Source organism: Pseudomonas sp. YQ_6, assembly GCF_043103245.1.
Classification (GTDB): Bacteria; Pseudomonadota; Gammaproteobacteria; order Pseudomonadales; family Pseudomonadaceae; genus Aquipseudomonas; species Aquipseudomonas alloputida.
Genome location: NZ_JBICJR010000038.1, coordinates 1 through 57,671 on the forward strand (window position 1 = coordinate 1; position 57,671 = coordinate 57,671).

Annotated in this window: 50 protein-coding genes and 1 tRNA gene; 28 read left to right on the forward strand and 23 right to left on the reverse strand. The window is 61.7% G+C overall.

The window, feature by feature from the left end; genetic code table 11:
- Positions 1-398: 398 nt before the first annotated feature.
- On the reverse strand, positions 399-1,598 hold the full coding sequence (tyrS, locus tag ACF8FG_RS11840) for a tyrosine--tRNA ligase (protein WP_010951769.1): 1,200 nt from the start codon (positions 1,596-1,598) through the stop codon (positions 399-401).
- A 213-nt stretch (positions 1,599-1,811) separates the two neighbouring features.
- On the opposite strand from tyrS, the gene ACF8FG_RS11845 reads away from it, so the two are divergent.
- Both ACF8FG_RS11845 and ACF8FG_RS11850 read left to right on the forward strand, forming a co-directional pair.
- A complete protein-coding gene (locus ACF8FG_RS11845) occupies positions 1,812-3,233 on the forward strand; it encodes a peptidoglycan DD-metalloendopeptidase family protein (protein WP_019436722.1) in 1,422 nt (473 codons plus the stop codon).
- Between the two features lie 3 nt (positions 3,234-3,236).
- The gene (locus ACF8FG_RS11850) at positions 3,237-4,328 is read left to right on the forward strand and encodes an anhydro-N-acetylmuramic acid kinase (protein ID WP_134698170.1); all 1,092 of its coding nucleotides are present in this window, start codon (positions 3,237-3,239) and stop codon (positions 4,326-4,328) included.
- Between the two features lie 59 nt (positions 4,329-4,387).
- Here the strand turns inward: ACF8FG_RS11850 and erpA are convergent, their stop codons facing one another.
- Both erpA and argC read right to left on the reverse strand, forming a co-directional pair.
- Positions 4,388-4,738: an iron-sulfur cluster insertion protein ErpA gene (gene erpA / locus ACF8FG_RS11855; RefSeq protein WP_003255511.1), complete on the reverse strand. Its 351-nt coding sequence runs from the start codon at positions 4,736-4,738 to the stop codon at positions 4,388-4,390.
- A 147-nt stretch (positions 4,739-4,885) separates the two neighbouring features.
- The gene (gene argC / locus ACF8FG_RS11860; protein ID WP_014589466.1) at positions 4,886-5,920 is read right to left on the reverse strand and encodes an N-acetyl-gamma-glutamyl-phosphate reductase; all 1,035 of its coding nucleotides are present in this window, start codon (positions 5,918-5,920) and stop codon (positions 4,886-4,888) included.
- Between the two features lie 142 nt (positions 5,921-6,062).
- On the opposite strand from argC, the gene hemJ reads away from it, so the two are divergent.
- From hemJ to ACF8FG_RS11890, 6 genes are all read left to right on the forward strand, one after another.
- Entirely contained in the window at positions 6,063-6,488 is a 426-nt protein-coding gene (hemJ, locus tag ACF8FG_RS11865; protein WP_014589465.1) for a protoporphyrinogen oxidase HemJ, read from the forward strand.
- Between the two features lie 28 nt (positions 6,489-6,516).
- Entirely contained in the window at positions 6,517-7,473 is a 957-nt protein-coding gene (locus ACF8FG_RS11870) for a nitronate monooxygenase family protein (RefSeq protein ID WP_014589464.1), read from the forward strand.
- Between the two features lie 67 nt (positions 7,474-7,540).
- Complete coding sequence (locus ACF8FG_RS11875; RefSeq protein ID WP_070383383.1) at positions 7,541-8,323, forward strand: SDR family oxidoreductase; 783 nt, start codon at positions 7,541-7,543, stop codon at positions 8,321-8,323.
- Positions 8,324-8,386: 63 nt separating this feature from the next.
- Positions 8,387-8,725, forward strand: coding sequence for a histidine triad nucleotide-binding protein (locus ACF8FG_RS11880; RefSeq protein WP_003255518.1), 339 nt, complete (start codon positions 8,387-8,389; stop codon positions 8,723-8,725).
- A gap of 65 nt (positions 8,726-8,790) precedes the next feature.
- The gene (coq7, locus tag ACF8FG_RS11885) at positions 8,791-9,438 is read left to right on the forward strand and encodes a 2-polyprenyl-3-methyl-6-methoxy-1,4-benzoquinone monooxygenase (protein WP_011953317.1); all 648 of its coding nucleotides are present in this window, start codon (positions 8,791-8,793) and stop codon (positions 9,436-9,438) included.
- 10 nt (positions 9,439-9,448) lie between these two features.
- Positions 9,449-10,489, forward strand: a complete 1,041-nt coding sequence (locus ACF8FG_RS11890) for a DUF2157 domain-containing protein (protein WP_014589462.1) — start codon at positions 9,449-9,451, stop codon at positions 10,487-10,489.
- 76 nt (positions 10,490-10,565) lie between these two features.
- Here ACF8FG_RS11890 and ACF8FG_RS11895 read toward each other — a convergent pair whose 3' ends face one another.
- Positions 10,566-10,988, reverse strand: a complete 423-nt coding sequence (locus ACF8FG_RS11895; protein WP_004376171.1) for an OsmC family protein — start codon at positions 10,986-10,988, stop codon at positions 10,566-10,568.
- A 191-nt stretch (positions 10,989-11,179) separates the two neighbouring features.
- Between ACF8FG_RS11895 and crp the strand changes: the two genes are divergently transcribed.
- Positions 11,180-11,824 carry a cAMP-activated global transcriptional regulator CRP gene (crp, locus tag ACF8FG_RS11900; RefSeq protein WP_019436724.1) on the forward strand — a complete coding sequence of 215 codons (645 nt, stop codon included), beginning with the start codon at positions 11,180-11,182 and terminating at the stop codon, positions 11,822-11,824.
- On the opposite strand, the gene ACF8FG_RS11905 is transcribed toward crp, so the two are convergent.
- The 4 genes from ACF8FG_RS11905 to ACF8FG_RS11920 form a co-directional block, all read right to left on the reverse strand.
- On the reverse strand, positions 11,821-12,525 hold the full coding sequence (locus tag ACF8FG_RS11905) for a lipoate--protein ligase family protein (RefSeq protein WP_014589460.1): 705 nt from the start codon (positions 12,523-12,525) through the stop codon (positions 11,821-11,823). The genes crp and ACF8FG_RS11905 overlap by 4 nt on opposite strands.
- 147 nt (positions 12,526-12,672) lie before the next feature.
- On the reverse strand, positions 12,673-13,506 hold the full coding sequence (gene trpC, locus ACF8FG_RS11910) for an indole-3-glycerol phosphate synthase TrpC (RefSeq protein WP_014589459.1): 834 nt from the start codon (positions 13,504-13,506) through the stop codon (positions 12,673-12,675).
- Positions 13,503-14,552 carry an anthranilate phosphoribosyltransferase gene (trpD, locus tag ACF8FG_RS11915; protein WP_014589458.1) on the reverse strand — a complete coding sequence of 350 codons (1,050 nt, stop codon included), beginning with the start codon at positions 14,550-14,552 and terminating at the stop codon, positions 13,503-13,505. Before trpD ends, trpC begins: the two co-directional genes overlap by 4 nt.
- A 9-nt stretch (positions 14,553-14,561) precedes the next feature.
- Positions 14,562-15,155: an aminodeoxychorismate/anthranilate synthase component II gene (locus tag ACF8FG_RS11920; protein WP_003255531.1), complete on the reverse strand. Its 594-nt coding sequence runs from the start codon at positions 15,153-15,155 to the stop codon at positions 14,562-14,564.
- A gap of 367 nt (positions 15,156-15,522) precedes the next feature.
- Between ACF8FG_RS11920 and estP the strand changes: the two genes are divergently transcribed.
- Complete coding sequence (gene estP, locus ACF8FG_RS11925; RefSeq protein ID WP_076402473.1) at positions 15,523-17,412, forward strand: esterase EstP; 1,890 nt, start codon at positions 15,523-15,525, stop codon at positions 17,410-17,412.
- A 133-nt stretch (positions 17,413-17,545) separates the two neighbouring features.
- Here the strand turns inward: estP and trpE are convergent, their stop codons facing one another.
- From trpE to ACF8FG_RS11970, 9 genes are all read right to left on the reverse strand, one after another.
- On the reverse strand, positions 17,546-19,027 hold the full coding sequence (gene trpE / locus ACF8FG_RS11930) for an anthranilate synthase component I (protein ID WP_019439218.1): 1,482 nt from the start codon (positions 19,025-19,027) through the stop codon (positions 17,546-17,548).
- Between the two features lie 69 nt (positions 19,028-19,096).
- Complete coding sequence (locus ACF8FG_RS11935; protein ID WP_014589455.1) at positions 19,097-19,915, reverse strand: phosphoglycolate phosphatase; 819 nt, start codon at positions 19,913-19,915, stop codon at positions 19,097-19,099.
- The gene (gene rpe / locus ACF8FG_RS11940) at positions 19,912-20,586 is read right to left on the reverse strand and encodes a ribulose-phosphate 3-epimerase (protein WP_003255539.1); all 675 of its coding nucleotides are present in this window, start codon (positions 20,584-20,586) and stop codon (positions 19,912-19,914) included. Before rpe ends, ACF8FG_RS11935 begins: the two co-directional genes overlap by 4 nt.
- Positions 20,587-20,737: 151 nt before the next feature.
- Positions 20,738-21,565, reverse strand: a complete 828-nt coding sequence (locus ACF8FG_RS11945; RefSeq protein WP_014589454.1) for an ABC transporter permease — start codon at positions 21,563-21,565, stop codon at positions 20,738-20,740.
- Between the two features lie 10 nt (positions 21,566-21,575).
- A complete protein-coding gene (locus tag ACF8FG_RS11950) occupies positions 21,576-22,823 on the reverse strand; it encodes an ABC transporter permease (protein ID WP_010951751.1) in 1,248 nt (415 codons plus the stop codon).
- Between the two features lie 60 nt (positions 22,824-22,883).
- Complete coding sequence (locus tag ACF8FG_RS11955) at positions 22,884-23,918, reverse strand: ABC transporter substrate-binding protein (protein WP_019439217.1); 1,035 nt, start codon at positions 23,916-23,918, stop codon at positions 22,884-22,886.
- A gap of 40 nt (positions 23,919-23,958) precedes the next feature.
- On the reverse strand, positions 23,959-25,083 hold the full coding sequence (locus ACF8FG_RS11960; RefSeq protein WP_003255547.1) for an ABC transporter ATP-binding protein: 1,125 nt from the start codon (positions 25,081-25,083) through the stop codon (positions 23,959-23,961).
- Positions 25,084-25,378: 295 nt separating this feature from the next.
- Positions 25,379-26,011 (reverse strand): response regulator transcription factor, encoded by a 633-nt coding sequence (locus ACF8FG_RS11965; protein ID WP_172830947.1) that lies wholly within the window; start codon positions 26,009-26,011, stop codon positions 25,379-25,381.
- Positions 26,012-26,018: 7 nt separating this feature from the next.
- Positions 26,019-28,406 carry a PAS domain S-box protein gene (locus ACF8FG_RS11970; protein WP_318078954.1) on the reverse strand — a complete coding sequence of 796 codons (2,388 nt, stop codon included), beginning with the start codon at positions 28,404-28,406 and terminating at the stop codon, positions 26,019-26,021.
- A gap of 95 nt (positions 28,407-28,501) precedes the next feature.
- Here ACF8FG_RS11970 and ACF8FG_RS11975 point away from each other — a divergent pair, with 95 nt between their 5' ends.
- Positions 28,502-29,500, forward strand: a complete 999-nt coding sequence (locus ACF8FG_RS11975) for an alpha/beta hydrolase family protein (protein WP_003255551.1) — start codon at positions 28,502-28,504, stop codon at positions 29,498-29,500.
- 26 nt (positions 29,501-29,526) lie between these two features.
- Here the strand turns inward: ACF8FG_RS11975 and ACF8FG_RS11980 are convergent, their stop codons facing one another.
- From ACF8FG_RS11980 to ACF8FG_RS11990, 3 genes are read right to left on the reverse strand one after another with little or no spacing between them, the layout of a single operon-like run.
- A complete protein-coding gene (locus tag ACF8FG_RS11980) occupies positions 29,527-30,294 on the reverse strand; it encodes a TerB family tellurite resistance protein (RefSeq protein ID WP_010951746.1) in 768 nt (255 codons plus the stop codon).
- A 1-nt stretch (position 30,295) separates the two neighbouring features.
- Entirely contained in the window at positions 30,296-30,967 is a 672-nt protein-coding gene (gene murU, locus ACF8FG_RS11985; RefSeq protein WP_134698174.1) for an N-acetylmuramate alpha-1-phosphate uridylyltransferase MurU, read from the reverse strand.
- The gene (locus ACF8FG_RS11990) at positions 30,964-31,983 is read right to left on the reverse strand and encodes an aminoglycoside phosphotransferase family protein (RefSeq protein ID WP_014589448.1); all 1,020 of its coding nucleotides are present in this window, start codon (positions 31,981-31,983) and stop codon (positions 30,964-30,966) included. Before ACF8FG_RS11990 ends, murU begins: the two co-directional genes overlap by 4 nt.
- Before the next feature lie 130 nt (positions 31,984-32,113).
- On the opposite strand from ACF8FG_RS11990, the gene ACF8FG_RS11995 reads away from it, so the two are divergent.
- From ACF8FG_RS11995 to ACF8FG_RS12045, 11 genes are all read left to right on the forward strand, one after another.
- Positions 32,114-34,921 carry an LPS-assembly protein LptD gene (locus ACF8FG_RS11995; protein WP_014589447.1) on the forward strand — a complete coding sequence of 936 codons (2,808 nt, stop codon included), beginning with the start codon at positions 32,114-32,116 and terminating at the stop codon, positions 34,919-34,921.
- Complete coding sequence (surA, locus tag ACF8FG_RS12000; RefSeq protein ID WP_392518810.1) at positions 34,896-36,221, forward strand: peptidylprolyl isomerase SurA; 1,326 nt, start codon at positions 34,896-34,898, stop codon at positions 36,219-36,221. Before ACF8FG_RS11995 ends, surA begins: the two co-directional genes overlap by 26 nt.
- The gene (pdxA, locus tag ACF8FG_RS12005) at positions 36,218-37,207 is read left to right on the forward strand and encodes a 4-hydroxythreonine-4-phosphate dehydrogenase PdxA (protein ID WP_003255557.1); all 990 of its coding nucleotides are present in this window, start codon (positions 36,218-36,220) and stop codon (positions 37,205-37,207) included. The genes surA and pdxA overlap by 4 nt, the downstream gene beginning before the upstream one ends.
- Complete coding sequence (gene rsmA / locus ACF8FG_RS12010; protein WP_070383376.1) at positions 37,204-38,007, forward strand: 16S rRNA (adenine(1518)-N(6)/adenine(1519)-N(6))-dimethyltransferase RsmA; 804 nt, start codon at positions 37,204-37,206, stop codon at positions 38,005-38,007. Before pdxA ends, rsmA begins: the two co-directional genes overlap by 4 nt.
- Positions 38,008-38,204: 197 nt before the next feature.
- A complete protein-coding gene (gene apaG / locus ACF8FG_RS12015) occupies positions 38,205-38,585 on the forward strand; it encodes a Co2+/Mg2+ efflux protein ApaG (protein ID WP_003255559.1) in 381 nt (126 codons plus the stop codon).
- Positions 38,585-39,451: a symmetrical bis(5'-nucleosyl)-tetraphosphatase gene (locus tag ACF8FG_RS12020; protein ID WP_014589444.1), complete on the forward strand. Its 867-nt coding sequence runs from the start codon at positions 38,585-38,587 to the stop codon at positions 39,449-39,451. Before apaG ends, ACF8FG_RS12020 begins: the two co-directional genes overlap by 1 nt.
- Positions 39,452-39,465: 14 nt before the next feature.
- The gene (gene glpE, locus ACF8FG_RS12025) at positions 39,466-39,798 is read left to right on the forward strand and encodes a thiosulfate sulfurtransferase GlpE (RefSeq protein ID WP_010951742.1); all 333 of its coding nucleotides are present in this window, start codon (positions 39,466-39,468) and stop codon (positions 39,796-39,798) included.
- A 282-nt stretch (positions 39,799-40,080) separates the two neighbouring features.
- Positions 40,081-42,003, forward strand: a complete 1,923-nt coding sequence (locus tag ACF8FG_RS12030) for a PrkA family serine protein kinase (RefSeq protein WP_003255563.1) — start codon at positions 40,081-40,083, stop codon at positions 42,001-42,003.
- Between the two features lie 155 nt (positions 42,004-42,158).
- On the forward strand, positions 42,159-43,430 hold the full coding sequence (locus ACF8FG_RS12035) for a YeaH/YhbH family protein (protein ID WP_003255564.1): 1,272 nt from the start codon (positions 42,159-42,161) through the stop codon (positions 43,428-43,430).
- Positions 43,427-44,995, forward strand: coding sequence for a SpoVR family protein (locus ACF8FG_RS12040; RefSeq protein ID WP_010951740.1), 1,569 nt, complete (start codon positions 43,427-43,429; stop codon positions 44,993-44,995). The genes ACF8FG_RS12035 and ACF8FG_RS12040 overlap by 4 nt, the downstream gene beginning before the upstream one ends.
- Positions 44,996-45,050: 55 nt before the next feature.
- On the forward strand, positions 45,051-46,157 hold the full coding sequence (locus tag ACF8FG_RS12045; RefSeq protein ID WP_134698178.1) for a multifunctional CCA addition/repair protein: 1,107 nt from the start codon (positions 45,051-45,053) through the stop codon (positions 46,155-46,157).
- 248 nt (positions 46,158-46,405) lie between these two features.
- Here ACF8FG_RS12045 and folK read toward each other — a convergent pair whose 3' ends face one another.
- Both folK and folB read right to left on the reverse strand, forming a co-directional pair.
- A complete protein-coding gene (gene folK / locus ACF8FG_RS12050) occupies positions 46,406-46,915 on the reverse strand; it encodes a 2-amino-4-hydroxy-6-hydroxymethyldihydropteridine diphosphokinase (RefSeq protein ID WP_003255569.1) in 510 nt (169 codons plus the stop codon).
- A complete protein-coding gene (folB, locus tag ACF8FG_RS12055; protein ID WP_004576188.1) occupies positions 46,906-47,262 on the reverse strand; it encodes a dihydroneopterin aldolase in 357 nt (118 codons plus the stop codon). Before folB ends, folK begins: the two co-directional genes overlap by 10 nt.
- A gap of 74 nt (positions 47,263-47,336) precedes the next feature.
- On the opposite strand from folB, the gene plsY reads away from it, so the two are divergent.
- Positions 47,337-47,906, forward strand: a complete 570-nt coding sequence (gene plsY, locus ACF8FG_RS12060) for a glycerol-3-phosphate 1-O-acyltransferase PlsY (protein ID WP_010951737.1) — start codon at positions 47,337-47,339, stop codon at positions 47,904-47,906.
- A 17-nt stretch (positions 47,907-47,923) separates the two neighbouring features.
- Here the strand turns inward: plsY and tsaD are convergent, their stop codons facing one another.
- A complete protein-coding gene (gene tsaD, locus ACF8FG_RS12065; RefSeq protein ID WP_014589440.1) occupies positions 47,924-48,949 on the reverse strand; it encodes a tRNA (adenosine(37)-N6)-threonylcarbamoyltransferase complex transferase subunit TsaD in 1,026 nt (341 codons plus the stop codon).
- A 204-nt stretch (positions 48,950-49,153) separates the two neighbouring features.
- Here tsaD and rpsU point away from each other — a divergent pair, with 204 nt between their 5' ends.
- From rpsU to ACF8FG_RS12090, 5 genes are all read left to right on the forward strand, one after another.
- Positions 49,154-49,369 (forward strand): 30S ribosomal protein S21, encoded by a 216-nt coding sequence (gene rpsU / locus ACF8FG_RS12070; protein ID WP_003255575.1) that lies wholly within the window; start codon positions 49,154-49,156, stop codon positions 49,367-49,369.
- Between the two features lie 305 nt (positions 49,370-49,674).
- A complete protein-coding gene (dnaG, locus tag ACF8FG_RS12075) occupies positions 49,675-51,657 on the forward strand; it encodes a DNA primase (RefSeq protein WP_010951735.1) in 1,983 nt (660 codons plus the stop codon).
- A gap of 67 nt (positions 51,658-51,724) precedes the next feature.
- The gene (gene rpoD, locus ACF8FG_RS12080) at positions 51,725-53,575 is read left to right on the forward strand and encodes an RNA polymerase sigma factor RpoD (RefSeq protein ID WP_003255578.1); all 1,851 of its coding nucleotides are present in this window, start codon (positions 51,725-51,727) and stop codon (positions 53,573-53,575) included.
- A 127-nt stretch (positions 53,576-53,702) separates the two neighbouring features.
- Positions 53,703-57,446, forward strand: a complete 3,744-nt coding sequence (locus tag ACF8FG_RS12085; protein ID WP_014589437.1) for a bifunctional diguanylate cyclase/phosphodiesterase — start codon at positions 53,703-53,705, stop codon at positions 57,444-57,446.
- 16 nt (positions 57,447-57,462) lie between these two features.
- Positions 57,463-57,539, forward strand: a tRNA-Ile gene (locus tag ACF8FG_RS12090).
- Positions 57,540-57,671: the final 132 nt, after the last annotated feature.

The following is a 57,671-nucleotide window of genomic DNA, read 5'->3' on the forward strand; positions in this document are numbered from 1 at the left end:
CCTTTCGTCTCAACCGAGGCGCGCATTCTACGCTTTCCTCAGAGCCTGTCAAGCGTTTATTTTGAAGTTTTTTGCGAGAAACTCGTTTAGCTTCAAACACTTGGCTCGCTGCGATCTCTCGTAGCGGGAGGCGAATCATACAGCACTTGAAAGCGCTGTCAACCTTCATCTCAACCGCTTTCGATCATTTGATCGTAGCCCTTACAGCACCTTCCGAATCGTCTAACTCATTGAATCTCAAGGAGTTTGTCGTTCCGTTGTTGCTGGAAGTGGGGCGCATTATAAGGGGATTCGAAAGCCCGTCAACCTTTAATTTCAAGAAACCTTAATATTGCTGAATACAAAGCGGGGAGGCCTACCGGCCTCCCCGCTTCTATATAGCTACACCATCCAGGCAATCACTCAGCCTTGAGGGTAACCCGGCCAAACGACTTCTTGCCCGCTTGGCACACATGGGTAGCACCAAGGACAAACATGAAGTCCTTGTCGACCACTGCACCATCAACTTTCACCGCACCGCTATTCAGCAAGTCTCGCGCCTGCGCCGAGTTCTTGACCAGACCAGCCCGGTTCAGCACCGCAGCAATTGGCAGGTCTTCCGCCGCAGCCACTTCGATCTCCGGCAAGTCTTCCGGCAGCTCGCCTTCCTTCATACGGTTACCGGCAGCACGGTGAGCATTGGCCGCAGCCTCCTCACCATGGAAGCGCGCCACAATTTCTTCCGCCAGCTTGATCTTGATGTCACGTGGGTTGGCGCCATTTGCAACATCGGCCCGGAACTGCTCGATTTCTTCCATCGAACGGAAGCTCAGCAGCTCAAAGTAACGCCACATCAGGGTATCCGGGATCGACACCAGCTTGCTGTACATCACCCCTGGCGCCTCTTGGATGCCGACATAGTTGCCCAGCGACTTCGACATCTTCTTCACGCCGTCGAGCCCTTCGAGCAGTGGCATGGTTACGATGTTCTGCGCTTCCTGGCCATAAGACCGTTGCAGTTCACGCCCCATCAGCAGGTTGAACTTCTGGTCGGTACCGCCCAGCTCGACGTCCGCTTTCAGCGCTACCGAGTCGTACCCCTGCACCAGCGGATAGAGGAACTCGTGAATGGCAATCGGCTGATTGGTGGTGTAACGCTTGTCGAAGTCATCACGCTCCAGCATGCGCGCGACGGTGTACTGCGAAGCCAGGCGAATGAAGTCGGCAGGGGTCAGCTTGTCCATCCATGTGGAGTTGAACGCAACTTCAGTCTTGGCCGGGTCAAGAATCTTGAACACCTGCTGCTTGTACGTCTCGGCGTTCTCCAGCACCTGTTCGCGGGTAAGCGGCGGGCGCGTGGCGCTCTTGCCACTCGGGTCGCCGATCATGCCGGTGAAGTCACCGATCAGGAAGATGACCTGATGGCCCAGATCCTGGAACTGGCGCAGCTTGTTGATCAGCACCGTGTGACCCAGGTGCAGGTCCGGAGCGGTCGGGTCGAAGCCGGCCTTGATGCGCAGAGGTTGGCCGCGCTTGAGCTTCTCCACCAGTTCCGACTCGACCAGTACTTCTTCCGCACCGCGCTTGATAAGCGCCAGCTGCTCTTCAACCGACTTCATAGACAAACCCGCAAGGCTCAGATTCAGGGGGAGCCAACCATACAAGATCGGCCGTCAAATACAAGTTTCGCAAAGGGATGTGACCCGAACACAGGCTTGCGGCGTCTACGCGCCCTTGCGTGAAAATGGATTTGGTTATATTTTATACAGTTATTTCATCTTCATCATGTCATTCATCTTTTCCATTTCACTTTTTTCAAAGTCACCTTGCCCATGACCAACGAACCGCCTAAAGCGCCCCCGCTTTATCCGAAGAGCCATCTGTTGGCCGCCAGCGGCATCGCCGCCCTGCTCAGCCTGGCTTTGCTGGTATTTCCTTCCAGCGAAGTGGAAGCCAAGAAAACTACCCTCAACCTCGAGCTCGAAAGCCCTGCCGAGCAGCTGAAAGACGAATCCCGCGCCGCGCCACTGGTGCAAAGCGAAAGTGAGCAAGGCTCGCCTTTCGCCCAGATCGAAGAGGCTACCCCCGAAACCCAGAAGGCCGATCAGCAGGCTCCGGCCGCCGAACCGGTTGCCGAGGCCGCCAAGGAGCCTGGCCACCGCGAAGTCACCGTGGCCCGCGGCGATACCCTGTCCACCCTGTTCGCCAAGGTTGGTCTGCCTGCCAATGCAGTGCATGACCTGCTGGCAAGTAACAAGCAGGCCAAGCAGTTCAGCCAGCTAAAGCACGGCCAGGTGCTGCAGTTCGAACTCGACAAGGATGGCCAATTGGCCAGCCTGCACAGCAAGGTCAGCAACCTCGAAACCATTCAACTGACCAAGACCGCCAAGGGCTACACCTTCAATCGTGAAATCAGCAAGCCGGTGGTGCGTACCGCCTATGCCCACGGCGTGATCAAGAGCTCGCTGTCGGCATCGGCCCAGCGCGCCGGCCTGTCCCACAGCATGACCATGAGCCTGGCCCGCGTGCTGGGTTACGACATCGACTTCGCTCAGGACATTCGTCCGGGTGACGAATTCGACGTGGTCTATGAGCAGAAAGTGATGGACGGCAAGGTCGTCGGCACCGGCAATATCCTGTCCGCCCGCTTCACCAATCGCGGCAAGACCTACACCGCCGTGCGCTATACCAACAAGCAGGGCAACACTGCCTACTACACCGCCGACGGCAACAGCCTGCGCAAGGCCTTCATCCGTACCCCCGTCGACTTCGCCCGCATCAGCTCGCGCTTTTCCGCCGGCCGCAAGCACCCGATCCTGAACAAGATCCGCGCCCACAAAGGCGTCGACTACGCGGCCCCCCGCGGTACGCCGATCAAGGCAGCCGGTGACGGCCGTATCGAACTGGCCGGTCGCCGAGGCGGCTACGGCAATACCGTGATTATCCAGCACGGTAACCGTTACAAGACGCTGTACGGCCACATGCAGGGCTTCGCCAAGGGCATCAAGACCGGCAGCACGGTCAAGCAGGGCCAGATCATTGGCTATATCGGTACCACTGGCCTGTCCACCGGACCGCACCTGCACTACGAGTTTCAGGTCAACGGCGTGCACGTCGATCCGCTGAGCCAAAAAGTGCCGATGGCCGACCCGATCGCCAAAAACGAGCGCCAACGCTTCCTGCAGCAGAGCCAACCACTGATTGCCCGTATGGACCAGGAAAAGGCAACCATGCTCGCAGCGAACAAGCGCTAAGCCATGGCGCTCTATCTGGGGGTGATGTCCGGCACCAGCCTCGATGGCCTGGACATTGCCCTGATCGAACAAGGCGAGCAGCTTGAGCTGCTCGCCACTCATTACCTGCCCATGCCCGACGACTTGCGGCAGGAGCTGCTTGCCCTGTGCAGCAGCGGCCCTGACGAGATCGCACGTGCGGCACTGGCGGAAAACCGCTGGGCCAGCCTGGCAGGGGAAGGTATCAACCAGTTGCTGGCCCGCCAGGGCCTGAAGGCGGAAGCCATCCACGCCATTGGTAGCCACGGCCAGACCATCCGCCATGAACCGGCACGTGGTTTTACTGTGCAGATCGGCAACCCGGCGCTGCTCGCCGAACTGACCGGCATCAGCGTGGTCGCCGACTTCCGCCGCCGCGATGTAGCGGCCGGCGGCCAAGGCGCGCCGCTGGTGCCCGCCTTTCACGAAACCCTGTTCAACCACCTTGGCCAGCGACTGGCAATCCTTAACGTAGGCGGTTTCAGCAACCTCAGCCTGATCGAGCAGGACAAGCCGGTTCATGGGTTCGATTGCGGCCCGGGGAACGTGCTGCTGGATGCCTGGATCGAGCGCGAGCACGGCCACGCCTACGATGCAGATGGCGCATGGGCTGCCTCGGGTGTGGTGCAGCCCAGGTTGCTCAGCGTACTGATGGCTGACCCGTTCTTTGCCGGCAGCGGCCCGAAGAGTACCGGCCGCGAGGTATTCAACCTGCCTTGGCTGGATCGCCACCTGGCCACCCTGCCGGCATACCGGGCCCAGGACGTGCAGGCGACACTGCTGGAACTGACCGCACGCAGCATCATCGATTCGCTTGGCAAAGCCCAGCAAGGCACCGAGGCGCTGTTGGTCTGTGGTGGAGGCGCCCGCAACGGCGCGCTGATGGCCCGTCTTGGCCAGCTGCTACCTGCGGCCCGTGTCGCAAGCACTGGCGCCTATGGCGTAGACCCGGACTGGGTCGAAGCCATGGCCTTCGCCTGGCTGGCTCACTGCTGCCTGGAGGGTATCGCCGCCAACCGCCCCAGCGTCACTGCCGCCAAGGGCCTGCGCGTACTGGGCGCAATCTACCCGGCATAGCCGCTACGCCAGAAAGCAAAACGCCGCGCAATTGCGCGGCGTTTTCGTATGCCCAGCCCTTAGATCGAGAACGACGACCCGCAACCGCAGGTGGTCGCGGCATTCGGGTTCTTGATCACGAAACGCGAACCTTCCAGGCCTTCCTGGTAGTCCACTTCGGCACCTGCCAGGTACTGGAAGCTCATCGGGTCGACCACCAGGGAAACGCCCTCGCGCTCGACAATGGTGTCATCTTCGGCCACGTCTTCATCGAAGGTGAAGCCATACTGGAAGCCCGAGCAACCACCACCGGTCACGAACACCCGCAGTTTCAGACGTTCATTGCCTTCCTCATTGACCAGGTTTTTCACCTTCTGGGCTGCCCCATGGGTGAACTCCAGACCTGTAGGGGTGAAGGTTTCGACGCTCATGTTGATTCTCCCGGCGCGGTAGCCGCCATAAAACTCGATGACGCGCATTATCCGCTTTCCCGAGAAAATCGGTCAAGAATTGTGCGGCTTTAGTCGCGACCTGCAAAAAGGCCCGCACGACGCGGGCCTTTTCCAATGCTGGCGGACTTACGGCAGCAAGCCGGCATGGGCCAGGCCCATGCGCTCATCCAGGCCGAACAGAATGTTGAGGTTCTGCACCGCCTGGCCGGAGGCGCCCTTGACCAGGTTGTCGATCACCGACAGCACCACCACCAGGTCACCACCCTGCGGACGATGAACGGCAATGCGGCAGACGTTGGCACCACGCACGCTACGGGTTTCCGGATGGCTGCCTGCTGGCATCACGTCGACGAACGGTTCATCGGCGTAGCGTTTCTCGAACAGCGCCTGCAGGTCGACCGACGTATCGACCACGTTCGCGTAAAGGGTGGCGTGGATACCACGGATCATCGGCGTCAGGTGCGGCACGAACGTCAGGCCGATATCCTTGCCAGCGGCCAGGCGCAAGCCTTGGCTGATTTCTGGCAGGTGACGATGCCCCTTGACTGCATAGGCCTTCATGCTCTCGCCGGCTTCGCAGAACAGCGAGCCCACTGCGGCGCCACGGCCAGCGCCGCTGACACCCGACTTGCAGTCGGCGATCAGGCGCGACGGGTCAGCCAGCCCTGCTTCCAGCAGCGGCAGGAAGCCCAGCTGGGTTGCGGTCGGATAGCAACCCGGCACAGCGATCAGGCGGGCCTGGCGGATCTTCTCGCGGTTGACTTCCGGCAGGCCATACACTGCGTCCTTGAGCAGCTCTGGTGCGCCATGGGGCTGACCGTACCATTTGCCCCACTCAGCGGCATCCTGCAGACGGAAGTCGGCCGACAGGTCGATCACCTTGGTGCCAGCTGCCAGCAGCTCACCAGCCAGGGCGTGGGCAACACCATGCGGAGTGGCGAAGAACACCACATCGCAGGCGGCCAGAGCCTTGCTGTCCGGCACGCTGAACGCCAGCCCGTCATAGTGGCCGCGCAAGTTCGGGTACATGTCCGCCACCGCCACGCCCGCCTCGGAGCGCGAAGTGATGACCGCCACTTCGGCCTGTGGATGCTGTGCCAGCAGACGCAACAGTTCGACGCCGGTGTAACCCGTGCCGCCGACGATACCGACCTTGATCATAACGCTTGCCCCTTATAAACGAGCCGTCTGGAAAGCGCACGATAATAGGGGCGCAGGGCGCCTGTAACAACTCTTCGGGTGACCCTTCGGGCGCCTGACCACTACTATCTGACGACCGTGACTATCTGAAGGAACTCCCTCCATGCTTTACCTATGGATCAAAGCGCTGCATATCGTCAGCGTGGTCTGCTGGTTCGCCGGCCTGTTCTACCTGCCCAGGCTGTTCGTCTACCACGCCCAGAGCCAGGACAGCATCAGCCAGGAACGCTTCGTTACCATGGAGCGCAAGCTGTACCGCGGCATCATGAACCCGGCGATGATCGCCACCTACATTTTTGGCGCCTGGATGCTGTACCTCACCCCCGGCTGGCTGAGCCAGGGGTGGCTGCATGCCAAGCTCACCCTGGTCATCCTGCTGACCGGCTACCATCACGTATGCGGTGCCCAGCGCAAACGCTTCGCCAACGGCACCAACACCCGCAGCCACGTTTACTATCGCTGGTTCAACGAAGTGCCCGTGCTGATCCTGCTGGCTATCGTCATTCTGGTGGTGGTGAAACCGTTCTGACATAGCCGCCCGCTCAAGGAGCCTTGCCATGTCGCTACCTGCCTCGCTCGAACAACGCCTGCGGCTGCCCGTGGTTGCCGCGCCGATGTTCCTCATCTCCAACCCCCAACTGGTGCTGGCCTGCTGCGCCAGCGGTGTAGTTGGCAGTTTCCCGGCCCTGAACCAACGCGACAGCGCTGGCTTCAAGGCTTGGCTGGAAGAGATCGAGGCAGGCCTGGCTCAACTGCAGGCGCCAGCGCCCTACGCCGTCAACCTGATCGTCCACCCGACCAACCCGCGCCTGCAGGCCGACTTGGCCTTGTGCGTCGAACAGCGTGTACCAATCGTTATCACCAGCCTGGGGGCGGTAAAGGAAGTGGTCGATGCCGTACACGGCTACGGCGGCCTGGTGCTCCACGATGTCACCACCCGCCGGCATGCAGAAAAAGCCGCCGAAGCCGGTGTCGATGGCCTTATCGCCGTCGCCGCCGGCGCAGGCGGCCATGCCGGCACCTGGAGCCCGTTCGCCCTGGCCGCAGAAATTCGCCAGTTCTTCGACAAGACCCTGCTGCTGGCTGGTTGCATTAACCACGGCCACGAAATCCTGGCCGCACAACTGCTGGGGGCGGACTTGGCATACATGGGCACGCGCTTCATCGCCACCACAGAAAGCCAGGCTCAGGGCACCTACAAACAGATGCTGCTGGATGCCCATGCCGCCGACATCATTCACACACCCGTGGTGTCCGGCATCCCCGCCAGCTTCTTGCGCCAGAGCCTGGAGCAGGCCGGCTACGACATGAACGCCCTCAAAGGCGGGCAGGTGCAAGGCAAGCTCAAGCCGATCGATGACGAAGCCAAGGCCTGGAAGACCGTATGGTCAGCGGGCCAGGGCGTCGGTGCAATCCATGACCTGCCCAGCGCCAGCGCATTGATCGAGCGCCTGCATGGCGAGTACCGGCAAGCCCTGGAGCACTGCCAGGTTCTGCGCGCCCGCGCCTTGTAGCAAAAGGCAACACCTTGCACGGGCAAGTTGTACACTAGGCGCCCTCTTCCGGCCCCAGGAGCCTTGCATGACCCGTTACGCCATGATCACTGGTGCTTCCAGCGGCCTGGGCCTGGCCTTGGCGGAAGCGCTGGCACGGCGCGGGCGGAACCTGATCCTGGTGTCACGCCAACGAGAAACGCTGGAGCCTGTCGCCATCGAGCTGACCCAGCGTTTCGGTGTCGAGGTGCTGTTCCGCGCCTGCGACCTCAGCCAGCCGTTGCGCCTTTCAGGCTTCGTGCTGGAGCTGGAAGAAGGCGAGCGGCGTATCGATTTACTGGTCAACTGCGCGGGCTTGCGCACCTATGGCCCGTTCCTGGCCCATGAATGGGCCGACGAACAGGATCTGCTGGAAGTCAACGTGCTGGCCCTGAGCCGCCTGTGCCACGCCATCGGTAACCTGATGGCTGTACAGGGTGGCGGGCAGATTCTCAACGTCGCCGGCTTGGCCGGGGTGGCGCCTGGCCCATGGATGGCCGCCTATGCCGCCAGCAAGGCCTACGTGCTGAGCTTTTCCCAGGCCCTGCGTGAAGAACTCAAGCGTACCGGCATCAAGGTCTCGGTACTGTGCCCTGGCCCAGTACGTTCCGCACGCCGGCGCATTGCGCGGCTCGATGGCAAGCCGCGCTGTCTCAGCCCCGAGGAAGTGGCGCTGTACACCGTGCGGGCACTGGACAAGAACCGCGCACTGATCATGCCCGGCCGGCGCAACCGCTGGCTGGCGTTCGCACCGCGGCTGCTGCCGCGCTGGCTGGTGCGCAAGCTGGCCGGGGCCATCCACCGCCGCTATTGCCCCTCAGGCATGGAATAGCCACTGGGCGAGCGGCTCACGGCTGAGTACACTCGGCCCGACCCTCACCATGGAGCAAGTGCTGTGGACGATCTATTCCTCAAAATCATCAACCGGGAAATCCCGGCAGATATCATCTATGAAGACGACCAGATCCTGGCCTTCAAGGACATTGCACCCGCGGCACCGGTACATTTTCTGGTCATCCCGAAAAAGCACATTCGCACCCTCAATGACCTGACCGAAGAAGACAAGGCCCTGGCTGGCCACATCCTGTTCACCGCCCAGCGCCTGGCTGTCGAACAAGGCTGCGAGGAAGGTTTCCGTGTGGTCATGAACTGCAACCCAAAAGGCGGCCAGACCGTCTACCACATCCATATGCACGTGCTTGGCCAGCGCCAGATGAACTGGCCACCGGGCTGACCCACGGCAAGCGACCCCGCCGCTATTGCGGTAAACTGTCGGGCACATTCTTGCGGAGGTGCCCGATGGCTACCGAACGTCACTACTCGCCGCTCGACCGCTTGTTGCTGCAGGCCGATACTGCCATGCGCACCTTGCTGCCTTTCAGCGGCCAACCCGCCCGGCCATCGCCGGCCATCGTCCAGCCAGACGTTGACCTGGACGAACAACAGGCCCGTCATATTGCCGGACTGATGCGCATCAACCATACCGGTGAAGTCTGCGCCCAGGCGCTGTACCAAGGCCAAGCCCTGACCGCCAAGCTGCCGGAAGTGCGCAAGGCCATGGAGCATGCCGCCGAGGAAGAAGTGGACCACCTGGCCTGGTGCGAGCAGCGCATTCGCCAGCTGAACAGCCACCCAAGCGTGCTCAACCCTCTGTTCTACGGCATGTCGTTCGGCATCGGCGCGCTGGCCGGGCTGGTCAGCGACAAAGTCAGCCTGGGCTTCGTCGCCGCTACCGAACATCAGGTGTGCAAGCACCTTGACGAGCACTTGGAGCAGCTCCCGCACGAAGATGAAAAATCCCGGGCCATTCTCGAGCAAATGCGCATCGACGAAGAACAGCACGCCGAGTCTGCACTGGAAGCCGGTGGTTACCGCTTCCCGGCCCCCGTCCGCTTTGGCATGAGCTTGCTGGCCAAGGTCATGACCAAGAGCACATACCGTATCTGAAGGCATCACCATGACGGATCGATTCGACGCCAAGGACCTGGCGCGCGCCGTGCAAGCAGGCATTCTCCAACCAGGTCAGGACCAAAGCCTGTTGGCATTCCTGCGCCAGCAACCCGCACCACGTGGCAGCTTTCAGCTGGCCCATGTTGCCTTCTACTTTGGCGCCATGCTGATCATGGCGGCCTTGGGCTGGTTGCTCACCGAGGCCTGGATGAGCCTCGGTGACAGCGCGCTGTTGATCATCGCCAGCCTCTATATCCTGTTGATCACCTTGTTCGCCCTCAATCTGCAACGCCGCGCCCAGCCCGTCGCCGCTGGCGTGCTGGCAGCTGTAGCAGTCAGCATCGTGCCGCTGGCGGTATTCGCTATCGAACGCATGTTCGGCTGGTGGCCACTGGACGATGTGCAGGCCGACTACCACCAGTACTACACCTACGTGCAGGGTGGCTGGCTGGCGATGGAAGCGGCCACGGTGCTTGCCGGGCTGCTGATGCTGCGGCTGATCCCCTACCCGTTCGTCGTCATGCCAATGGCCGTAGCCTTGTGGTTCATGTCGATGGACCTTAGCGAGTGGTTCTTCGGCTCCCCGTTCAGCTGGGAGCAGCGCCGCCAGGTATCCCTGTGGTTTGGGCTGGGCTTGCTGGTGGTGTTCCTCGTGATAGACGGCCGCACGCGTGAAGACTACGCCCGTTGGGGTTACCTCGCCGGACTGGCAGCATTCTGGGGCGGGTTGACACTACTGGAAAGCGGCAGTGAGTTGGGCAAGGCCATTTACTGCCTGATCAACATTGCGCTGATGGGCATGGCGGTGCTGCTGCGTCGGCCGGTGTTCATGGTGTTTGGTGCGCTGGGGGTGGCGGCTTATCTGGGATATCTGTCGTACGAGGTGTTTGCCCAGTCGCTGCTGTTCCCGGTGGTGCTGACCATGATCGGGCTGGGGGTTATCTGGCTTGGGCTGGTTTACCAGAAGCGCCGGGAGCGGTTGAGCCAAGCGCTGAGAAGCAGCCTTCCGCAATGGTTGCGGATAGCCCTTCCGGCCCTGCGCAACTGAAGCTCGCCCGGGCCGCAGGTGGGAGCGGGTTCACCCGCTTCCACAAGGGCTGCAAAGCGGCCCCGGAATCTCAGCCTTAACCCAGCTCTACGATTTCGTACCCATGGGTAATCTCAACCCCGGCACGCTCAAGCATGATCGAAGCCGAGCAATACTTTTCCGCCGACAGCTCCACCGCCCGCTTGACCTGCGCCTCTTTCAGCCCACGCCCCTTCACCACGAAGTTCATGTGAATCTTGGTGAACACCTTAGGGTCTTCGCTGGCGCGCTCCGCCTCCAGAAATGCCTCGCAGCTTTCCACTGCCTGGCGCGACTTCTTCAGAATGCTGACCACGTCAAAGCTGCTGCAGCCACCCAGGCCCAGCAACAGCATTTCCATCGGTCGCACGCCCAGGTTGCGGCCGCCGGCCTCGGGCGGGCCGTCCATTACGACGACATGGCCGCTCCCCGATTCGCCGAGGAACATTGCCTCACCGGCCCACTGGATACGTGCCTTCATCTACCCGGACTCCTGATTTTCGGAAAAGGGTGTCAGCTTAGACCTTGCGCGGCTGTGGGAAAAGCACGAGATGTGTCGGTTTAGTACCGAAACATCTTGTAGTGTCTGATAAGCTGGCGCCAAATGACTGGCGCTTTCCGTCAGCCAACCTCTAAAAAAAGCCTATGCGTCATATCGAACAGGATTTCGTGATGGTTGCCTCCGCCCTACCCGCCAAGATAAAGAACATCGACAAGCTACTGGTACACTGCCAGCGCCGCCGCTACACCGCCAAAAGCAATATCATCTGCGCCGGCGACCGGGCCGAGACACTGTCTTTTATCATCAAGGGTTCGGTCACCATCCTCATCGAGGACGACGACGGCCATGAAATGATCATTGCCTACCTCAACAATGGCGATTTTTTTGGCGAGCTAGGCCTGTTCGAGCCCGTTGATGGCGAGCAGCAGCGCAGTGCCTGGGTACGCGCCAAGACCGAATGCGAAGTGGCCGAAATCAGCTACGAGAAGTTTCGCGAGCTGGCGCGCCAGGACCCGGAAATCCTCTATGCCCTGGGTAGCCAGATGGCCCAGCGCCTGCGCAACACCACGCGCAAGGTTGGCGATTTGGCATTTTTCGACGTCACCGGGCGAGTTGCCCGTTGCCTGCTGGAACTGTGCAAGCAGCCCGACGCCATGACCCACCCCGATGGCATGCAAATCAAGATTACCCGTCAGGAAATTGGCCGAATCGTCGGTTGCTCTCGGGAAATGGTCGGCCGCGTTCTCAAAGACCTTGAGGAACGCAGCCTGGTGCAGGTCAAGGGCAAGACCATGGTGGTCTACGGTACCCGCTAGTCCTTGGGCAACTCGGCCAGTACCTTGGCGTAGGCCTGCGAAAGGCGCTCGAACCAGGGTGCTGCCGGCGCCACTTCGTGCAAGGCGATGTGCGCATCGGCGCGACAGCGTTGCTCCAGCTCACAGCACTCGTTGAAGCGGTTGACCGCCGCCACCATCGACTCACGCTCGTTGTCCAGCAGCAGCGCACCGTGCACCAGCACCACCGGGCGCTTGCCACCCAGGCCCTGACGCCAGCGCTGGGCGGTACCCACCAATTTGCGGCCATTGAGGTTGACGTTGTAGCGGCCATCGCAGAAGGCCCCGTCGATTTCCCCGACCGACGCTACACCGCCCCACTCGCGCAGCACATCGCACAGCGGCAGACACAGGCGCTCGTAGGCATTTTCGATACGGCCATGGTCGCCTTCACTGCGCGGCGCGGCGTAGACCAGTGCAACGTTCACCGTCGAATGCGACTGAGGCACCGGCTCACCGCCGGTTTCTCGCAACAGCACCGGCCAGCCAGCAATAGCCAATTCCGCGCAGGCGACCTCGAAGTTGCCCAGCCGGCTCATGCGCCGAGGCATGACCAGCGCGTGGTCGGTGGGGCGCCAGAACAGCACGCCACTTTCGCGTTCGCCGCGGCAGACGGCGGCCAGCAGCTCCTGCTCGGCGTGCAGGCCTTGTTCGACGCTCAGGGCCAGGGGTTGATCGGTCATTGATCCACCTATGATGTTGATTTCACTGGCCTCTTCGCGGGTAAACCCGCCCCTACGACAGGGCGCGTACCCGTGTAGGGGCGGGCTTGCCCGCGAAGAGGCCACTACAGGTACAAAAAAGCCGGCAAAAACGCCGGCTTCATTTGATCAGTCCAGTTGCTGAACAGTCTTCTTCACCTGCTCAGGGAAGAACAGCCGCTGTAATTCCAGGCCAGGCTGCTCAGCGCGCATGAACGCCTCACCCACCAGGAACGAGTAAACCTCGTTGATTGCCATCAGCTCCACATCGGCCCGGTTGAGAATACCGCTTTCGGTAATCGCCAGACGGTCACGCGGAATGCGCGGCAGCAGGTCAAGGGTGGTTTCCAGGCTGACCTCGAAGGTGTGCAGGTTGCGGTTGTTCACCCCCACCAGCGGCGTGTCCAGTGTTTTCAGCGCGCGCTCCAGTTCATCGCCATCGTGCACTTCCACCAGCACGTCGAGGCCGACGTCCTTGGCAGTGGCGGCCAGTTCAGCCATCTTCACGTCATCCAGCGCCGACACGATCAGCAGTACGCAATCTGCCCCCAGGGCACGGGCTTCGACGATCTGGTAAGGGTCGACCATGAAGTCCTTGCGGATCACCGGCAGCGAAACAGCCGCGCGGGCCTGCTGCAAGTACTCATCGGAACCCTGGAAATAATCGACATCGGTCAACACCGACAGGCAGGTGGCCCCACCCTTCTCGTAGCTGACCGCGATTTCCGCTGGCACGAAGTGCTCGCGGATCACGCCCTTGCTTGGCGAAGCCTTCTTGATTTCGGCAATCACCGCGGGCTGCTTGCGCTTGGCCTGCTCGATCAGCGCGTTGGCGAAGCCTCGCGGGGCGTCAGCGGCCTTGGCCAGGCCCTCCAGTTCGGCGAGGCTGACGCGCGCACTGCGCTCGGCCACTTCCTGAAACTTGCGGGCAATGATCCTTTCCAGCACCGTCGGCACACTCATGCTTCGTTCTCCACCTTGAATACTGCAGTAAAGGCACCCAATTCCTGCAGCTTTTCCCAGGCCAGGCCGGTGTGCAGTACATCATGGGCCAGTTCTACACCGGCTTTCAGGCTCATGGCATGGTCAGCGGCATACAGCGCCGCGCCAGCATTAAGCACGATCATCTCGGCGGCCTTCTGACCGTTCTCGGTCTTGCGCCGCCCCAGCGCATCGCGGATCAACTCCAGCGAAGCCTGAGGGCTCTCGACAGCCAGGCCATGAAGGCTCTGGCTCTTCATGCCGAGGTCTTCCGGCTCTACCCAATATTCAGTGATTTCGCCGTTTTTCAGTTCGGCAACGAAGGTGGGTGCAGCCAGGCTGAACTCGTCCAGACCATCCTTCGAGTGCACGACCAGCACATGCTTGCTCCCCAGGCGCTGCAGCACCTCAGCCAGCGGGCGGCAAAGGGTTTGCGCGAACACACCAACCACCTGGTGCTTCACTCCGGCCGGATTCGTAAGCGGGCCGAGCATATTGAACAGGGTGCGCAACCCCAGTTCTCGACGCGGGCCAGCGGCATGTTTCATGGCCGAGTGGTGACTTTGCGCGAACATGAAGCCGATGCCCAGGCTGTCGATGCAGCGTGCCACTTGCGTTGGCGTCAGGTTCAGGTAGATGCCGGCAGCTTCCAGCAGGTCGGCACTGCCGCTCTTGCCCGATACTGCGCGGTTACCATGCTTGGCCACCGGGCAGCCCGCCGCCGCCAGGACAAAAGACGAAGCGGTGGACACGTTGAAGATGTTGGCGCCATCACCGCCGGTCCCGACAATATCGACGACACCATCAAGGCTTTGCAGCTCGACCTTTTCGGCCAGCTCGCGCATCACCGACACCGCACCGACGATTTCGTCGATGCTTTCGCTTTTCATGCGCATGCCCATCAGGAAAGCGCCTATCTGCGCCTCGCTGCACTGACCGGTCATGATCTGGCGCATGACCTCGCGCATTTCTTCGGTAGTAAGGTCCAACTGGCCGACGATACGGCTCAACGCACTCTTGATATCCATGTTCGATCCTTAACGGCGGCCGCCGGTCTGCTTGAGGAAGTTGGCGAACAGTTCGTGGCCCTGCTCGGTCAGGATCGACTCAGGGTGGAATTGCACCCCTTCGATATTCAGCGTCTTGTGGCGCAGGCCCATGATCTCATCGACCGAACCGTCAGCATGGGAGGTCCAGGCGGTAACTTCCAGGCAGTCGGGCAAGGTTTCACGCTTTACCACCAGCGAGTGGTAACGGGTCACGGTCAGCGGGTTGTTAAGGCTGGCGAACACGCCCAGGTCGCGGTGATATACCGGGCTGGTCTTGCCGTGCATGACCTGGCGTGCACGTACAACGTCGCCGCCAAAGGCCTGCCCGATTGACTGGTGGCCCAGGCATACGCCGAGGATTGGCAACTTCCCGGCGAAATGCAGGATGGCCTCGATGGACACGCCTGCCTCGCTTGGGGTGCACGGGCCCGGAGATACGACGATGCGCTCAGGGTTGAGGGCCTCAATCTGGGCGATGGTCATTTCGTCATTGCGAATGACCTTGACCTCGGCACCCAGCTCGCCAAGGTACTGAACGACGTTGTAAGTGAATGAGTCGTAATTGTCGATCATCAGTAACATGGTGTTAAACCTCTTGAATCTACTGACTTCATGATTCGAACCTTCCTGCACCAGCCACAGGCGCGGCTTTGCCACAACGGGCGGTAAACGAGAAGGCAAACGGGGGCGGGCCGGGCGGGCCGGCAGGAGATAAAGTCAGGCGCGCCAACGCCAACGGGCGTGGGCCTTGATTACGCGCATCAAGAGTTTGCTGACGATCAACACAGGATAGGTCTCGCTCATACGTCCCGGCACAGTAGCCTACCGGGGCGACGGGCGCAATATGCCTGTAAACACGGGGAAACGAATGGACTTGGGAGCGAAGCACGACGATTTGCTAAGGTCGATGGGCTTGTTCTGATAAAAACAAAGAAAAGGATGTTCACTGATGCGAAAAGCCCCGTTATTGCGCTTTACCCTCGCTTCACTGGCCCTGGCCTGCAGCCAGGCGTTGGCCGGCCCTTCGCCCTATTCAACCCTGATCGTGTTTGGCGACAGCCTCGCCGATGCCGGGCAGTTTCCCGATCTTGGTGGCGGTACCCCAGGCGCGCGTTTCACCAACCGTGACGCCGACGGCAACTTCGCCCCGGTGTCGCCGATGATCCTCGGTGGCCGCCTGGGCGTCGCGCCAGGCGAGCTTAACCCGTCGACATCCGTAGGCATCCAGCCCGATGGTAATAACTGGGCAGTCGGCGGGTACACCACCCAGCAGATCCTGGACTCGATCACGACAACGTCCGAGACCGTCATCCCACCAGGAAACCCCAATGCCGGGCAGGTGCTGCGCGAGCGCCCCGGCTACCTGGCCAACGGCCTGCGCGCCGACCCCAATGCCTTGTACTACCTGACAGGCGGCGGTAACGACTTCCTCCAGGGCCTGGTTAATAGCCCAGCCGACGCCGTAGCCGCCGGCGCCCGCCTGGCTGCCAGCGCCCAAGCGCTTCAGCAAGGAGGTGCGCGCTACATCATGGTCTGGCTGCTACCTGACCTCGGCCAAACGCCCAATTTCAGCGGCACGCCCCAGCAAAATCCACTGTCACTGCTCTCCGCTGCGTTCAACCAGTCATTGATCAGCCAGCTAGGGCAGATCGATGCCCAGATCATTCCACTGAACATCCCTGTGCTGTTGAGCGAGGCGCTTGCCAGCCCCAGTCAGTTCGGCCTGGCCAGCGACCAGAACCTGGTCGGCACCTGCTACAGCGGCGATAGCTGCGTGGAAAACCCGGTGTACGGGATCAACGGCACAACGCCAGACCCGACCAAACTGCTGTTCAACGACTCGGTACACCCGACCATCGCGGGTCAGCAGCTGATTGCCGATTACGCCTACTCGATCCTCGCAGCCCCCTGGGAACTGACCCTGCTACCGGAAATGGCCCACGCCAGCCTGCGGGCTCATCAGGATGAGTTACGCAATCAGTGGCAGACACCTTGGCAAGCAGTTGGCCAATGGCAAGCCTTTGTCGCCAGCGGCGTTCAGGACCTGGACTTCGACGGCCAGCGCAGCGTGGCCAGCGGTGACGGCCGCGGCTACAACCTGACCGTGGGCGGCAGCTATCGCCTGAACGACGCCTGGCGCCTGGGCCTGGCCGGCGGTGCGTACCGGCAGAAGCTGGAAGCTGGCGAACAGGATTCGGACTACAAACTGAACAGCTATATGGCCAGCGCCTTTGCCCAGTACCGTCAGGACCGCTGGTGGGCCGACGCGGCGCTGACCGCCGGGCACCTGGACTACAGCGACCTCAAGCGTACCTTCGCCCTGGGCGTGAATGATCGCAGTGAGAAGGGCGACACCGACGGCGAAGCCTGGGCATTGTCCGGGCGGCTGGGCTACAACCTGGCGGCCGACACCAGCAACTGGCAGTTGGCACCTTTCATCAGTGCCGACTATGCGCGGGTGAAGGTGGATGGTTACGACGAGAAGAGCGGACGCTCGACGGCGCTTGGCTTCGATGACCAGGAGCGCACGTCACGCCGCCTGGGCGTGGGGCTGCTGGGCAGTGTGCAGGTACTGCCAAGTACCCGGCTTTTTGCCGAGGTGGCGCAGGAGCATGAGTTCGAGGACGACGAGCAGGATGTGACGATGCACCTGACCAGCTTGCCGGCGAATGACTTCACCCTGACCGGGTATACGCCGCACAGCGACCTGACCCGGGCGAGCGTGGGTGTGAGCCATGAACTGTTGGCAGGGGTGCATTTGCGCGGGAACTACAACTGGCGCAAGAGTGATGAGTTGACGCAGCAGGGCGTTAGCGTGGGGGTTAGTGTGGACTTCTAAATTGCCGGGGGCCGCTTTGCGGCCCATTCGCGGGTAAACCCGCTCCTACGACGGCCCCGTATGCCTCAGACTTGCGCAACACTTGTAGGAGCGGGTTTACCCGCGAATGGGCTGCGCAGCAGCCCCAATCAATTTATCTGGCGGAAGTCTGCTCGGCCAACGCCACCGCACGGAACATCGCCCGGCGCTTGTTGATGGTTTCTTCCCATTCCAGCGCCGGCACCGAGTCGGCAACGATGCCGCCACCGGCCTGCACATGCAGCTCGCCATCCTTGATCACTGCAGTACGAATGGCAATTGCGGTATCCATGTTGCCGTTCCAGGCAAAATAGCCGACGGCACCGCCGTAAACCCCACGCTTGACCGGCTCCAGTTCGTCGATAATCTCCATCGCCCGGATCTTGGGCGCACCCGACAAGGTACCAGCCGGCAGAATCGCCCGCAGTGCATCCATCGCCGTCAGGCCTTCACGCAGCTGGCCGGTAACGTTGGAAACAATGTGCATCACGTTGGAGTAACGCTCGATCACCATCTTCTCGGTCAGGCGCACACTGCCGGTCGAAGACACACGGCCGACATCGTTGCGGCCCAGATCGATCAGCATCAGGTGTTCGGCAATTTCCTTGTCGTCCGACAGCAGGTCGTCTTCCAGCGCACGATCGGCCTCTTCGGTCGCACCACGCGGGCGGGTTCCGGCAATCGGGCGCACGGTGACCAGGTTGTCCTCGACACGTACCAGCACTTCGGGCGAGCTGCCGACCACATGGAAGTCACCGAAGTTGAAGAAGTACATGTATGGCGTCGGGTTGAAGCAACGTAGCGCGCGGTACAGATCGATAGGCGCAGCCGTGAAGTCGATCGACATGCGCTGCGACGGCACCACCTGCATACAGTCCCCGGCCAGGATGTATTCCTTGATACGACCGACGGCGCTTTCGTAATCCTCGCGGGTGTAGCTGGAGCGGAACGCCGGCTCGGCCGCCTGCGGGCCACTCAGGTCCAGGCCGCGGCGCGGGGTGATTGGCTGGCGCAAGGTTTCCAGCAAGCCTTGCAGGCGTGCCTGGCCCTGTTCGAAGGCCTGATCTTCAGCTGGGTCGACCAACACGATGGCGTGCATCTTGCCCGCCAGGTTGTCGAACACCACCACCGCGTCGGACACCATCAGCAGGATATCCGGTACGCCCAGCGGGTCTGGGTTGGGGCTGGCGCCCAGGCGCTTTTCTACATAGCGCACGCAGTCATAGCCAAAGTAACCGACCAGGCCGCCATTGAAACGCGGCAGGCCGGGGATATCGGCAACTTTGTAGCGGTCCTTGAAGGTTTCAACGAATGCCAGCGGGTCTTCGACATCGCAGCTTTCCACCTCGACCCCATCGTGCAGGATGCTGACATGGTAGCCATGCACACGCATCACGGTGCGCGATGGCAAGCCGATCATCGAGTAACGGCCCCACTTCTCCCCGCCCTGCACCGATTCGAGCAGGTACGAGTTGGGCTGGTCAGCCAGTTTCAGGTAGATCGACAGCGGCGTGTCGAAGTCGGCCAAGGTTTCACAGGCCAAGGGAATACGGTTGTAGCCGGCAGCAGCCAGGCGCAGGAATTCTTCGCGGTTCATGAGTAGTCTCGTGGCAAGCAGCAATAGGTCAGGCAAACGGACGGGCCGGCACACGCCGGCAGGCTGAAGTCAGGCGCGCCAACGCCAACGGGCCAAGGCCTTGATGACTTTCATCCAGAATTTGCCAGTAACCGCCACGGTGGACTCTCTGTCTTGTGAGGCTTGAAGGTCCGCCAACGTTATCCCAGTGGCCGGGTCTGCGCAACCGGGCAGCAATGCGCGCAGATCGTCGATTACCAGGCTGGGGGATTCGTCGTCGATCGGCCGGCCATGGTTATAGCCGTAGGTCAGGCCCACGCATTGCACGCCAGCCGCCTTCGCCGCCTGCACGTCACTGCGCGAATCACCGACAAACAGGGACTGCTGCGGGGTAACACCGGCCATCTGCATGACGAACAGCAACGCCGCCGGGTCAGGCTTTTTCTGCGGCAGGGTGTCGCCACCAATGATCCAGCGGAAGAAATTACCGATCTTCATCTGGTCCAGCAGCGGACCGACAAAGCGCTCAGGCTTGTTGGTAATCAGCGCCATCTCCACACCCTGCTTGCGCAGCCAGCGCAGGGTGTCGCGCACGCCGGGGTAGACCACGGTAAGTTCATGGCTTTCGGCATAAGCGTCCATGAACAACGCCAGCGCCTGTTCTGCCAGCGCATCGTCCACATCGGCATGGTCGATGCCGCCCGCCAACGCGCGGCGCACCAGCACCTGGGCGCCGTTGCCAACCCAGTGGCGCACGGCCTCAAGGCCAGCAGGCGGGCGCCCCAGTTCGAGCAGCATGCGGTCCACAGCGGCGGCCAGGTCAGGCACGGAATCGATCAGGGTACCGTCCAGATCGAACATCACCAGCCTTGGCAGCGTTCCGGGGAACAGCTGCTCGAAGCCACTCATGGGCGGGCCAGGGCCAGTTCGGCGCGCATCTTGGCGATCACTTCCTGGTAGTCCGGGGCGTTGAAGATCGCCGAGCCGGCCACGAAGGTGTCGGCGCCAGCGGCAGCGATCTCGCGGATGTTGTTGACGTTCACGCCACCATCGATCTCCAGACGGATATCACGGCCACTGGCGTCGATCAGCGCACGCGCTTCGCGCAGTTTGTCGAGGGTGCCGGGGATGAACTTCTGCCCGCCGAAGCCTGGGTTGACGCTCATCAGCAGCACCATGTCGATCTTGTCCATCACATACTTCAGGGCGTCCAGGCTGGTGGCCGGGTTGAACACCAGGCCGGCCTTGCAACCACCATCCTTGATCAGCTGAAGCGAACGGTCGATGTGCTGCGTGGCTTCAGGGTGGAAGGTGATGTAGGTGGCACCCGCTTCGATAAAGTCACCAATGATGCGGTCAACCGGGCTGACCATCAGGTGCACGTCGATCGGCGCAGTAACGCCGTACTTGCGCAGAGCGGTGCAAACCATCGGACCGATGGTCAGGTTGGGGACATAGTGATTGTCCATGACATCGAAGTGGACGATGTCTGCACCCGCAGCCAATACCTTGTCGACGTCCTCACCCAGGCGGGCAAAATCGGCAGAGAGAATGGAGGGGGCAATAGCGTAGGGCTGCATGGCGCACCTGTTGGCAGAGTCACGGTGGCGCGCATTGTAACTCAGGGAAAGCGATGAAGGCTGATTGGTATCAATTGCTGTCGACCAGCGCAACCTGTGCGGGCCTCTTCGCAGCTTTAGCCGCGAAGAGGCCCGCACAGGCAACCCCTCATCAGGCCGGCTGCTGGGTCCTCAGCTTCTCACTACGCCCACGCAACCATTCCAGGGTCAACAGCAACACCACCGAGAACGCAATCAACAAGGTCGCCGCCGCGGCAATGGTCGGGCTCAGGTTCTCGCGAATACCGCTGAACATCTGCCGCGGCAGGGTTGCCTGCTCCGGCCCTGCGAGGAACAGCGTCACCACCACCTCGTCAAACGAGGTGGCAAAGGCAAACAGGGCTCCCGAGATGACGCCGGGTGCGATCAGCGGTAGGGTTACCCGGCGGAAAGCCAGCAGAGGCGAAGCTCCCAGGCTGGCCGCCGCACGCACCAGATTGTAGTTGAACCCCTGCAGCGTCGCCGACACGGTAATGATGACGAACGGCACACCCAGTACCGCATGCACCAGAATCAGCGAGGTGAAACTGTTGCCCATGCCCAGAGGGGCGAAGAACAGGTAACTGGCCACCCCGATGATCACTACCGGCACCACCATGGGCGATATCACCAGCGCCATCACCAGCGACTTGCCGGGGAAATCGCCACGGGTCAGGCCGATGGCCGCCAAAGTGCCGAACACCATGGCCAGCACCGTGGCCGCTGGGGCAACGATGATGCTGTTTTTCAACGCCCGCATCCATTCGGCCGAGCCGAAGAAGTCCTGATACCACTGCAGCGAGAAGCCCTGCAGCGGGTACACCAGGAAGCTGCCACTGTTGAACGACAGCGGCACGATCACCAGCACTGGCAAGATCAGGAACAGCAGGATCAAGCCACAGAGAATGCGCAGGCTGTAGAACCAGACCCGCTCCACGGGCGACATGTATGGGCTCAGCATGACAGGCTCCTCAGCTCAGGCGCAGACGACTGGCACCGACCAGCCAGCTATAGATCAGGTACAACAGCACGGTCGCCAGCAGCAACAGCCCGCCCAGTGCGGTGGCCATGCCCCAGTTGATGCTGGTGTTGGTATAGAAGGCGACAAAGTAGCTGACCATCTGGTCGTTGGGGCTACCCAGCAGCGCCGGGGTGATGTAGTAACCGATGGCCAGGATGAACACCAGCAGGCAACCGGCGCCAACACCGGCGTAAGTCTGCGGGAAGTACACCCGCCAGAAACTGGCGAACGGGTGGCAGCCCAACGAGATCGCCGCGCGCATGTAGCTCGGGGAAATACCCTTCATCACGCTGTACAGCGGCAAGATCATGAACGGCAGCAGGATGTGCACCATCGAGATGTAGACGCCTGTGCGGTTGAACACCAGCTCCAGCGGCTGGTCGATGATGCCCATGGCCATCAGCGCGCTGTTGATCAGCCCGCCCGACTGCAGCAGCACGATCCAGGCCGCCACCCGCACCAGGATCGATGTCCAGAAAGGCAACAGCACCAGAATCATCAGCAGGTTGCTCTGCCGGGTCGGCAGGTTGGCCAACAAGTAGGCCAGTGGGTAGGCCAGTACCAGGCAGATAGTGGTAATCACCACCCCCATCCACAGGGTACGGACAAAAATGTCCAGGTAAATGGCCTGGTCCGGGGTGGCCTTGGCCAGCTCACCAAGATCATCGATGCGATGGTCCACCGAGGCCAGCAGGTAGAAAGAAGTCACCGAACTGGTATTGCGGCGTATCGCCTGCCAATAAGCCGGGTCGCCCCAACGCTCGTCGACAGCCTGCAATGCCTCTTTATAAGAGGCAGGCTCAGCCTTGAAGGGCAGTGCACGGGCAGTCTTGGTCAACAAGCTGCGGTAACCGGCCAGTTCCATGTTCAAGCGTTTGGAAAGGTCACCAAGGGTCTGGTTCTTGCGCGACTCGGCCAAATCCTGGCTCAGCGCCTTGTAAACGTCCTCGCCTGGCAGGCTCTTGCCATCCCACTGGCTGATGATTTCCACCGTGCGCGGCAGGCCGCCGACCACTTCAGGGTTGCCGACGCTCTTGTACAGCAGCGCCGCAATCGGCACCAGGAACACCAGCAGAAGAAACAGCGCCAGCGGCGCGATCAACGCCTGCGCCTTCCAGCGGTTGACCCGCTCGGCGTGTTTGAGGCGCTGCTTGAGACTTGGACCTGCGCCTTCGTTGAGGGGCACTGCAATGGCCATGGCGAACTCCGCAATACAGGCTGAATTGGGGGCCGCTTTACGGCCCCACACACTGGACGTTTACTTCTTCGCCGCCCAGGCGTTGAAGCGTTGCTCCAGCTGCTCGCTGTTGTCGGCCCAGAACGTCACGTCGATCTGCACCTGGTTGGCAATGTTCTCAGGCGTGGTCGGCATGTCTTTCTTCACTTCGTCCGACAGCAGGCTCACGGCCTTGGAGTTGGCCGGGCCATAGGCGATGTTTTCGGAGTAGATCTTCTGCTGCTCGGGCTTGACGCTGTAGGCGATGAACTTCTTCGCCTCTTCGACGTTTTTGGCGCCTTTAGGAATTGCCCATGCATCGAAGTCGTAGATGCCGCCGTTCCACACCACCTTGAGGTTGCTCTCTTTCTGCACAGCGGCAATACGGCCGTTGTAGGCAGAGCTCATGACCACGTCGCCAGAGGCCAGGAACTGCGGTGGCTGTGCACCCGCTTCCCACCACTGGATGCTGGGCTTGAGTTCGTCGAGTTTCTTGAAGGCGCGGTCCTGGCCTTCCTTGGTTGCCAGCACTTTGTAGACGTCCTTTGGCGCAACACCGTCGGCCATCAGTGCAAATTCCATCGTGTACTTGGCGCCCTTGCGCAGGCCGCGCTTGCCCGGGAACTGCTTGGTGTCCCAGAAATCGGCCCAGCTGGTGGGGGCGGTCTTGAGCTTGTCGGCGTTGTAGGCCATGACCGTGGACCAGACGAAGAAGCCCACACCGCAAGGCTGAATGGCACCAGGCACGTAGTCTTCCTCGTTGCCGAACAGGGCCGGGTCGAGCTCTTCGAACATGCCTTCGTCGCAACCGCGCGCCAGCTCCGGCGACTCAACCTCTACCAGGTTCCACGACACACTCTTGGTGTCGACCATTGCCTTGACCTTGGCCATTTCGCCGTTGTACTCACCCGCGACAATCTTGCCATTACCCGCTTTTTCCCAGGGTTCGTAGAACGCTTTGACCTGGGCAGCCTTGTTGGCGCCGCCGAACGAAATCACGGTGAGGTCTGCGGCCATGGCCTGGCCAGCGGTGAACAGCCCTAAAGCCAGGGCGGTCAGTTTCAACTGCTTGCGCATTATTATTCTCTCCACAGTACAGGGTTGGTGAAGCAATCCATCAATGGGCTTCGGCAATCGGATCGAGCGCGCGGGCGTGCTCCACCTCCCAGCCCAGCGGTACCACATCGCCCACGGCCAACGCCGGGTCGAGCTCGGCAATAGGCTGCTTCACGAAGAAGTCGCCTTTGCCGCAAACCTCCAGGCGCACCCGCACGTGGTCGCCCAGGTAAATGAATTCGGCCACCCGGCCAGAGAACCGGTTCACGCAGCTTTCACTGTGGCCGTTCAGGCGCACGCGCTCCGGGCGTATCGACAGGGTCACCGGCTCGCCGGCCTGGCCGACATTCACCGCCAGCGCCTCGACCCGCTCGCCGCGAGGCAACTGCACCTGGCAACGTTTGCCATCGCTGGCCAGCAGGGTGCCGCTGATGCGGTTGTTCTCGCCGATGAAGTTGGCGACGAAGGTGTTGCAGGGCTCTTCGTACAGCGTGCGCGGGTCGGCGATCTGCTGGATTTCGCCCTGGTGGAACACCGCCACGCGGTCGGACATGGTCAGCGCTTCGCCCTGGTCGTGGGTCACGTACACCACGGTCACACCAAGACGCTGGTGAATGTGCTTGATCTCCATCTGCATGTGTTCGCGCAGCTGCTTGTCCAGCGCGCCAAGTGGCTCGTCCATCAGCACCAGCTGAGGCTCGAACACCAATGCCCGGGCCAGCGCCACCCGCTGCTGCTGGCCACCGGACAACTGGCCGGGGTAGCGTTTGGCGAAAGCGTCGAGCTGCACCATGTTCAGCACACGTTTGACCCGCTCGCTGATGTCGGTCTTGCTCAGGTTGCGCACGGTCAGCGGAAAGGCCAGGTTCTCGGCCACTGTCATGTGCGGAAACAGCGCGTAGTTCTGGAACACCATGCCGATATCACGCTTGTGCGGCGGCACGTTGTTGATCGAGCGCCCGCCAAGCTGGATTTCACCGGCGGTGGGCGTTTCGAAGCCCGCCAGCATCATCAGGCTGGTGGTCTTGCCCGAGCCGGACGGGCCAAGCAGGGTGAGGAACTCGCCCTTGCGGATATCCAGGTTGAGGTCTTTGACGATCAGCGACTCGCCGTCGTAGCTCTTCTGCACACCACGGAAGCTGACCAGCGTTTCGCCGGTTGCAGCGTTCGACTTCGCCTCGCTCATGCCTGCACCTTCTTGTTGGATGACTGCGTAGGCAAAAGAGTAGAAGAGACGCAAGCGCCCGAAAATCGGGGGTACTGAGAGAATGCCATCATCCGGATGGAAGATTTGTTGTAAGGATCGCCCTACAAGGATGGCGGGATTGGAATGCCCTTGCGAGCCAACCACGAAACCTGTGGGAGCGGGCATGCCCGCGAAGAGGCCGGCTCAGCCATAGAGATCAGCAGGCCAGGCCCGTTCGCGGGCATGCCCGCTCCCACAGAGGCTTCGGGAAGTTTCGGGCACCCGTATGTCGCAATCAGATCAGCTTGTGCTCCATGGCGTACTTCACCAGCTCCGCCAGCGAGTTCACTTTCAGCTTCTGCATCAGGCGCGCCTTGTGGGTGCTGATGGTCTTGCTCGACAGCGCCAACTGCTGGGCGATGTCGTTGACGTTGGCGCCCTGGGCCAGGCGCTCGAACACCGAAAACTCCCGCTCCGAGAGCAGTGTGTGCAACGGCCGGGATTCGGTGAGGCCTACTTCGAACACCATGCGGTCGGCCAGCGACGGGTCGATATAACGCCCGCCACCTGCCACCCGACGAATAGCTGTCAACAACAGCGCCGGGTCACTGTCTTTGGTGGCATAGCCCGCCGCACCGGCCTTCAGCGCCCGCGCCGCCATCTGTGCCTCATCGTGCATCGACAACATCAGGATCGCTGGAGCATCGTGCAACGCACGGATACGCGGGATCGCCTCCAGGCCGTTCACACCCGGCATCGAGATGTCCAGCAGTACCACCTCGCACGGTGTGTGGCGCAGGGTTTCGAGCAACTGCTCGCCATTACCGGCCTCCCCCGCCACTTGCATGTCCTTGGCCAGGCCAATCAACTGCTTGATGCCTTCACGGACAATGGTGTGGTCTTCGGCCACCAGTACTCGAATCACGATTGCTCTCCTACTCCAACGGAATGGCCACGCTCAGGCTGGTGCCTTCGCCCGGCTCGCTTTCCAGCGTCATGCTCCCCCCCAGCATCAGCACCCGCTCGCGCACACCCACCAGGCCAAACGAGGTGGGCCGGGTCTGCTCGCGGCAAAAGCCTTGGCCATCATCACTGACCGTCATGCGCAACTGTCCGCCCTCACGTACCAGCTCAATCTCTACGCTGTGCGCCTGGGCGTGACGCATCACATTGGTCAGCGCCTCCTGGAGGATACGAAACAGCCCGGTGGCCTTGGCATCACTCAATGCTGGCAGATTATCGGGTACTTGCACCAGACAGGGGATTTGCGTACGTGCCTCGAAACGCCGCGCCTGCCATTCGATGGCCGAGGCAATGCCGGCATCAAGGATCGGCGGACGCAAGGCAGTGGCGACATCGCGCACCAACTGGAACAACTGGGCGATCAGGCGCTTCATGCTTGCCAGGCGATCATTCAGGCCAGGGTCCAGCTCGGCATAGGCCAGCTCGCACATCGACACTTCCAGCTTGAGCACGGTCAGCATCTGCCCCAGTTCATCATGCACTTCCCGGGCGATACGGGCTTTTTCCTCTTCACGCACGCTCTCCAGGTGGGCCGAGAGTTCGCGCAACTGCTCCTGGGACTTCGCCAGCGCCAGCTCGGCCCGCTTGCCCTGTGTGATGTCCCAGACTACACCGTCCCACACCACCTGGCCGTTGCCCAGATGCCGGGCGCTGGCCTTGATATCGGCCCAGCGCTGTTCGCCCTGCCGGGTGAGGATGCGCCCCTGCCAGGACCAGTCCTGGTCGCTGGCCAGGGCCAGGTCCTGCACCCTGTGATAATCAGCACGGTCCTCTGGGTGCACCAGGTTGCGCAGGCCCATCTGCGGGTGCTGGATCTCGCTGGGTGCATAACCTACCAAAGCCTCGCTACCCTCACTGATATAGGGGAACTCCAGATCGCCCTCGGCCGGGTCACGTTCCAGGCGAAACACCAACCCTGGTACGTTGCCAGCAATGCCCTTGAGCCGCGCCTCGCTTTCGCGAAGGGCCGCCAGGGCACGGTGGCGTTCGGTGACATCGGCGAGGTAGACCACCAGATATTCGGAATCACGAAAGCGCAGAAAGCTCAGCGACAGCTCCACGGGTAGCAAGCTTTGATCAGCCCGCTGGCATTGCGTCTCAAACTGACCGACCCCCCCCGCCCCTGTCCGCGCCCCCTTCCACAGCTCCAGCCAACGGTCCATGTTCAGGCTCGGCTCGAAGTCGCTCAGCGGCCGCTCCAGCAACGCCCCTTCGTTGTAGCCCAACATGCGCTCGGCGGCATGGTTGGCGTAACGCACATGGCTGTCCCAGTTGACCCAGAGGATACCCACGGTGCTCTGATCGATGGCGAACTGGCTCAGGCGCAACGCCTCTTCGCGCACCTGGCGCTCAACAAGGCTTTCCCGCGCGGCCAGCAGGCTGCGCTCCAACTGGCGCTGCTGACGGCGTTGCCACACCAGCGTGGCCAAGGCACACAACAGCAACAGACCGAACAGCAAGGCCATGTTCTGCCAGAAGCCAGGCGACTCGCTCAGGCGTGGGTATTTCGGCTGCAACCAACGCTGATGCAGTTGTTCCAGCTCCTTGGCCGGCAGTGCCTGCAGGCCACGCTCAAGTACATCGGCCAGCAGCGGCCAGTCGCGCCGCGAACCGATACGCAGCAGCTGCGGCAGGCCAATATCGCCGACTACCGCCAGCTCACTGAACTCGCTCTCGCGCGACAGGCGGCTGAGCTGCGCTTCATCCAGCACGGCGAAACTGGCCTGGCCACCTACCACCAGTTGCAAGGCCTCACGATCGTCGGGCACCCCCTGCAGGTTGAGGTTGCCGTAGTTGCCGCGCAGGTAATCCGCCAGCGGGCTGGGCATGCGCACCGCCACGCGTTGCTCGGCTTCGAGCTTTTCCAGCTCCACGGCCATGGCCCCGGTGCGCGGCCCCACCACCAGCTGTGGCACGCGCATGTACGGGTCGCTGAATAGCCACAGGCGCAGGCTGGCCGGCGTCTGGGTAAGGCCAGGGGCGAAGTCGATTTCGCCGCTCTGCAGGGCATGTTCCAAACTGGCCTGGTCACTGAAGTTACGCCAGGTGAGGTCCAGCCGCAGCGTCTGCGCCAGGCTGTTCACCAGCTCCACATTGGCTCCATACAGTTGCTGCAGACGCCGGTCGAACTGGGCGTAGGGTGCCTGCAACACCAGGCCGACACGCAGGCTACGGTGGGTGTCCAGCCACCGCTGCTGGTCAGGCTCCAGCACCACAGTTGGCAGCGCCTCGGGCTTGGCCCAGGCAATCAAGGGCAGCCACAAGCAGCCGATAACCAACAGGCGACGCACTCGCTTCATCTATACGCTCGACTTGGCAAAGACGGCCATGCAGCATGGCCGTCACGGGCAAATACTATTAGGCTGCCGGTTTCATTCTGGCCTTGGGTTGACTCATGTCCACACTTTATCGCACGACGCTGGCAATGTGCTGCCTGGCCTCGGTCCTTCCACTAGGCGCCCTGGCCGCCGATGCCGAAAAACCACCTGCAAATACCATGGCACCTGCTGCCGAGGCACCACGCCCACCCTTGCTGGAACGCAGCCAGGAGGATGCACTGGCGCTGGAACGGCTGCTGCCCAAGGCTGAGCAGCAGACCCTGCAGGCCGGTGCCGACAGCTTCCTGGCCCTGTGGAAGCCGGCCAACGACAACGATCCGCAAGGGGCGGTGATCATTGTCCCTGGTGCAGGCGAAACGGCCGACTGGCCAAATGCAGTCGGCCCACTGCGGCAAAAATTCCCTGATATCGGCTGGCACAGCCTGAGCGTCAGCCTGCCCGACCTGCTCGCAGACAGCCCGCAAGCGCGGGTCGAAGCCACACCACCGGCAGCGCCTGCGCCAGACAAAGGCGAAAGCGCACCGGTCAAGGACGTTCCGGCCGATGCCAACGCCAACGTGGCCCAAGCCACCGCAGCCGATGCCGACACAGCAGAAAGCACCGATGCCGAACAAGCCAGCGAGCAGGCCGACCCGGCAGATGCCGAACGCATCTTCGCCCGCCTGGATGCCGCCGTGGCGTTCGCCCAGCAACACAATGCCCGCAGCATCGTACTGATCGGCCATGGTAGCGGTGCATATTGGGCGGCGCGCTACCTGAGCGAGAAGCAGCCACCACAGGTACAAAAACTGGTGATGGTCGCTGCGCAGACCCCTGCACGGGTTGAGCAGGACCTGGAAAGCCTGGCCCCAACCTTGAAGGTACCCACGGCCGATATCTACTACGCCACCCGCAGCGCTGACCGCAACGCAGCCCAGCAACGGCTGCAGGCCAGCAAGCGGCAGAAGGATAGCCAGTACCGACAATTGTCATTGATTGCCATGCCAGCAAACAAAGCGGCGGAACAAGAGCAATTGTTCCGCCGGGTGCGGGGGTGGATGAGCCCTCAGGGCTGATTCGTCTTGATCCTTGTGGCGGGGCGTCAAAGGCCGCGCCGCTTGCGGATCATGGCATAGGCCTGGTGCAACTCACGGGTACGCGCGGTTGCTTCACGCACCTGCGCCTCGCTGGCACCGGTACCTGCCAGCTTGTCCGGGTGATGCCGGCTGACAAGCCGACGATACGCCTGCTTGACCTTATCGGTGTCGGTGTCTGCGTCCACCGCCAGCAAGCGCAACGCTGCCGCGTAGGTCATGGGCACGCTTTCTGCCCCCGTGGCCTTGCGCGGCTCGTACTCCAGGGACATGGCCTGCACCTGGCGTCGACTCATGCCCAGCTTCTGCCCCCAGTCCAGCAGCAACTCACGCTCCTTGTTGCCCATCTTGCCGTCAGCCCAGACCATGCGCCAACAGGCCCGCAAAGTACCTTCCGCCGCGTGGGGCTGCTGACTGATGCGCCGCAGGTGCCCGCCAAGCCGGTCCTTGCCCGCCTTGCCACGGTTGAACGCATTGATGGCGCGCAACCGGGCTGCCTCGGCCAGGTCCAGGCGCACCATCTCCTGACGCGCCTGCTGGATATGCTGCTCGGCTACCCGGCCATCGCACTTGGCCAGGCGCCCGAGCATCACGAACAACAACTCGTCGTCGCGTAATGCGGGGCGCCCACCCAGGCGTTCGCGCATGTCTTCCCAGCCTTGCAAGCGCAGCCGGCGGTCAATGGCCTGCCCAAGCAACGCACCGAGCAAGGCACCCGGTATGCTCGCAACGGCAAAGCCGGCACCCACACCTATCACCGTGCCTGGCCACCACATGTCAGGCGCGCTCGCCAATCAGAGACTCAGCCTCGGCCAGGCGTTCAAGCGTGCCAACATCCACCCAGTGCCCACGGTAGTGTTCGCCAGATACCTTGCCGGCCGCCATCGCCTGGCGCAGCAACGGTGCCAGTTTGAAGGCACCCGCCTGGCAACCTTCGAACAGCGCCGGGTGCAGCACGGAAATGCCGCTGAAGGTCAGCGTGCCGGGCGCGTCATCGCCGTCAACGACCTGCTCGCCCACCAGGCGGAAGTCACCGCGGCCGTGATGGTCAGGGTTGTCGACCAGTACCAGGTGAGCCAGGCCTTGCAGGGGAGCCTGCAAACGCGCGAAGTCGTAGTCGGTCCACACATCGCCATTCACCAGCAGGAACGGCGCATCACCCAACAAAGGCAGGGCCTTGAAGATGCCGCCACCGGTTTCCAGCGGTTCACCTTCAGGTGAATAGCGGATGCTCAGGCCGAAGCGGCTACCGTCGCCCAAATGGTCTTCGATCTGCTGGCCAAGCCAGGCATGGTTGATCACCACTTCGGTCACGCCCGCTGCCGCCAGGGCGCGCAGGTGGTACTCGATCAGCGGCTGGCCGGCGACCGGGACCAACGGTTTTGGGGTGTGCAGGGTCAGCGGGCGCATGCGCTCGCCCTTCCCCGCAGCCAGGATCATGGCCTTCATGCACGCGCTCCGGCCTGCAACTCGGCAATCAGCTCACCCAGCTCCGCCAATTCGGGCCGGCGACCGATCACTTCATTTATATAGGCGAAGAAACGCGGCACGTCGCCCAAGTAACGCGGCTTACCGTCGCGGTGGCAGATACGGGCGAAGATGCCGATCACCTTCAGGTGCCGCTGCACGCCCATCAGGTCACTGGCGCGGTGGAAGGCTTCGAACTCGGCGTGCACCGGGATCCCGGCCGCCTGCGCCTGCTGCCAGTAGTCGCTCAGCCAACCTTCGACCCGCGCCTGCGGCCAGCTAACAAAGGCGTCCTTGAACAGGCAGGTAATGTCGTAGGTGACCGGGCCGTATACCGCATCCTGAAAGTCCAGCACACCAGGGTTGGGGGTGCTCTGCATCAGGTTGCGCGGCATGTAGTCACGGTGTACCAGCACCTTGGGTTGCGCCAGGGCGCTGTCGATCAGCAACTGGCTGACGCGCTGCCAGGTGGCCTTCTGTGCATCGGTGAGGCTCAGGCCCAGCTCACGCCCCACGTACCATTCGGGGAACAGTTCCACTTCACGGCGCAGCAGGGCGTCGTCGTAGCTGGGCAGCGGCGCGTCCATCGGCAAACGCTGGAACTTCAGAAGGGCATCGATGGCGTCGGCGAACAGGCCATCGGCGTTGTCGGCATTGATGATGTCAAGGTATGTCTGAGTGCCCAGATCCCCAAGCAGCAAAAAGCCGCGTTCCAGGTCCTGGGCGTGGATCAGCGGCACATGTACGTCAGCGCTGGCCAGCAGGTGGTCGATGGCGACGAACGGTCGGCAGTTCTCCTGCGGGGGGGGCGCATCCATGATCACGAAACTGTGGCCAGCGCCCTGCCAGCGGAAATAGCGGCGGAAGCTGGCGTCGCTGCTGGCAGCGGTCAAGCTGCCTGCAGGCACCTCGCCCCAGGCGTTGTCACGGAAAAGATCATTGAGCTGCTCATCGAGCCAGACCGTCAGTTGTTGCAGGCGTACATCGTGTTCAGGCATTGCAAGGGTCTCCGACGGCCCTAGCCGTCAAGCGGGTCATGCTTTATTATCCAGCATCTTTTTCAGACCATCGAGAGGCGTGCGGCCCCACACGCGGGCAGATGGCACGCAGGAAGCCCGGACTAATAAGATGGCATTGAAATCCCCCGCGTTTCGTAGAAAGTTTCCGTTGCTGGTAACCGGCGGTCTGCTGGCCCTGCAACCTCTGGCCACCTCATACGTAGTGGCAGCCGAACAGTTCGACTGCCAAGTGTCCGCCGCCGGTGGTTGGGACTGCAAGCCCAAAACCCCAGTCAACAACTTGCCACCGCGCCCGGTGCACGAAGGTGCAGCCGTCAGCTCCGGTACCGAAGCGGCGGGCGAAGCCGAAACTGCGGACCGGCCCATGCTGGTTACCGAGGCCAAGGGCCGTGGTCTGAAGTCGCGCAGCGAAGACTACAGCCACCTGGACTGGGTTCCGCGTGAAAAGCTCACCGCCGCGCAACTGGCTGAAACCGGCCCGTACTGCGGTGGCGCGTATATCGAGCCAACCCGCCCGGGCATGGCCGACACCACGCCGAAGGACGAGTCGCCAACCTACATCAATGCCAAGGTATCCAAGTACCAGCAGGAGCAGCAGATCGCTACCCTCGCCGGTGACGTGGTGATGCGCCAGGGCAGCATGCAGGCCGAAGCCGACGAGGCCAACCTCTACCAGGCCGAAAACCGTGGCGAGCTCAAGGGCAACGTCAAGATCCGTGACAACGGTTCGCTGGTGGTCGGTGACGAGGCCCAGATCCAGCTCGACACTGGCGAAGCCCAGGTCGACAACGCCGAATACGTGATGCACAAGTCGCACATCCGCGGCAGTGCCCTGTACGCCAAGCGTGGCGAAAACGCCATCATCCGCCTCAAGGACGGTACGTACACCACCTGCGAACCGGGCAGCAACGCCTGGCAGCTGAAGGGCAACAACATCACCCTGAACCCGGCCACCGGTTTCGGTACTGCGACCAACGTTACGCTTCGGGTCAAGGATTTCCCGGTGTTCTATACACCGTACATCTACTTCCCGATTGACGACCGTCGCCAGTCCGGCTTCCTGCCGCCGTCGTTCAGCACCAGCAGCGACACCGGCTTCATGCTGGTCACGCCGTACTATTTCAACCTGGCGCCCAACTACGACGCCACGTTGTACCCGCGTTACATGGCCAAGCGCGGCCTGCTGATGGAAGGCGAGTTCCGCTACCTGACACCTTCCAGCGAAGGCCAGTTCGGCGGCGCCTACCTGAACGACAAGAACGACGACCGCAAAGATCAGACGGATTACAAAGATCAGCGCTGGATGGTCAACTGGCAGCACAAGGGTGGCCTGGACGAACGCCTGATGACCGAGGTGGACTACACCGACATCAGCGACCCGTTCTACTTCCAGGACCTGGAGTCCGACCAGATTGGCGTGGAAAGCCGCGACCTGCTGAACCAGCAGGGTGCGTTGACCTACCGAGGCGACAGCTACACCGCGCGGTTGAATGTGCATGCCTACGAGATGGCGACCATCTCGCAGATCACGCCGTATGATCGCCTGCCGCAGCTGACCCTGAACGGTACGCTGCCGTTCCAGCCTGGCGGTTTGAACCTTGGGTACGAGACTGAAGCTGTTCGTTTTGATCGTGATCTGAAGGACGATTTCGTTCTGGACGAAGATGGCAATCCAGACGCCAGCGCCGGCGTACCCGGTCGTCGTCTTGACGAAAACATCTTCGGTGTAGCGCGTGCCAACGGTACCCGCCTGAACGTCGCCCCGTCCATCAGCCTGCCGATGGAGGCCAGCTACGGCTACATCACGCCGAAGCTGAAGTACATGTATACCCATTACGACCTTGACCTGGATAGCAAGGGCAAGAGCGACATTGCTGGCGCGAACGCAGACACACTGGACGTGTTCGGCGACTACAAAAGCAACCTGAACCGCGATATCCCGATTTTCAGCGTCGACAGCGGCCTGTATTTCGATCGCAACACCTCGTTGTTCGGCACCAACTACCGCCAGACCCTCGAACCGCGCATGTTCTACCTCTATGTCCCGTACAAGGACCAGATGGACATCCCGCTGTTCGACACGGGTGAAACCCTGTTCAGCTACGACTCGCTGTTCCGTGACAACCGTTTCAGTGGTACCGACCGCATCGGCGACGAGAACAAGCTGTCGCTGGGCGTGACCACCCGCTGGATCGAGGAGAACGGCTTCGAGCGTCAGAACTTCAGCATCGGCCAGGCCTACTACTTCAAGGACCGCAAGGTCCAGCTGCCAGGCATCGACTACCGCACCCGCAAGGACGCGCAGTCCGATGTATCGCCATACGCCCTGGTGTACAACTACTACTTCAACCGCGACTGGCGCTTCAATTCGGACTTCAACTGGGACCCGGACAGCCGCAGCACCCGCTCGGGCAGCGCGATGTTCCACTACCAGCCTGAAGACAACCCGAACAAGATCGTCAACCTCGGTTATCGCTACCGTAACGACACCATTGCCTACGACTCGACCACGGGTACCTGGAAAGTGGGCGGCGGTGACTATGGCACCCCGGGCGATCCGAACTACATCAAGGATTACTACAAGATCCAGCAGCACGACTTCTCGGTCATCTGGCCGATCGTGCCGCAGTGGAACGTAATCGCTCGCTGGCAGCATGACTACAACCGCAACCGCACCCTGGAAGCCATGGGTGGTTTCGAATACGACAACTGCTGCTGGAAGCTGCGCCTGATCAACCGTTACTGGATCGACTACGACGATTTCAGCCAGGCCCTTCCACAGAACGAAAAAGGCGACCACGGTGTCTTCCTTCAGATCGTCCTGAAAGGCCTCGGCGGCGTAGTTGGCAACAAGGTCGAGTCTTTCCTCGACCAAGGCATTCAAGGTTACCGTGAACGTGAAGACCAAGCTTATTGATCGTCTGCGCCCAGTGTTGCTGGGCGTCGCTTTGCTGAGTGGCGCGGTGCATGCCGCGGTGCAACCTCTTGATCGCGTGGTGGCTATCGTCGACAACGACGTGGTCATGCAAAGCCAGCTGGACCAGCGTGTCCATGAAGTCCAGCAAACCATCGCCAAGCGCGGCGGCGGCGTGCCGCCGACCAGCGCCCTGGAACAGCAGGTCCTGGAACGCCTGATCGTCGAGAACCTGCAGCTGCAGATCGGCGAGCGCTCTGGCATCCGCATCACCGACGAAGAGCTGAACCAGGCCATTGGCACCATTGCCCAGCGCAATGGCATGTCGCTGGACCAGTTCCGCGCGGCGCTGGCCCGTGACGGCCTGTCGTTCGAGGACGCTTGCGAGCAGGTCAAGCGCGAGATGATCATCAGCCGCGTGCGCCAACGCCGCGTTGCCGAACGCATTCAGGTGTCCGAGCAGGAAGTGAAGAACTTCCTGGCCTCAGACCTGGGCAAGATGCAGATGTCGGAAGAGTACCGCCTGGCCAACATCCTCATCCCAACCCCGGAAGCCGCCAACTCGGACGATATCCAGAAGGCTGCGCGCAAGGTCGGTGACGTGTACCAGCAACTGCGCCAGGGTGCTGACTTCGGCCAGATGGCGATTGCCAACTCGGCCAGCGAAAACGCCCTGGAAGGCGGCGAGATGGGCTGGCGTAAAGCCGGTCAGCTGCCACCCGACTTCGCCAAGATGCTCAGCAGCATGCCGGTGGGCGAAATTACCCAGCCTATTCGCATCCCCAACGGCTTCATCATCCTCAAGCTCGAGGAGAAGCGCGGCGGCAGCGAGAACGTGCTGCGTGACGAAGTGCATGTACGCCACATCCTGATCAAGCCAAGCGAGATCCGCAGCGAGGCGGCCACCCAGCAACTGGCCGAGCGCCTGTACGATCGGATCAAGAACGGCGAAGACTTCGGCGAACTGGCCAAGAGCTTCTCGGAAGACCCGGGGTCGGCACTCAACGGCGGCGACCTCAACTGGGTCGACCCGAACAGCCTGGTACCGGAGTTCCGTGAACAGATGGCCAATGCCCAGCAAGGCGTAGTGACCAAACCGTTCAAGACCCAGTACGGCTGGCACGTTCTGGAAGTGCTGGGCCGCCGCGCCACCGATAGCACCGAGCAGGCTCGCGAACAGCAGGCCCTGGGCGTACTGCGCAACCGCAAGTACGACGAAGAGCTGCAAACCTGGCTGCGCCAGATCCGCGACGAAGCCTACGTTGAAATCAAGCTGCCTGGCGCTGACCAGGCCGCCCAGTGAAGCCCCTGCGCTTCGCCGTCACCCCCGGCGAGCCGGCCGGCATAGGCCCCGACCTGTGCCTGCTGCTCGCCGCAGACGCCCAGCCCCACCCCCTGATCGCCATCACCAGCCGTGACCTGCTCGCCGAGCGGGCCACGCAGCTGGGGCTGGCCGTCAGCCTGCTGCCGGTAGCCCCGGGCCAATGGCCTGACCTCCCGGCACCTGCAGGTAGCCTGTACGTCTGGGATACCCCCTTGGCGGCCCCGGTGGTGCCAGGCCAGCTCGACAAGGCCAACGCAGCGTTCGTGCTGGAAACCCTGACCCGCGCTGGCCAAGGTTGCCTGGACGGCCACTTCGCCGGGATGATCACGGCCCCGGTGCACAAGGGTGTGATCAACGAAAGCGGTATCGCCTTTTCCGGGCATACCGAATTCCTTGCCGAACTGACCCGCACCGCACAAGTGGTAATGATGCTGGCCACCCGCGGCCTGCGCGTGGCCCTGGTGACCACGCACCTGCCACTGCGTGATGTTGCCGACGCTATTACTGCAGAGCGCGTCGAACGTGTAACCCGTATCCTGCATGCCGACATGCGCGACAAGTTTGGCATTGCCAACCCGCGTATCCTCGTGTGCGGCCTCAACCCGCACGCGGGCGAGGGCGGCCACCTGGGCCGCGAAGAAATCGACATCATCGAGCCGACCCTGGCCCGCCTGCGCACCGAAGGCATGGACCTGCGCGGGCCGCTGCCGGCCGATACCCTGTTTACCCCCAAATATCTGGAGCACTGCGATGCGGTGCTGGCGATGTACCACGACCAGGGCCTTCCCGTACTCAAGTACAAAGGCTTCGGCGCTGCAGTGAACGTGACCCTGGGCCTGCCAATCATCCGCACGTCGGTTGACCACGGCACCGCCCTGGACCTGGCCGGCACTGGCAAAGTCGACACCGGCAGCCTGCGCGTCGCACTGGAAACCGCCTACCAGATGGCCGAGAACCGACCATGAACGAGCAATACCAACACCGGGCGCGCAAGCGCTTCGGCCAGAACTTCCTGCACGACGCCGGTATCATCGACCGCATCCTGCGTGCCATCAACGCAAAGGCCGGCGAACACCTGCTGGAGATCGGCCCGGGCCAGGGCGCCCTGACCGAAGGCCTGCTGGGCAGTGGCGCACAGCTGGACGTGGTGGAACTGGACAAAGACCTGGTGCCGATCCTGCAGCACAAGTTCGCCGATCGCAGCAACTTCCGCCTGCATCAGGGCGACGCCCTGAAGTTCGACTTCAACCAGCTGGGCGTGCCGCCGCGCAGCCTCAAGGTGGTTGGCAACCTGCCCTACAACATCTCCACCCCGCTGATCTTCCACCTGCTCAGCCACGCCGGGCTGATCCGCGACATGCATTTCATGCTGCAGAAGGAAGTGGTCGAGCGCATGGCCGCCGGCCCTGGCGGCGGTGACTGGGGACGCTTGTCGATCATGGTGCAGTACCACTGCCGCGTGGAGCACCTGTTCAATGTAGGCCCTGGAGCCTTCAACCCACCCCCGAAAGTGGATTCGGCGATCGTCCGCCTGGTGCCGCACGAAGTGCTGCCGTTCCCGGCCAAGGACCACCTGCTGCTGGAGCGTGTCGTTCGCGAAGCGTTCAACCAGCGCCGCAAGACCCTGCGCAACACCATGAAAGGCCTGCTGGACAGCGCCGCCATCGAGGCTGCTGGCGTTGATGGCAGCCTGCGCCCTGAACAGCTCGACCTGGCAGCCTTCGTGCGCCTGGCTGACCAACTGGCTGATCAGCAAAAAGCCTGATTTAGCCCGTTCCGGCCTCTTCGCGGGCCACAAGGGATCGCACAACCCTCAAATCCTGTGCGACCCCTTGTAGGAGCGGGTTTACCCGCGAAGAGGCCGGTACAGGTAACACACCCCCCAAGCCCGATCACCGCTGGCCCTCCCCCCTCCCAATGGCCTAGACTGCATTATTGCGTCAGTTCGCCCAAGGCCCTTGCATGTCCGACCCCCGCTATCAAATCGACGTCAGCGTCGTGACCCGCTACCTGAAAGAACAATCCGACCCCGAAAACAGTCGCTTCGCTTTCGCCTACACCATTACCGTGCAGAACAACGGCTCGCTCAGTGCCAAGTTGCTGTCGCGCCACTGGCTGATCACCAACGGTGACGGCGAGGTTGAGGAAGTACGCGGCGCCGGCGTGGTTGGCCAGCAACCCAACATCGACCCTGGCCAGAGCCACACTTACAGCAGTGGTGCCGTCATCAGCACCCGCGTTGGCACCATGCAGGGCAGCTACCAGATGTTCGCCGAAGACGGTAAGCGCTTCGACGCAGAGATTGCCCCCTTCCGGCTGGCAGTGCCCGGAGCGCTGCACTGATGGCCACCTACGCCGTCGGTGACCTGCAGGGCTGCCTGCAGCCACTCAAATGCCTGCTCGATCGCGTCAGTTTCAACCCCGCCGTCGACCGCCTGTGGCTGGTCGGCGACCTGGTCAACCGCGGCCCCGAGTCACTGGAAACCCTGCGCTTCCTGTACTCGATCCGTCATTCACTGGTCTGCGTGCTGGGCAACCATGACCTGCACCTGCTGGCCGCCTGGCACAACGTCGAGCGCCTCAAGAAAAGCGACACACTGCGCGAGATCATCGAAGCGCCGGACGCCGACCAGCTGTTCGACTGGCTGCGCCAGCAAAAGCTGCTGCATTACGACGAGCCCCGCGGCATCGCCTTGGTTCACGCCGGCATACCGCCACAATGGACCCTTGGCAAAGCCCTGGAGCTCGCTGCCGAGGTCGAGGAAGTGCTGCGTGACGACACCCGCCTGCAGCTGTACCTCGACGGCATGTATGGCAACGAGCCGAACAAGTGGAGCAAGAACCTCGCCGGCGTCGAACGCCTGCGGGTCATCACCAACTACTTCACCCGCATGCGCTTCTGCACGGCCGATGGCAAACTCGACCTCAAGAGCAAGGAAGGCCTGGGTAGCGCGCCCAAAGGCTACAAAGCCTGGTACGCGCACAAGGACCGCCGCTCACGCCACGTGAAGATCATCTTTGGCCATTGGGCCGCTCTGCAGGGTGAGGTCACCGAGCCCGACGTCATCGCCCTGGACACTGGCTGCGTATGGGGCGGCGCCATGACCCTGTACAACGTCGACAGCGGCCAATACCACCGCTGCGACTGCGCCGACGACGGCACCCTGCGCCAGCCGGCACAACCCACTACACTCAACGACCACACCTGAAGGAAGTAGTACCCATGAGCGAATTCAAGCGCATCCCTCCTGAGCAGGCCTTGGAGCTTCGCAAGAAAGAAGGTGCGGTCGTCGTCGACATTCGCGACCCGCAGGCCTTTGCCGCCGGCCACATCACCGGCGCCCGGCACCTGGATAACCACTCGGTCGCTGATTTCATCCGCAACGCCGACCTCGACGCGCCAACCCTGGTGGTCTGCTATCACGGCAATTCCAGCCAAAGTGCTGCCGCCTACCTGGTAGGCCAGGGTTTCTCCGACGTGTACAGCGTGGACGGCGGCTTCGAACTGTGGCGCGCGACCTACCCGGCCGAGACCGCCCAGGGCAACGCTGAATAATTTTTTATTTTCCCCTGCAGCCCGTGCCCCGCGCGGGCTTGCGGCTTATCTGACGAACGGTCGTTCGTAACTTCTGCCTTTCTCGCCCCTTTACCTTGCAGATAACCAACTACGCTTAAGCTCAGGCCATCCAAAAAGGGGAGAGCCGGTACACCGGCGTGCGGGTCATCGGTAGCGTTACAGGGTGTTCTGGGGGGTATACAGCAATCGGCCAACCCGGTTGCATGCCAGCATCAGCTGACTGATCCGGCGTCGTCTCCACGTATCGAGCGAGGTGACGTCATGAGTATTTTTAGCCACTTCCAACAACGTTTCGAGTCTACGCGCCAGGAAGAACTCTCGCTGCAGGAGTACCTCGAGCTGTGCAAAGAGGATCGCAGTGCCTACGCATCGGCGGCCGAACGGCTGTTGCTGGCCATCGGTGAGCCAGAGCTGATCGACACCTCTACCAACTCCAGGCTGTCGCGCATCTTTTCCAACAAGGTTATCCGCCGCTATCCGGCCTTTGCCGACTTCCATGGCATGGAAGAGTGCATCGACCAGATAGTGTCGTACTTCCGCCACGCCGCCCAAGGCCTGGAAGAGAAGAAACAGATCCTCTATCTGCTGGGCCCGGTAGGCGGCGGCAAGTCCTCGCTGGCGGAAAAACTCAAGCAGCTGATGGAAAAGGTGCCCTTCTACGCGATCAAGGGCTCGCCGGTATTCGAGTCACCTCTGGGCTTGTTTAATGCCACCGAAGATGGGGCCATTCTCGAGGAAGAGTTCGGCATCCCACGGCGCTACCTCAACACCATCATGTCGCCTTGGGCCACCAAGCGCCTGCAGGAGTTTGGCGGTGACATCTCCAAGTTCAAGGTGGTGAAGCTGTACCCGTCGATTCTTAACCAGATCGCCATTGCCAAGACCGAACCCGGCGATGAAAACAACCAGGACATCTCGGCCCTGGTCGGCAAGGTCGATATCCGCAAACTTGAGGAATACCCGCAGAACGACGCCGATGCCTATAGCTACTCGGGCGCGCTGTGCCGGGCCAACCAGGGCCTGATGGAATTCGTCGAAATGTTCAAGGCGCCGATCAAGGTCCTGCACCCCTTGCTCACCGCCACCCAGGAAGGCAACTACAACAGTACCGAAGGCCTTGGTGCGATCCCCTATACCGGTATTCTGCTGGCGCACTCCAACGAATCGGAGTGGCACACCTTCCGTAACAACAAGAACAACGAAGCGTTCATCGACAGGATCTATATCGTCAAGGTGCCGTACTGCCTGCGGGTCAGCGATGAAATCAAGATCTACGACAAACTGCTGGTCAACAGCTCGCTGTCCAAGGCCCACTGTGCGCCAGATACGCTCAAGATGCTGGCTCAGTTCACTGTGCTTTCGCGCCTGAAAGAGCCCGAGAACTCCAATATCTATTCCAAGATGCGCGTTTACGACGGGGAAAACCTCAAGGACACCGATCCCAAGGCCAAGTCGATTCAGGAATACCGGGACTCTGCGGGTGTCGACGAAGGCATGAACGGACTGTCGACTCGCTTCGCCTTCAAGATCCTGTCCAAGGTGTTCAACTTCGACCCACACGAAATTGCCGCCAACCCGGTGCACCTGCTGTATGTCCTCGAACAGCAGATCGAACAGGAACAATTCCCGGCTGAAGTGCGCGAACGCTATCTGCGCTACCTGAAGGAATACCTGGCACCGCGCTACATCGAGTTTATCGGCAAGGAAATCCAGACCGCCTACCTGGAGTCCTACAGCGAATACGGCCAGAACATCTTCGACCGCTACGTGCTGTATGCAGACTTCTGGATTCAGGATCAGGAATACCGCGACCCGGAAACTGGCGAAATTCTCAACCGAATTGCGCTCAACGAGGAATTGGAAAAGATCGAGAAACCGGCTGGCATCAGCAACCCGAAAGACTTCCGCAACGAGATCGTCAACTTCGTACTGCGCGCACGCGCCAACAACAATGGCAAGAATCCAAGCTGGCTGAGTTATGAAAAGCTGCGGGTCGTGATCGAGAAGAAAATGTTCTCCAACACCGAAGACCTGCTGCCGGTCATCAGCTTCAACGCCAAGGCCAGCAAAGAGGACCAGAAGAAACACAACGACTTCGTCACCCGGATGGTGGAGCGTGGCTATACCGACAAACAGGTACGCCTGCTGTCGGAATGGTACCTGCGGGTCAGGAAATCGCAATAAAGCGGCAAGCTACGAGCCGCAAGCTGCAAGCTGCCTGGCGTTGGCATTGCTGCCCGCGTCACAGCTTGCAGCGGCGGTGGCTGCTCTTTCTTGCAGCTTGAAGCTTGTGGCTTGCAGCTTGTGGGTTGCAGCTGCATCCAGTCACCGGAGGGACCATGAGCTACGTTATAGACCGACGCCTGAACGGCAAGAACAAGAGCACGGTCAACCGCCAGCGCTTCCTGCGGCGGTACCGCGAACATATCAAGAAGGCCGTCGAAGAGGCGGTGAGCCGCCGTTCCATCATGGATATGGAACACGGCGAGCAGATCAGTATTCCCGGGCGCGACATCGACGAACCGGTCTTGCATCATGGTCGTGGGGGCAAACAGACCATCGTGCATCCTGGCAACAAAGAATTCACTGCCGGTGAACACATCCCACGGCCGCAAGGCGGTGGAGGTGGCGGCGGTCGCGGCAAGGCCGGCAATTCCGGCGAGGGCATGGACGAGTTCGTCTTCCAGATCACCCAGGAAGAATTTCTCGAATTCATGTTCGAAGACCTTGAGCTACCCAACCTGGTCAAACGTCACCTGACGGGCGCCGACACCTTCAAGACCGTTCGCGCCGGCATCGCCAACGAAGGCAACCCGTCACGCATCAACATCGTGCGCACCCTGCGCTCGGCCCATGCCCGGCGTATCGCCCTGACCGGCAGCAGCCGCGCCCTGCTGCGCGAAGCACAAAAGGAACTCGATCGCCTGCGGGTCGAAGAACCAGACAATTTCACCGATATTCAGGAAGTCGAACAGGAAATCGAGCGCCTGAAGGCACGTATCAACCGCTTGCCCTTCCTCGACACCTTCGACCTCAAGTACAACCTGCTGGTCAAGCAACCCAACCCCAGCTCGAAGGCAGTGATGTTCTGCCTGATGGACGTATCCGGCTCGATGACCCAGGCCACCAAGGACATCGCAAAGCGCTTCTTCATCCTGCTGTACCTGTTCCTCAAGCGTAACTACGAGCGCATCGAAGTCGTGTTCATTCGCCACCACACCAGTGCCCGGGAAGTCGATGAAGAAGAGTTCTTCTACTCGCGGGAAACCGGCGGCACCATCGTCTCCAGTGCCCTCAAGCTGATGCAGGAGATCATGGCCGAGCGCTACCCGGCCAGCGACTGGAACATCTATGCCGCGCAGGCTTCTGATGGCGACAACTGGAACGACGACTCGCCCATCTGCCGCGACATCCTCTCCAAACAGATCATGCCGCATGTGCAGTACTACACTTACGTTGAGATCACCCCCCGTGAACACCAGGCGCTGTGGTATGAATACGAGCGTATCGGAGATGCTTTCCCCGACACGTTCGCCCAGCAGCAGTTGGTATCGGCCGGCGATATCTACCCGGTCTTCCGTGAACTCTTCCAGCGCAGGTTAGCCACATGACCGCCAGAGCACAGAGACGCCAACCCATTTCCACTGGGTCCGAGTGGACGTTCGAGCTGATCCAGACCTACGACCGGGAAATCAGCCGCTTGGCCGAGCGTTACGCCCTGGACACCTACCCCAACCAGATTGAGGTCATCACTGCCGAGCAGATGATGGACGCCTACGCCTCTGTCGGCATGCCGCTGGGCTACCACCACTGGTCCTACGGCAAGCAGTTCCTCAGTACGGAAAAGTCCTACAGCCGCGGCCAGATGGGCCTGGCCTACGAGATCGTGATCAACTCCGACCCTTGTATCGCCTACCTGATGGAAGAAAACACCATGTGCATGCAGGCACTGGTGATTGCGCACGCCTGCTACGGCCATAACAGTTTTTTCAAAGGCAATTACCTGTTCCGCACCTGGACTGACGCCAGTTCGATCATCGACTATCTGGTGTTCGCCAAGCAGTACATCGCCCAGTGCGAAGAGCGCCACGGTATCGATGCTGTGGAGGACTTGATCGACTCCTGCCATGCCCTGATGAACTACGGTGTCGACCGCTACAAGCGGCCTTATCCTATTTCCGCCGAAGAAGAGCGGCGCCGGCAACAGGAGCGTGAAGAGCATCTTCAGCGTCAGATCAACGACCTTTGGCGGACAATTCCGAAAAATGCCGAAAAGGGTAACGACCGGGATGAGGGGCGCTTCCCCGCCGAACCGCAGGAAAACATCCTGTATTTCATCGAGAAGAACGCCCCGCTGCTCGAGCCCTGGCAGCGTGAAGTAGTGCGCATCGTGCGCAAGATCGCCCAGTACTTTTACCCGCAGCGCCAGACCCAGGTCATGAACGAGGGTTGGGCAACCTTCTGGCACTACACTCTGATGAACGACCTGTACGACGAAGGGCTGATTACCGAAGGCTTCATGATGGAGTTCTTGCAGTCGCACACCAGCGTGGTGTTCCAGCCCGGTTTCGACAGCCCGTACTACAGCGGCATCAACCCCTACGCACTGGGCTTTGCGATGTACACCGACATCCGCCGCATGTGCGAAAACCCCACCGAGGAAGATCGCCACTGGTTCCCCGAAATTGCCGGCAGCGACTGGCTTTCTACCATCAAGTTCGCCATGAGCAGCTTCAAGGACGAGAGCTTCATCCTGCAGTACCTGTCGCCCAAGGTGATGCGCGACCTCAAGCTCTTCAGCATCCTCGATGACGACCAGCGCGACGACCTGCTGGTGCCCGCCATCCATGATGAGGCCGGCTACCGGGTGATTCGGGAGCAGCTGGCAGCGCAGTACAACCTGGGCAACCGTGAACCGAACGTACAGATCTGGAGCGTCGACCGCCGCGGAGACCGCTCGCTGACCCTGCGACACCAGCAACACAACCGCAAACCGCTGGGCGACTCGACCGACGAAGTGCTCAAGCACCTGCATCGCCTGTGGGGCTTCGATATCCACCTGGAGACCGTGCAAGGCGAGCAAGTGATGAGTACTCACCACATGCCGCCGCGCGGCGAGCATAGCGAAAGCGCCGACTACGGCCGCATGGACCTGGCCGTTATCCACCACCTCTGATGCAACCCCATGACCGCCGACGGGTTATCCTGTCGGCAGTTATGGAGAGCTGCACATGCACATCTACAAAGTTGGCGGCGCCGTGCGCGACCGTTTGCTCGGCCGCCCTGTCAGCGATATCGACTGGCTGGTGGTGGGCGCCACCGTCGAAGAAATGCTCGCCAAGGGCTATCGGCCGGTCGGAGCCGATTTCCCGGTGTTCCTGCACCCGAAAACCGGTGAGGAATACGCCCTGGCGCGCACCGAGCGCAAGAGTGGGCGAGGCTACGGCGGGTTCACTTTTCACGCCAGCCCCGACGTAACCCTGGAAGAGGACCTGATCCGCCGCGACCTCACCATCAATGCGATGGCCGAGGATGAGGCGGGCACGGTCTACGACCCCTACCAAGGCAAGAACGATCTGGATCAACGCCTGCTACGCCATGTTTCCCCGGCATTCGCCGAAGATCCTTTGCGGGTGCTGCGCGTTGCACGCTTTGCTGCCCGTTACGCACCACTGGGGTTCCGGGTTGCCGATGAAACCTTGGCGCTGATGCGCCAGATCAGCGCCTCAGGCGAACTGCAGGCACTCACTGCCGAACGCAGCTGGAAGGAAATCGAGCGCGCGCTGATGGAAGTGCAACCGCAGGTATTCTTCAAGGTGCTGAGCGCGTGTGGGGCCCTACAGGAGCTGCTGCCTGAGCTCGATGACGGCTCCCGGACATTGGCGGCACTGGAGCAGGCGGCGGCGCACGAACAACCGCTGCACGTGCGCTGGGCCTGCCTGTTGCGAGGGTTGCCACCGACATCGATCAAAGCCGTCAACCAGCGCCTGAAGGCACCGCGAGAGTGCCAGGAACTGGCCATGCTGGCCGGGGAATGCCTGGCGCAGGGTAATCAGGCGCTAGAACTGCCTGCCACGGCACTGCTGGAGCTGTTGCAGAAGTTCGATGTTTACCGACGACCGCAGCGATTTGAGGATTTTCTGGCCGTTTGTGAGATGGCGGCGCGGGGCGATGGCAAGCAGGGTTACCCACAGGCCGATTACCTGCGAGGCGCAGCAGCGGCGGCGCGAGCGGTGGATGTGAAGCCGTTGGTGCAAGCCGGGCTGACGGGTCAGGCGCTGGGCGAGGCACTCAAAGGTGAACGGCTGAAAGCGCTCGAGGCTTACCAGCGCGGTTAGACCTACCGGCCTCTTCGCGGGTAAACCCGCTCCTACAGGGGCACACATCGAGGTTTGGGCACAGCCCGTTGTAGGAGCGGGTTTACCCGCGAAAGGGCCGGACCTGCTGGCCAATTTCCACCCGCGGTTCACCGTCGCAGCCGCCACCGTATTCGCGGGTAAACCCGCTCCTACAGGGGGCACACATCAGAGGTTGGGCTCAGCCCGTTGTAGGAGCGGGTTTACCCCGCGAAGAGGCCGATACAGGCTCAAGCGGGCGTCAACTGCAACCCGCGCCACTCAAAGGCCACCGGGGCCAGTACCTGATCGATCTGCGCTTCCTGCCACAGCTGCGCCATGCGCTTGCCCACCCCCGGATGCACCAGGTCGGGCGCCAGCAACGACAGCGGCCACAGCACAAAAGCGTTCTTCAGGATCTCGGCACGGGGCAATACCAGCCCATCGAAGGTACCGTGCAAATCGTCATACATCAGCACGTCGATATCCAGCGGCAACCCTTTGCGGTCAGGTGCATAGCGGCCATTGTCGGCCTCGATGAACTTCAGCCGGCGGTCCAGCTCGATCAACGGCAACGCGGTTTGCCCCGTTACCACGAAGTTGATGAACGGCCCGCTCTTGATGCCCACCGCCTGGCTTTCGAAGGCCGGCGAACAGCGCATGTCAGTCAGGATGCCAGCCAACGCATCGAGCCCGGCGCACAAATGCGCCTCACGGTCGATGTTGCTGCCCAGGCCCAGGTAAACCGTGCTCAGAGACATCCGCGCTCGATCTCCACGCCAACACCACCACGGGCCGCCGGCACCGCACCCGGCTTGGTCAGCTTCAAGCGCACCCAAGGGATGTGGAACTCGTCCATCAGGGTTGCCACCAGGCGCTCGGCAAATGTCTCAACTAGTTCGAAACGGGCCTGTTCGGCAAACGCCTGGATGCGCGCCGACACACTGGCGTAATCCAGCGCCAGGTTCAGGTCGTCTCCGGCGGCGGCCGGGCGGTTGTCCCAGGCAAAGCTCAGGTCCAGGCGCAAGCACTGGCGAATATCCCGCTCCCAGTCATAGGCACCGATGACGGTATCGACTTCCAGGCCTTCGATGAACACTCTGTCCAAGCACTTCTCTCCACAGCACGACAAGGGCGACTGGCGCCGTTAGAATCAGGGCGTCCTCGCCCGGAATAGTTAGCATGTTTTGGTTACTGGCGTTGCTCGCCTACCTGCTCGGCTCGCTGTCCTTCGCCATTGTTCTCAGCCGCCTCTCGGGCAGCCCGGACCCGCGTTCCAGCGGCTCAGGCAATGCCGGCGCCACCAACATGCTCCGCCTGGCAGGCCGTAAACTGGCGATCCTGACCCTGCTAGGCGACCTGTGCAAGGGCCTTTTGCCGGTATTGCTCGCCCGCGCTGCCGGGCTGGACCTGCACGCGCAGGCCTGGGTGGGCATATGCGCAGTGCTGGGCCACCTGTTCCCCCTGTACTTCCGTTTCAAGGGCGGCAAGGGCGTGGCGACGGCTGCCGGCATGCTCATGGCCCTGTACTTTCCGGCCGCGCTGCTGGCCATCGGCGCCTGGCTGCTGACCTTCTACCTCACGCGCACCAGCTCACTGGCCGCGCTGATTGCCACGCCACTCACCTTGCCATTGCTGGCCTGGCGCGAGCCCGAGGCCCTGCTGCCGATCAGCGTACTGACTGTGATGATCGTGTGGCGCCACCGCAACAACCTGCGCGACTTGTTTGCAGGGCGCGAACGGCACTTCTGAACCTTCGACGCGCTACCTTACAGCGGCGGCAACTGTTCCATCGGCCAGCGTGCCTGCACGCTGATCGCCAGGTCTTGCTGCTGCCCGGCCAGCAGGCGCTGGCAACCGGCGTAGGCGATCATCGCACCATTGTCGGTACAGAATTGCGGGCGCGCGTAGTACACGTTGCCCTTGATGCTACCGAGCATGTCCTCCAGGGACGCGCGCAGGGCCTTGTTGGCACTCACGCCACCCGCGATGACCAGCCGCTTGAGGCCGGTCTGCTTGAGCGCCCGCTTGCACTTGATGGTCAAAGTCTCCACCACCGCCTGCTGGAATGCCAGGGACAGGTCGCAACGGGTTTGCTCACTGTCGTCGCCAGCATTCCTGCATTGCTGCCAGGTGTTCAGGGCGAAGGTCTTGAGGCCACTGAAGCTGAATTCCAGGCCTGGCCGATCGGTCATTGGCCGCGGGAACACGAAGCGCCCAGGCACACCTTGCTCGGCCAGACGCGCGATTTCCGGACCACCAGGGTAATTGAGGCCGATCAGCTTGGCGGTCTTGTCGAACGCTTCACCGGCAGCATCGTCCAGGCTTTCGCCCAACAGTTCGTACTGACCGATGCCATCGACCCGAACCAGCTGGGTATGCCCACCGGAAACCAACAAAGCGACGAACGGAAACTCGGGCGGGTTTTCTTCCAGCATGGGCGCCAGCAGGTGCCCCTCCATGTGGTGCACACCGATCGCCGGGATGTCCCAGGCAAAGGCCAGCGCCTGGGCGCAGGAAGCGCCCACCAGCAAGGCGCCGACCAGGCCGGGGCCCGCGGTATAGGCGATGGCGTCGATTTCGGTGGCAACGCAGCCTGCCTCGTCTAGCACCTGGCGGATGAGCGGCAGCATGCGCTTGACGTGATCACGCGAGGCAAGCTCGGGCACCACGCCGCCGAAGACGCGGTGCAGGTCGATCTGGCTGAACAGTGCGTCGGCCAACAAACCGCGTTCACTGTCGTATAATGCGACGCCGGTTTCGTCGCAGGATGTTTCCAATCCCAGTACTAGCATGGGCTCGTCCCTTGTGGGGGCTGAATTCGAAGCCGCGCATGATAGTCCCCGTGTCGGGTGCCGACCAGCGGTTTTCGATCAGAGGCTTTGCATTCCGGCTTGCTAAGGGTTAACATCCGCAACCCTTGAAAACCGACGTTCTCCAGCACACCTTTGTTTTGCCAGGAGCACGTCTACCCCGGTAATGAATTAAGGTAGCCCTGGATGCCAGCCGTCAAAGTTAAAGAGAACGAACCCTTCGACGTAGCTCTGCGTCGTTTCAAGCGCTCCTGCGAAAAAGCCGGTGTACTGGCTGAAGTTCGTAGCCGCGAGTTTTACGAGAAGCCGACCGCAGAGCGTAAGCGCAAAGCAGCTGCTGCTGTTAAGCGTCACGCCAAGAAAGTTCAGCGCGAACAGCGCCGCGCCGTTCGTCTGTACTAATACAGACGTTCAACGCAAAGCTTCTGCCCTGCCCGGCTAACCCCCGGGCGATGGCAGTGGTCGTTTCAAACTTGAGCAGCTAGCTCAAGGCCCTGCACAAGCTTCATGCGAACTGCATCATGGGCAACCTGCCTGAAACGTCAGAGCTGGTCCTCCTTAGCTGTATGACCAGACGTGCACGTCCGACTGACGAGCCCTTAGGGGCTGGCGACGAGCACACATTCCCTCGCACTTCCCCAAGCAGCACTCGCCCCCTACGGCGCGTGAGCGATTAGACTTGCCAGTTGCCAGATAACGAGACTGCCATGGCCGGGCTGATTCCCCAGAGTTTCATTGACGACCTGATCAACCGCCTCGACATCGTCGACGTGGTGAGTTCGCGTGTCCAGCTGAAAAAAACCGGCAAGAACTACTCCGCCTGCTGCCCGTTCCACAAAGAAAAAACCCCGTCCTTCACGGTCAGCCCCGACAAGCAGTTCTACTACTGCTTCGGCTGTGGCGCCGGTGGCAACGCCTTGGGCTTTGTCATGGACCACGACAACCTGGACTTTCCCCAGGCCGTCGAGGAACTGGCCCGCGCCGCCGGCATGGAAGTGCCCCGCGAGCAAGGCCGCCGCGACCAGAAGCCGCGCCAGCCCACTGACTCGCCACTGTACCCGTTACTGGACGCCGCCTCGGAGTTCTACCGCCAGGCCCTGCGCAGTCACCCGTCCCGCAAGGCAGCGGTGGACTACCTCAAGGGGCGCGGCCTGTCCGGGGAAATTGCCCGCGACTTCGGCCTGGGCTTTGCCCCACCCGGCTGGGACAACCTGCTCAAGCACCTGGGTGCCGACACCCTGCAGCAGAAGGTGATGATCGATGCCGGCCTGCTGATCGAGAACGCCGAGAGCGGCAAGCGCTACGACCGCTTCCGCGACCGGGTGATGTTCCCGATACGTGACAGCCGCGGGCGCATCATCGCCTTCGGTGGCCGGGTGCTCGGCGACGACAAGCCCAAGTACCTGAACTCCCCGGAAACCCCGGTGTTCCACAAGGGGCAGGAGCTGTACGGGCTGTACGAGGCGCGCAAGCACAACCGCAACCTCGACGAGATCATCGTCGTCGAGGGCTACATGGACGTCATTGCCCTGGCCCAGCAAGGCCTGCGCAATGCCGTGGCCACCCTTGGCACCGCCACCAGCGAAGAGCACCTCAAGCGCCTGTTCCGCGTGGTGCCCAGCGTGCTGTTCTGTTTTGACGGCGACCAGGCTGGGCGCAAGGCGGCCTGGCGCGCACTGGAATCGACATTGTCGAACCTGCAGGACGGCCGTCGCGCGCGCTTCCTGTTCCTGCCCGAAGGCGAAGACCCGGACAGCCTGGTGCGTGCCGAAGGTACCGACGCCTTCATGGCCCGTATCAACCAGCATTCCCAACCGCTGGCCGACTACTTCTTCGAGCAACTTGGCGTCGAAGCCGACCCGCGCTCGCTGGAAGGCAAGGCGCATATGGCGACCTTGGCCGCACCGTTGATCGAAAAGATCCCCGGCGCCAACCTGCGCCAGCTGATGCGCAACCGCCTGAAGGAAATCACCGGCCTCGACCCGCAGCAGGTCGAGCAGCTGGCGCAACAAGCGCCGGCGACCAGCAGCATGCCGGACTACGACCCTGGCTACGACTACGACGCCATGGCCAGCTACACCCCCGACTACGGCGACATGCCGCAGCACGACTATGCCCCCGTTCATCAGGAGCAGGCATGGAAACCCAACAAGGGGGGCAGCAAGAAGCCGTGGAGCGACAAACCCTGGGACAAGAACCGCAAAGGCGGCAAGCCCTGGCAGCAACGCGACGAAGCACCTCCCCGCGTGCCAGCACCGGTCGAGCCGCCCACCCTGGCCGCGCTGCGCACCCTGCTGCACCACCCACTGCTGGCAGGCAAGGTGGAAGATGCCAGCCACTTCGCCGACGAAGAACACCTGTACAGCCAGCTGCTGGTGGCGTTGATCGAAGCCGCACAGAAAAATCCTGGGCTAAGCTCAATGCAGTTGATCGCACGTTGGCATGGCACCGAACAGGGCCGCCTGCTGCGGGCCCTGGCGGAAAAGGAATGGCTTATCGTGGCCGATAACCTTGAACAACAGTTTTTCGACACTATAACTAGCTTGTCCGCCCGCCAACGCGAGCGCAGCCTGGAACAATTGCTCAGGAAGTCACGTCAAAGCGAATTGACCAGCGAGGAAAAAACCCAGCTCCTCGCCCTGCTGAGCCGAAATGTTCCCGCACAAACGCCGACCTCATCTGGCGCGTGAGGCCCATGCTCGGGTATAATCCTCGGCTTGTTTTTTGCCCGCCAAGACCTTCAGTGGATAGGGTGTTATGTCCGGAAAAGCGCAACAGCAGTCTCGTATCAAAGAGTTGATCACCCGCGGTCGTGAGCAGGGCTACCTGACTTACGCGGAGGTCAACGACCACCTGCCTGAGGATATTTCAGATCCGGAACAGGTGGAAGACATCATCCGCATGATCAACGACATGGGGATCAACGTATTCGAGAGTGCTCCGGATGCGGATGCCCTTCTGTTGGCGGAAGCCGACACCGATGAAGCCGCGGCCGAAGAAGCCGCTGCTGCATTGGCGGCAGTTGAAACCGATATCGGCCGCACGACCGACCCGGTGCGCATGTACATGCGCGAAATGGGTACTGTCGAGCTGCTGACCCGCGAAGGCGAGATCGAAATCGCCAAGCGTATCGAGGAAGGCATTCGTGAAGTCATGGGCGCTATCGCCCACTTCCCGGGCACTGTCGACTACATTCTCGGCGAATATGATCGCGTCACCACCGAGGGTGGCCGCCTGTCGGACGTTCTCAGCGGTTACATCGACCCTGACGACAACATTGCCGCGCCAACCGAAGAAGTGCCGATCCCAGGTGCCAAGGCCGCTGCGGCGAAGGAAGAGTCCGACGACGACGAAGAAGAATCCGAAAGCGGTGACGACGAGGAAGAGGCCGAGAGCGGCCCGGATCCGGTCGTCGCAGCCCAACGCTTCGGTGCGGTATCCGATCAGCTTCAGGCAACCTCCAAGGTCCTGAAGAAAAATGGTCGTAACCACAAGGAAAGCATCGAGGCCTTGCAGGCCCTGGCTGACCTGTTCATGCCGATCAAGCTGGTACCGAAGCAGTTCGAGGTACTGGTCGAGCGTGTCCGTGACGCCCTGAACCGTCTGCGACAGCAGGAACGCGCCATCATGCAGCTGTGCGTACGTGACGCCCGCATGCCGCGAGCCGACTTCCTGCGCATGTTCCCAAGCAACGAAACCGACCAGACCTGGAGCGGTGACCTGGCCAAGCGCAACACCAAGTGGGCTGCCGCCCTGGGTGAAAAGAACGCTGCCATCGTCGCTTGCCAGCAGAAGCTGATCGACCTTGAGACCGAAACCGGCCTGACCGTTGCCGAGATCAAGGAAATCAACCGTCGCATGTCGATCGGTGAAGCCAAGGCCCGCCGCGCCAAGAAAGAAATGGTCGAGGCGAACCTGCGTCTGGTGATTTCCATCGCCAAGAAGTACACCAACCGTGGCCTGCAGTTCCTCGACCTGATCCAGGAAGGCAACATCGGTCTGATGAAAGCGGTGGACAAGTTCGAATACCGTCGCGGCTACAAGTTCTCGACCTATGCCACCTGGTGGATCCGTCAGGCGATCACCCGTTCGATCGCCGACCAGGCACGCACCATCCGCATTCCGGTGCACATGATCGAGACGATCAACAAGCTCAACCGTATTTCCCGCCAGATGCTGCAGGAAATGGGTCGCGAACCGACTCCGGAAGAGCTGGGCGAGCGCATGGAAATGCCTGAGGACAAAATCCGCAAGGTACTGAAGATCGCCAAAGAGCCGATCTCCATGGAAACCCCGATCGGTGACGACGAAGATTCGCACTTGGGCGACTTCATCGAGGACTCGACCATGCAGTCCCCGATCGACGTGGCCACGGTCGAAAGCCTCAAGGAAGCCACCCGTGACGTGCTCTCGGGCCTGACTGCACGCGAAGCCAAGGTGCTGCGCATGCGTTTCGGTATCGACATGAACACCGACCACACCCTCGAAGAGGTGGGCAAGCAGTTTGACGTAACGCGTGAGCGGATCCGTCAGATCGAAGCGAAGGCGTTGCGCAAGCTGCGCCACCCGACTCGCAGCGAGCACCTGCGCTCCTTCCTCGACGAGTGATGACAAAACCCCGGCCCAGGCCGGGGTTTTTCTTTAGTGGCCCGAGACATAAAGCCCGCCTTCCGTTGCACACCAGCAGCAATGCCCGTCTACACTCGACTTCAGACCACCTGAGTGCGAGGCTGCCATGTCCTTGAAGCCGGCCATTCTGTTGCTGATCCTGATTTTATGGAACACAACGGCCGGCGCCCTGACCCTGACAGATGAGGAGAACGCCTGGCTGGCTGCCCACCCGCAGCTGAAACTGGGTGTAGACGCCTCTTGGCCACCGTTCGAGTTTCGCGACCAGGAGGGCCGGTACCAGGGATTGGCCGCCGACTACATCGCCATGATCCAGCAGCGCCTGGGCGTGACGTTCAAACCGGTCGAACCCAGCAGCTGGACCGAGGTGCTGGTGCAGGCGCGGGAAAGCCGTATCGACCTGCTGCCCGGCATCATGTCCACCCCCGAACGCCAGGGCTTCCTGGCTTTCACTCGCCCGTACCTCGACTTCCCCATTGTCATCCTCGCGCACAAAGGCGGCGCGCAACCGCGCAAGCTGGCTGACCTGTACGGCCTGAAAATTGCCGTGGTCGAGAACTACGCCCCGCACGAGTTGCTGCGTACCCACCACCCGGACCTCAACCTGGTTGCCCTGCCAAACGTCAGCTCCACGCTGCAAGCCCTGGCCACCGACCAAGTGGATGCCGTGGTCGGCGACCTCGCTTCCAGTATCTGGAGCCTGCGCCAACTCAAGCTCGACGGCCTCTACGTCAGCGGCGAAACGCCCTACCGCTACCAGTTGGCGATGGCCGTTCCCCGCGACAAGAGCGTACTGGTCGGCATTCTCGACAAAGTGATGGCCGACATGAGCAGCAGCGAAATCAGCCAGATCCAGCAGCACTGGGTGGGCAATGTGGTCGACCAGCGGATGTTCTGGTCCGACCTGCTGGTGTATGGCCTGCCAACGGTGCTGTTGCTGATGGCTGTGCTGGCAGTGGTCATTCGCATCAACCGCCGGCTCAGCTCGGAAATTTCCCGGCGCATCGCCCTGGAGCAAGAACTGCGCAGCAGCGAATACCACTACCGCGGCCTGGTCGAGAGCCTGTCAGCGATCGCCTGGGAAGCCGATGCCAACGACTTCACCTACAGCTATGTTTCACCCCATGCCGAAGACCTGCTTGGCTACCCATTGAGTGACTGGCTCAGGCCCGGTTTCTGGCGCAGCATCCTGCACCCGGAGGACGCGCTCTGGGCCCAGGCCTACTGCGACAGCGAGACCGCAGCGGGGCGCGACCACAGCCTGGACTACCGGGTGATCCGGGCTGACGGTCAGCCACTCTGGGTACGCAACATCGTCAGCATGATCGAGCACGGCCACCAGCCAGTGATGCGCGGGCTGATGATCGACATCAGCGAAACCAAGCGCACTGAGGACGCCCTGCGCCTGTCCGAACAGAAGTTCGCCTCGGTATTCCAGCAGTGCCCCGATATCTTGCTGATCGCTCGCCACAGCGATGGCTGCCTGCTGGAGGTGAACGAGGCTTTCGAAGAGCAGATCGGCCTGCCCCCAGACCAGGTCATTGGCCGCACTGCCACCGACCTTGACCTGTGGGGCGTAGAGGGCAGTGGCCCGCTCCTGCTTGAAAGGTTGCACCAAGGGGGTATCCGTAACCTGGAAATGAGCTTCCGCCGCAGCAACGGCCAACTGTTCACTGGCCTGACTTCGGCTGAAACCTTCGAACTGGACGGCACGCCCGCGCTGGTAGTGGCAGTACGCGACATCAGCCAGCTCAAGGAGACCCAGCAGCAGCTGCAAACTTCAGAAGAAAAGTTCGCAAAGGCCTTCCACGCTTCGCCCGACGGCCTGCTGCTGTCGCGCCAGAGCGACGGTTTGCTGCTGGAGGTGAACGAAGGCTTCTGCCGCCTCACCGGCTACGACCTCAACCCAACCATCGACCAGACCTCGCTGGACCTGGGTATCTGGGTCGACCTCAACGAGCGCAAACGCCTGGTCGACCAGCTAAACCGCGACGGCTTCGTGCGCGACTTCACCTGCCATATCCGCCGCAGCGACGGGCAGATCCGACTGTGCGAGCTGTCTGCCCGCCCCCTGCCGATTACCGGCGTCGACTGCATGCTGACCATCGCCCGCGACATCACCGAGCGTCACCTGATGCAAGAAAAACTGCAGCTGGCCGCCACAGTGTTCGAGAACACTGCCGAAGGGGTGCTGATTACCGACATTGACCAGCGCATCAGTGCCGTCAACCGCGCCTTCAGCGAAATCACCGGCTACAGCGAGATCGAGGCCCTTGGCCAGACCCCGCGCCTGCTCGCCTCTGGCCAGCACGACAGCGCTTTCTACCTGGCCATGTGGCACCAGCTTACCGCCGAGGGCCACTGGCAGGGCGAAATCTACAACAAGCGCAAGAACGGCGAACTTTACCCAAGCTGGCTGACCATCAGCGCCGTGCGCAACAGCGACCGCGAGATCACCCACTTCGTGGCGGTTTTTGCAGACATCTCCAGCATCAAGCACGCCCAGGCCAAACTCGACTATCAGGCCCACCATGACCCGCTGACCGGCCTGCCCAATCGCACCTTGTTCGAAAACCGGCTGCAGGGCGTACTCACCTGCGCGCAGGTGTCCAACCGCCAAGGCGCAGTGCTGTTCCTGGACCTCGACCGCTTCAAGCACATCAACGACAGCCTTGGCCACCCGGTCGGCGACCTGCTGCTCAAGGGCATCGCCCAGCGCCTGAAAGAGCAGGTACGCGACGTTGACACCGTAGCCCGCCTGGGTGGCGACGAATTCATCATTCTGCTGCCCGGCTTGCACAAGCCCAGTGACGCCAGCACTATCGCCAACAAACTACTGGCCTGCTTCAACGCACCGTTCCAGGCCGGCGAGCATGAATTTTTCACCAGCGCCAGCATCGGCATCAGCCTCTACCCACAGGATGGCACCGACGTCTCCACACTCATCCGCAACGCCGACGCCGCCATGTACCGCTCCAAAGCCAAAGGCCGCAACCGCGTCGAAGCCTACACCCGCGACCTCACCGCCCAGGCCAGCGAGCGCATCGCCCTGGAGCATGAGCTGCGCCGGGCCGTCGAACGCAACGAAATGAGCCTGTGCTTCCAGCCCAAGCTCAGCCTGAAGACCCAGAGCCTGGTAGGTGCCGAAGCGCTGATCCGCTGGAGCCACCCGACCTTTGGTGAGGTACCGCCGGAACACTTCATCCACTTGGCGGAAGAGAACGGCACCATCCTGCAGCTCGGCGACTGGGTACTGGAGCAAGCCTGCCGGCAGATGCAGGCCTGGAAGCAGCACTACGAACCCTTCGGCCCGCTGTCGATCAACCTTGCCGGCGCCCAGCTGCGCCACCCGCACCTGGCACGGCGCATCGAACAACTGCTCAAGCACCATCAGCTGAAGGCCGGTGACCTGCAGTTGGAAATCACCGAAAACTTCATCATGAGCCAGGCAGAAGAGGCCCTGGCCGTGCTGTACCAACTGAAGAAACTCGGCGTACAGCTGGCCATCGATGACTTCGGCACCGGCTATTCCTCGCTCAGCTACCTCAAGCGCCTGCCGCTGGACATTCTCAAGATCGACAAGTCGTTCATCCGCGGCCTGCCCGACGATCCACACGACGCCGCCATCGCCCGGGCGATCATTGCCCTGGGCCGCAGCATGCAGTTGACCATCATTGCCGAAGGCGTGGAGAACCAGGCCCAGCAACGTTTTCTGGCGGCCGAGGGCTGCGAGCAGATCCAGGGTTACATCGTCAGCCTCCCGCTACCCCCAGAGGAATTCGCAGCCGCGTTTCTTCGCATAGCACTATCGGATCTTTCAGATGGCACAGGTGCGAAACCCTCGTTATAATCCGCCCACTTACTGAGGGCCTATAGCTCAGTCGGTTAGAGCAGAGGACTCATAATCCTTTGGTCCACGGTTCGAGTCCGTGTGGGCCCACCACCTTCAAAGCCGCGTCCTGCGCGGCTTTGTGCTTTCTACGGTCGTGGCACTCGGATCAGTCCTTTGGTCCAAAGGTACGAAAACGGTACAGCGCTGGCACGCCAGCCTACCTTTGGAGTCCTCTCAGATGCC

Coding starts and splice junctions, on each gene's coding strand:
- plsY (WP_010951737.1), top strand. CDS start 47,337: ATGTTTTGGTTACTGGCGTTGCTCGCCTACCTGCTCGGCTCGCTGTCC.
- ACF8FG_RS11995 (WP_014589447.1), top strand. CDS start 32,114: ATGGCATTGAAATCCCCCGCGTTTCGTAGAAAGTTTCCGTTGCTGGTA.
- coq7 (WP_011953317.1), top strand. CDS start 8,791: ATGGCTACCGAACGTCACTACTCGCCGCTCGACCGCTTGTTGCTGCAG.
- ACF8FG_RS12020 (WP_014589444.1), top strand. CDS start 38,585: ATGGCCACCTACGCCGTCGGTGACCTGCAGGGCTGCCTGCAGCCACTC.
- rpe (WP_003255539.1), bottom strand. CDS start 20,586: ATGCAGCCCTACGCTATTGCCCCCTCCATTCTCTCTGCCGATTTTGCC.
- trpE (WP_019439218.1), bottom strand. CDS start 19,027: ATGAACCGCGAAGAATTCCTGCGCCTGGCTGCTGCCGGCTACAACCGT.
- ACF8FG_RS11870 (WP_014589464.1), top strand. CDS start 6,517: ATGTCGCTACCTGCCTCGCTCGAACAACGCCTGCGGCTGCCCGTGGTT.
- crp (WP_019436724.1), top strand. CDS start 11,180: ATGGTTGCCTCCGCCCTACCCGCCAAGATAAAGAACATCGACAAGCTA.
- ACF8FG_RS11845 (WP_019436722.1), top strand. CDS start 1,812: ATGACCAACGAACCGCCTAAAGCGCCCCCGCTTTATCCGAAGAGCCAT.
- rsmA (WP_070383376.1), top strand. CDS start 37,204: ATGAACGAGCAATACCAACACCGGGCGCGCAAGCGCTTCGGCCAGAAC.
- ACF8FG_RS12030 (WP_003255563.1), top strand. CDS start 40,081: ATGAGTATTTTTAGCCACTTCCAACAACGTTTCGAGTCTACGCGCCAG.
- estP (WP_076402473.1), top strand. CDS start 15,523: ATGCGAAAAGCCCCGTTATTGCGCTTTACCCTCGCTTCACTGGCCCTG.
- ACF8FG_RS11935 (WP_014589455.1), bottom strand. CDS start 19,915: ATGAGTGGCTTCGAGCAGCTGTTCCCCGGAACGCTGCCAAGGCTGGTG.
- apaG (WP_003255559.1), top strand. CDS start 38,205: ATGTCCGACCCCCGCTATCAAATCGACGTCAGCGTCGTGACCCGCTAC.
- tsaD (WP_014589440.1), bottom strand. CDS start 48,949: ATGCTAGTACTGGGATTGGAAACATCCTGCGACGAAACCGGCGTCGCA.
- trpD (WP_014589458.1), bottom strand. CDS start 14,552: ATGGATATCAAGAGTGCGTTGAGCCGTATCGTCGGCCAGTTGGACCTT.
- ACF8FG_RS12040 (WP_010951740.1), top strand. CDS start 43,427: ATGACCGCCAGAGCACAGAGACGCCAACCCATTTCCACTGGGTCCGAG.
- murU (WP_134698174.1), bottom strand. CDS start 30,967: ATGAAGGCCATGATCCTGGCTGCGGGGAAGGGCGAGCGCATGCGCCCG.
- ACF8FG_RS11975 (WP_003255551.1), top strand. CDS start 28,502: ATGTCCACACTTTATCGCACGACGCTGGCAATGTGCTGCCTGGCCTCG.
- ACF8FG_RS11945 (WP_014589454.1), bottom strand. CDS start 21,565: ATGCTGAGCCCATACATGTCGCCCGTGGAGCGGGTCTGGTTCTACAGC.
- ACF8FG_RS11895 (WP_004376171.1), bottom strand. CDS start 10,988: ATGAAGGCACGTATCCAGTGGGCCGGTGAGGCAATGTTCCTCGGCGAA.
- ACF8FG_RS11905 (WP_014589460.1), bottom strand. CDS start 12,525: ATGACCGATCAACCCCTGGCCCTGAGCGTCGAACAAGGCCTGCACGCC.
- ACF8FG_RS12085 (WP_014589437.1), top strand. CDS start 53,703: ATGTCCTTGAAGCCGGCCATTCTGTTGCTGATCCTGATTTTATGGAAC.
- ACF8FG_RS11955 (WP_019439217.1), bottom strand. CDS start 23,918: ATGCGCAAGCAGTTGAAACTGACCGCCCTGGCTTTAGGGCTGTTCACC.
- folK (WP_003255569.1), bottom strand. CDS start 46,915: ATGTCTCTGAGCACGGTTTACCTGGGCCTGGGCAGCAACATCGACCGT.
- ACF8FG_RS11950 (WP_010951751.1), bottom strand. CDS start 22,823: ATGGCCATTGCAGTGCCCCTCAACGAAGGCGCAGGTCCAAGTCTCAAG.
- tyrS (WP_010951769.1), bottom strand. CDS start 1,598: ATGAAGTCGGTTGAAGAGCAGCTGGCGCTTATCAAGCGCGGTGCGGAA.
- ACF8FG_RS11960 (WP_003255547.1), bottom strand. CDS start 25,083: ATGAGCGAGGCGAAGTCGAACGCTGCAACCGGCGAAACGCTGGTCAGC.
- ACF8FG_RS11920 (WP_003255531.1), bottom strand. CDS start 15,155: ATGTTACTGATGATCGACAATTACGACTCATTCACTTACAACGTCGTT.
- glpE (WP_010951742.1), top strand. CDS start 39,466: ATGAGCGAATTCAAGCGCATCCCTCCTGAGCAGGCCTTGGAGCTTCGC.
- ACF8FG_RS11850 (WP_134698170.1), top strand. CDS start 3,237: ATGGCGCTCTATCTGGGGGTGATGTCCGGCACCAGCCTCGATGGCCTG.
- ACF8FG_RS12045 (WP_134698178.1), top strand. CDS start 45,051: ATGCACATCTACAAAGTTGGCGGCGCCGTGCGCGACCGTTTGCTCGGC.
- ACF8FG_RS11890 (WP_014589462.1), top strand. CDS start 9,449: ATGACGGATCGATTCGACGCCAAGGACCTGGCGCGCGCCGTGCAAGCA.
- ACF8FG_RS11970 (WP_318078954.1), bottom strand. CDS start 28,406: ATGAAGCGAGTGCGTCGCCTGTTGGTTATCGGCTGCTTGTGGCTGCCC.
- argC (WP_014589466.1), bottom strand. CDS start 5,920: ATGATCAAGGTCGGTATCGTCGGCGGCACGGGTTACACCGGCGTCGAA.
- dnaG (WP_010951735.1), top strand. CDS start 49,675: ATGGCCGGGCTGATTCCCCAGAGTTTCATTGACGACCTGATCAACCGC.
- rpsU (WP_003255575.1), top strand. CDS start 49,154: ATGCCAGCCGTCAAAGTTAAAGAGAACGAACCCTTCGACGTAGCTCTG.
- ACF8FG_RS12035 (WP_003255564.1), top strand. CDS start 42,159: ATGAGCTACGTTATAGACCGACGCCTGAACGGCAAGAACAAGAGCACG.
- erpA (WP_003255511.1), bottom strand. CDS start 4,738: ATGAGCGTCGAAACCTTCACCCCTACAGGTCTGGAGTTCACCCATGGG.
- ACF8FG_RS11875 (WP_070383383.1), top strand. CDS start 7,541: ATGACCCGTTACGCCATGATCACTGGTGCTTCCAGCGGCCTGGGCCTG.
- rpoD (WP_003255578.1), top strand. CDS start 51,725: ATGTCCGGAAAAGCGCAACAGCAGTCTCGTATCAAAGAGTTGATCACC.
- ACF8FG_RS11980 (WP_010951746.1), bottom strand. CDS start 30,294: ATGTGGTGGCCAGGCACGGTGATAGGTGTGGGTGCCGGCTTTGCCGTT.
- ACF8FG_RS11990 (WP_014589448.1), bottom strand. CDS start 31,983: ATGCCTGAACACGATGTACGCCTGCAACAACTGACGGTCTGGCTCGAT.
- hemJ (WP_014589465.1), top strand. CDS start 6,063: ATGCTTTACCTATGGATCAAAGCGCTGCATATCGTCAGCGTGGTCTGC.
- trpC (WP_014589459.1), bottom strand. CDS start 13,506: ATGAGTGTGCCGACGGTGCTGGAAAGGATCATTGCCCGCAAGTTTCAG.